This is a genomic window from Myceligenerans halotolerans, from assembly GCF_054782975.1.
Genome location: NZ_BAAGRL010000053.1, coordinates 1 through 49,692 on the forward strand (window position 1 = coordinate 1; position 49,692 = coordinate 49,692).

General features: G+C 73.2%; 48 protein-coding genes, 1 tRNA gene and 1 pseudogene. 32 read left to right on the plus strand and 18 right to left on the minus strand.

From position 1 onward, the window contains the following. Nucleotides 1-223, plus strand: a 223-nt coding sequence (locus ACYVK5_RS23180; RefSeq protein WP_460708342.1) for a hypothetical protein, incomplete at its 5' end; no start/stop codon positions are given. 398 nt (nucleotides 224-621) lie between these two features. Here ACYVK5_RS23180 and ACYVK5_RS23185 read toward each other — a convergent pair. The 4 genes and pseudogenes from ACYVK5_RS23185 to ACYVK5_RS23200 form a co-directional block, all read right to left on the minus strand. After that, on the minus strand, nucleotides 622-768 hold the full coding sequence (locus ACYVK5_RS23185; protein WP_460708343.1) for a Rieske 2Fe-2S domain-containing protein: 147 nt from the start codon (nucleotides 766-768) through the stop codon (nucleotides 622-624). A gap of 647 nt (nucleotides 769-1,415) precedes the next feature. Beyond that, nucleotides 1,416-1,586, minus strand: a pseudogene (locus tag ACYVK5_RS23190) (hypothetical protein); the annotation flags it as partial. Nucleotides 1,587-1,609: 23 nt separating this feature from the next. Further along, the gene (locus tag ACYVK5_RS23195; RefSeq protein WP_460708389.1) at nucleotides 1,610-2,086 is read right to left on the minus strand and encodes an FAD-dependent monooxygenase; all 477 of its coding nucleotides are present in this window, start codon (nucleotides 2,084-2,086) and stop codon (nucleotides 1,610-1,612) included. Further along, entirely contained in the window at nucleotides 2,032-2,544 is a 513-nt protein-coding gene (locus ACYVK5_RS23200; protein WP_460708344.1) for a Dps family protein, read from the minus strand. The genes ACYVK5_RS23195 and ACYVK5_RS23200 overlap by 55 nt, the downstream gene beginning before the upstream one ends. A 228-nt stretch (nucleotides 2,545-2,772) precedes the next feature. On the opposite strand from ACYVK5_RS23200, the gene ACYVK5_RS23205 reads away from it, so the two are divergent. Further along, nucleotides 2,773-2,858: transfer RNA gene (locus ACYVK5_RS23205), tRNA-Leu, on the plus strand. A gap of 69 nt (nucleotides 2,859-2,927) precedes the next feature. Here the strand turns inward: ACYVK5_RS23205 and ACYVK5_RS23210 are convergent. Then, nucleotides 2,928-3,863 carry a cold-shock protein gene (locus ACYVK5_RS23210; RefSeq protein WP_460708345.1) on the minus strand — a complete coding sequence of 312 codons (936 nt, stop codon included), beginning with the start codon at nucleotides 3,861-3,863 and terminating at the stop codon, nucleotides 2,928-2,930. A 594-nt stretch (nucleotides 3,864-4,457) separates the two neighbouring features. Here ACYVK5_RS23210 and ACYVK5_RS23215 point away from each other — a divergent pair. Genes ACYVK5_RS23215 through ACYVK5_RS23225 form a run of 3 tightly spaced genes read left to right on the plus strand, consistent with a single transcriptional unit; the run spans nucleotide 4,458 to nucleotide 8,476 of the window. Next, complete coding sequence (locus tag ACYVK5_RS23215; protein ID WP_460708346.1) at nucleotides 4,458-6,605, plus strand: DEAD/DEAH box helicase; 2,148 nt, start codon at nucleotides 4,458-4,460, stop codon at nucleotides 6,603-6,605. A gap of 46 nt (nucleotides 6,606-6,651) precedes the next feature. Continuing rightward, entirely contained in the window at nucleotides 6,652-7,806 is a 1,155-nt protein-coding gene (locus ACYVK5_RS23220) for an AI-2E family transporter (protein WP_460708347.1), read from the plus strand. A 40-nt stretch (nucleotides 7,807-7,846) separates the two neighbouring features. After that, the gene (locus tag ACYVK5_RS23225) at nucleotides 7,847-8,476 is read left to right on the plus strand and encodes a GNAT family N-acetyltransferase (RefSeq protein ID WP_460708348.1); all 630 of its coding nucleotides are present in this window, start codon (nucleotides 7,847-7,849) and stop codon (nucleotides 8,474-8,476) included. Here ACYVK5_RS23225 and ACYVK5_RS23230 read toward each other — a convergent pair. Together ACYVK5_RS23230 and ACYVK5_RS23235 are read right to left on the minus strand one after the other, a co-directional pair. Further along, nucleotides 8,454-9,236, minus strand: coding sequence for an isocitrate lyase/PEP mutase family protein (locus tag ACYVK5_RS23230; RefSeq protein WP_460708349.1), 783 nt, complete (start codon nucleotides 9,234-9,236; stop codon nucleotides 8,454-8,456). The genes ACYVK5_RS23225 and ACYVK5_RS23230 overlap by 23 nt on opposite strands. Nucleotides 9,237-9,305: 69 nt before the next feature. Continuing rightward, complete coding sequence (locus ACYVK5_RS23235; protein ID WP_460708351.1) at nucleotides 9,306-10,253, minus strand: oxidoreductase; 948 nt, start codon at nucleotides 10,251-10,253, stop codon at nucleotides 9,306-9,308. 97 nt (nucleotides 10,254-10,350) lie between these two features. On the opposite strand from ACYVK5_RS23235, the gene ACYVK5_RS23240 reads away from it, so the two are divergent. Continuing rightward, nucleotides 10,351-11,028 (plus strand): DNA-binding response regulator, encoded by a 678-nt coding sequence (locus tag ACYVK5_RS23240; protein ID WP_460708352.1) that lies wholly within the window; start codon nucleotides 10,351-10,353, stop codon nucleotides 11,026-11,028. Here ACYVK5_RS23240 and pdxR read toward each other — a convergent pair. Next, nucleotides 10,981-12,498, minus strand: a complete 1,518-nt coding sequence (gene pdxR, locus ACYVK5_RS23245; protein ID WP_460708353.1) for a MocR-like pyridoxine biosynthesis transcription factor PdxR — start codon at nucleotides 12,496-12,498, stop codon at nucleotides 10,981-10,983. The genes ACYVK5_RS23240 and pdxR overlap by 48 nt on opposite strands. Nucleotides 12,499-12,542: 44 nt before the next feature. Between pdxR and ACYVK5_RS23250 the strand changes: the two genes are divergently transcribed. Further along, nucleotides 12,543-13,487 (plus strand): EamA family transporter, encoded by a 945-nt coding sequence (locus ACYVK5_RS23250; protein WP_460708354.1) that lies wholly within the window; start codon nucleotides 12,543-12,545, stop codon nucleotides 13,485-13,487. A gap of 40 nt (nucleotides 13,488-13,527) precedes the next feature. Here ACYVK5_RS23250 and ACYVK5_RS23255 read toward each other — a convergent pair whose 3' ends face one another. Then, nucleotides 13,528-14,928: a replication-associated recombination protein A gene (locus ACYVK5_RS23255; protein WP_460708355.1), complete on the minus strand. Its 1,401-nt coding sequence runs from the start codon at nucleotides 14,926-14,928 to the stop codon at nucleotides 13,528-13,530. A 235-nt stretch (nucleotides 14,929-15,163) separates the two neighbouring features. Between ACYVK5_RS23255 and ACYVK5_RS23260 the strand changes: the two genes are divergently transcribed. The 9 genes from ACYVK5_RS23260 (at nucleotide 15,164) to ACYVK5_RS23300 (ending at nucleotide 25,237) form a co-directional block, all read left to right on the plus strand. Then, a complete protein-coding gene (locus ACYVK5_RS23260; RefSeq protein WP_460708356.1) occupies nucleotides 15,164-16,348 on the plus strand; it encodes a 3-deoxy-7-phosphoheptulonate synthase in 1,185 nt (394 codons plus the stop codon). Between the two features lie 107 nt (nucleotides 16,349-16,455). After that, nucleotides 16,456-17,235 (plus strand): 2,3-dihydro-2,3-dihydroxybenzoate dehydrogenase, encoded by a 780-nt coding sequence (locus tag ACYVK5_RS23265; RefSeq protein ID WP_460708357.1) that lies wholly within the window; start codon nucleotides 16,456-16,458, stop codon nucleotides 17,233-17,235. 39 nt (nucleotides 17,236-17,274) lie between these two features. Next, nucleotides 17,275-17,898, plus strand: a complete 624-nt coding sequence (locus ACYVK5_RS23270) for an isochorismatase family protein (RefSeq protein WP_460708359.1) — start codon at nucleotides 17,275-17,277, stop codon at nucleotides 17,896-17,898. Beyond that, the gene (locus ACYVK5_RS23275; RefSeq protein ID WP_460708360.1) at nucleotides 17,895-19,793 is read left to right on the plus strand and encodes an anthranilate synthase family protein; all 1,899 of its coding nucleotides are present in this window, start codon (nucleotides 17,895-17,897) and stop codon (nucleotides 19,791-19,793) included. Before ACYVK5_RS23270 ends, ACYVK5_RS23275 begins: the two co-directional genes overlap by 4 nt. A 155-nt stretch (nucleotides 19,794-19,948) precedes the next feature. Next, entirely contained in the window at nucleotides 19,949-21,124 is a 1,176-nt protein-coding gene (locus ACYVK5_RS23280; RefSeq protein ID WP_460708361.1) for an IS701 family transposase, read from the plus strand. A gap of 47 nt (nucleotides 21,125-21,171) precedes the next feature. Beyond that, entirely contained in the window at nucleotides 21,172-21,978 is an 807-nt protein-coding gene (locus tag ACYVK5_RS23285) for a 2-amino-3,7-dideoxy-D-threo-hept-6-ulosonate synthase (RefSeq protein ID WP_460708390.1), read from the plus strand. A 55-nt stretch (nucleotides 21,979-22,033) separates the two neighbouring features. After that, nucleotides 22,034-23,182 (plus strand): 3-dehydroquinate synthase II family protein, encoded by a 1,149-nt coding sequence (locus ACYVK5_RS23290; protein WP_460708362.1) that lies wholly within the window; start codon nucleotides 22,034-22,036, stop codon nucleotides 23,180-23,182. A gap of 100 nt (nucleotides 23,183-23,282) precedes the next feature. Next, nucleotides 23,283-24,725: an RNA-guided endonuclease InsQ/TnpB family protein gene (locus ACYVK5_RS23295; protein ID WP_460708363.1), complete on the plus strand. Its 1,443-nt coding sequence runs from the start codon at nucleotides 23,283-23,285 to the stop codon at nucleotides 24,723-24,725. A 65-nt stretch (nucleotides 24,726-24,790) separates the two neighbouring features. Next, nucleotides 24,791-25,237 carry a MarR family winged helix-turn-helix transcriptional regulator gene (locus ACYVK5_RS23300; protein ID WP_460708364.1) on the plus strand — a complete coding sequence of 149 codons (447 nt, stop codon included), beginning with the start codon at nucleotides 24,791-24,793 and terminating at the stop codon, nucleotides 25,235-25,237. A gap of 21 nt (nucleotides 25,238-25,258) precedes the next feature. Here the strand turns inward: ACYVK5_RS23300 and ACYVK5_RS23305 are convergent, their stop codons facing one another. Both ACYVK5_RS23305 and ACYVK5_RS23310 read right to left on the minus strand, forming a co-directional pair. Continuing rightward, nucleotides 25,259-27,118, minus strand: a complete 1,860-nt coding sequence (locus ACYVK5_RS23305; RefSeq protein WP_460708365.1) for an FAD-dependent monooxygenase — start codon at nucleotides 27,116-27,118, stop codon at nucleotides 25,259-25,261. Beyond that, on the minus strand, nucleotides 27,115-27,618 hold the full coding sequence (locus ACYVK5_RS23310) for an SRPBCC family protein (RefSeq protein ID WP_460708366.1): 504 nt from the start codon (nucleotides 27,616-27,618) through the stop codon (nucleotides 27,115-27,117). The genes ACYVK5_RS23305 and ACYVK5_RS23310 overlap by 4 nt, the downstream gene beginning before the upstream one ends. 184 nt (nucleotides 27,619-27,802) lie before the next feature. Here ACYVK5_RS23310 and ACYVK5_RS23315 point away from each other — a divergent pair, with 184 nt between their 5' ends. From ACYVK5_RS23315 to ACYVK5_RS23325, 3 genes are read left to right on the plus strand one after another with little or no spacing between them, the layout of a single operon-like run. Further along, a complete protein-coding gene (locus ACYVK5_RS23315; RefSeq protein WP_460708391.1) occupies nucleotides 27,803-28,537 on the plus strand; it encodes a glucose 1-dehydrogenase in 735 nt (244 codons plus the stop codon). Beyond that, nucleotides 28,534-30,162 carry an FAD-binding oxidoreductase gene (locus tag ACYVK5_RS23320; RefSeq protein WP_460708367.1) on the plus strand — a complete coding sequence of 543 codons (1,629 nt, stop codon included), beginning with the start codon at nucleotides 28,534-28,536 and terminating at the stop codon, nucleotides 30,160-30,162. Before ACYVK5_RS23315 ends, ACYVK5_RS23320 begins: the two co-directional genes overlap by 4 nt. Beyond that, entirely contained in the window at nucleotides 30,159-32,987 is a 2,829-nt protein-coding gene (locus ACYVK5_RS23325) for a helix-turn-helix transcriptional regulator (protein WP_460708368.1), read from the plus strand. The genes ACYVK5_RS23320 and ACYVK5_RS23325 overlap by 4 nt, the downstream gene beginning before the upstream one ends. On the opposite strand, the gene ACYVK5_RS23330 is transcribed toward ACYVK5_RS23325, so the two are convergent. After that, complete coding sequence (locus ACYVK5_RS23330) at nucleotides 32,956-34,425, minus strand: MFS transporter (protein ID WP_460708369.1); 1,470 nt, start codon at nucleotides 34,423-34,425, stop codon at nucleotides 32,956-32,958. The genes ACYVK5_RS23325 and ACYVK5_RS23330 overlap by 32 nt on opposite strands. 301 nt (nucleotides 34,426-34,726) lie before the next feature. Between ACYVK5_RS23330 and ACYVK5_RS23335 the strand changes: the two genes are divergently transcribed. Together ACYVK5_RS23335 and ACYVK5_RS23340 are read left to right on the plus strand one after the other, a co-directional pair. Beyond that, nucleotides 34,727-35,203: an AtaL-like protein gene (locus tag ACYVK5_RS23335; protein ID WP_460708370.1), complete on the plus strand. Its 477-nt coding sequence runs from the start codon at nucleotides 34,727-34,729 to the stop codon at nucleotides 35,201-35,203. Nucleotides 35,204-35,251: 48 nt separating this feature from the next. After that, nucleotides 35,252-35,626, plus strand: a complete 375-nt coding sequence (locus ACYVK5_RS23340) for a VOC family protein (RefSeq protein WP_460708371.1) — start codon at nucleotides 35,252-35,254, stop codon at nucleotides 35,624-35,626. A gap of 79 nt (nucleotides 35,627-35,705) precedes the next feature. On the opposite strand, the gene ACYVK5_RS23345 is transcribed toward ACYVK5_RS23340, so the two are convergent. The 4 genes from ACYVK5_RS23345 to ACYVK5_RS23360 form a co-directional block, all read right to left on the minus strand. Beyond that, nucleotides 35,706-36,908: an FAD-dependent monooxygenase gene (locus tag ACYVK5_RS23345; RefSeq protein WP_460708372.1), complete on the minus strand. Its 1,203-nt coding sequence runs from the start codon at nucleotides 36,906-36,908 to the stop codon at nucleotides 35,706-35,708. A gap of 75 nt (nucleotides 36,909-36,983) precedes the next feature. Next, the gene (locus ACYVK5_RS23350) at nucleotides 36,984-38,300 is read right to left on the minus strand and encodes a phenylacetate--CoA ligase family protein (protein ID WP_460708373.1); all 1,317 of its coding nucleotides are present in this window, start codon (nucleotides 38,298-38,300) and stop codon (nucleotides 36,984-36,986) included. Next, nucleotides 38,297-39,067 carry an amidohydrolase family protein gene (locus tag ACYVK5_RS23355; RefSeq protein ID WP_460708374.1) on the minus strand — a complete coding sequence of 257 codons (771 nt, stop codon included), beginning with the start codon at nucleotides 39,065-39,067 and terminating at the stop codon, nucleotides 38,297-38,299. Before ACYVK5_RS23355 ends, ACYVK5_RS23350 begins: the two co-directional genes overlap by 4 nt. Continuing rightward, nucleotides 39,064-40,314, minus strand: a complete 1,251-nt coding sequence (locus ACYVK5_RS23360) for an aspartate kinase (RefSeq protein ID WP_460708375.1) — start codon at nucleotides 40,312-40,314, stop codon at nucleotides 39,064-39,066. The genes ACYVK5_RS23355 and ACYVK5_RS23360 overlap by 4 nt, the downstream gene beginning before the upstream one ends. Nucleotides 40,315-40,452: 138 nt before the next feature. Between ACYVK5_RS23360 and ACYVK5_RS23365 the strand changes: the two genes are divergently transcribed. After that, nucleotides 40,453-42,096, plus strand: a complete 1,644-nt coding sequence (locus tag ACYVK5_RS23365) for an FAD-dependent oxidoreductase (RefSeq protein WP_460708376.1) — start codon at nucleotides 40,453-40,455, stop codon at nucleotides 42,094-42,096. 30 nt (nucleotides 42,097-42,126) lie between these two features. Here the strand turns inward: ACYVK5_RS23365 and ACYVK5_RS23370 are convergent, their stop codons facing one another. Further along, on the minus strand, nucleotides 42,127-43,479 hold the full coding sequence (locus ACYVK5_RS23370) for a LuxR family transcriptional regulator (RefSeq protein ID WP_460708377.1): 1,353 nt from the start codon (nucleotides 43,477-43,479) through the stop codon (nucleotides 42,127-42,129). Between the two features lie 411 nt (nucleotides 43,480-43,890). Between ACYVK5_RS23370 and rpsD the strand changes: the two genes are divergently transcribed. The 10 genes from rpsD to ACYVK5_RS23420 all read left to right on the plus strand — a co-directional run bounded on the left by rpsD (nucleotide 43,891) and on the right by ACYVK5_RS23420 (nucleotide 49,286). Further along, nucleotides 43,891-44,517, plus strand: coding sequence for a 30S ribosomal protein S4 (gene rpsD, locus ACYVK5_RS23375; RefSeq protein WP_460708378.1), 627 nt, complete (start codon nucleotides 43,891-43,893; stop codon nucleotides 44,515-44,517). A 162-nt stretch (nucleotides 44,518-44,679) separates the two neighbouring features. Next, the gene (locus ACYVK5_RS23380; protein WP_460708379.1) at nucleotides 44,680-45,849 is read left to right on the plus strand and encodes a tyrosine-type recombinase/integrase; all 1,170 of its coding nucleotides are present in this window, start codon (nucleotides 44,680-44,682) and stop codon (nucleotides 45,847-45,849) included. A gap of 71 nt (nucleotides 45,850-45,920) precedes the next feature. Further along, the gene (locus ACYVK5_RS23385) at nucleotides 45,921-46,154 is read left to right on the plus strand and encodes a hypothetical protein (RefSeq protein ID WP_460708380.1); all 234 of its coding nucleotides are present in this window, start codon (nucleotides 45,921-45,923) and stop codon (nucleotides 46,152-46,154) included. Further along, nucleotides 46,118-46,681: a DUF6879 family protein gene (locus tag ACYVK5_RS23390; protein ID WP_460708381.1), complete on the plus strand. Its 564-nt coding sequence runs from the start codon at nucleotides 46,118-46,120 to the stop codon at nucleotides 46,679-46,681. The genes ACYVK5_RS23385 and ACYVK5_RS23390 overlap by 37 nt, the downstream gene beginning before the upstream one ends. After that, a complete protein-coding gene (locus ACYVK5_RS23395; protein WP_460708382.1) occupies nucleotides 46,659-47,567 on the plus strand; it encodes a helix-turn-helix domain-containing protein in 909 nt (302 codons plus the stop codon). The genes ACYVK5_RS23390 and ACYVK5_RS23395 overlap by 23 nt, the downstream gene beginning before the upstream one ends. 45 nt (nucleotides 47,568-47,612) lie before the next feature. After that, on the plus strand, nucleotides 47,613-47,783 hold the full coding sequence (locus ACYVK5_RS23400) for a hypothetical protein (protein ID WP_460708383.1): 171 nt from the start codon (nucleotides 47,613-47,615) through the stop codon (nucleotides 47,781-47,783). Beyond that, on the plus strand, nucleotides 47,780-47,971 hold the full coding sequence (locus ACYVK5_RS23405) for a hypothetical protein (protein ID WP_460708384.1): 192 nt from the start codon (nucleotides 47,780-47,782) through the stop codon (nucleotides 47,969-47,971). The genes ACYVK5_RS23400 and ACYVK5_RS23405 overlap by 4 nt, the downstream gene beginning before the upstream one ends. Next, nucleotides 47,968-48,216, plus strand: coding sequence for a hypothetical protein (locus tag ACYVK5_RS23410; RefSeq protein WP_460708385.1), 249 nt, complete (start codon nucleotides 47,968-47,970; stop codon nucleotides 48,214-48,216). Before ACYVK5_RS23405 ends, ACYVK5_RS23410 begins: the two co-directional genes overlap by 4 nt. A 251-nt stretch (nucleotides 48,217-48,467) precedes the next feature. Then, nucleotides 48,468-48,671, plus strand: a complete 204-nt coding sequence (locus tag ACYVK5_RS23415) for a hypothetical protein (protein ID WP_460708386.1) — start codon at nucleotides 48,468-48,470, stop codon at nucleotides 48,669-48,671. A 114-nt stretch (nucleotides 48,672-48,785) separates the two neighbouring features. Continuing rightward, entirely contained in the window at nucleotides 48,786-49,286 is a 501-nt protein-coding gene (locus ACYVK5_RS23420) for a helix-turn-helix domain-containing protein (protein WP_460708387.1), read from the plus strand. An 83-nt stretch (nucleotides 49,287-49,369) separates the two neighbouring features. On the opposite strand, the gene ACYVK5_RS23425 is transcribed toward ACYVK5_RS23420, so the two are convergent. After that, nucleotides 49,370-49,692, minus strand: a 323-nt coding sequence (locus ACYVK5_RS23425; protein WP_460708388.1) for a hypothetical protein, incomplete at its 5' end; no start/stop codon positions are given.

Here is a 49,692-nt window from a genome sequence, read left to right on the forward strand (position 1 = left end):
GTCTCAACAGCAAAGACACCCCTCACACCGCTCCTATAGCCACGACTTTGCCGAAGCCCTGTGTGTGCGCCTGCTGGGGCCAATTGCGTGGTGTTGGCGAGTGGCGCTGGAAAAGTCGTTCCCCGGGCGGCGATTCAATGTGGTGGCAGAAGCTATGGGGAATTACGGCCCGGAGATTACTTTTGATTCCGATGTTCGCCTTGATTCTTCGCATGGTGAGTAGCTTCGCCTGAGCGGGTTCGATTTCCGGTTGATGGAATTTCGGCGTGCTTCGCGTGCGCATTTCGCTGGTTCCGCGCATTTCCTTAACCGACCAACGATACGATCCTGAGGCAGGCTCGGTCGAACGCCGCTCCCGGCTACTGCTTGACGCGGTCGAACTGGCCGAAGCAGTGGGGGTCGCGGCGTAGCATGCACGACTGGATGGCAGCTGACTTCGTGGTCAGGGGGTGTGTGCACGGCGTCGGGACACCCTCGAAACGGTGCTGTGCCGAAAACTTCGGGAGGGTCCGGGGAGCGATCGACGGGGTGACGGTGTTCCTGACCCGTGAGGTGACCGACGGGTTCCTGGCCGCTCCCGAGCTGACGGCCGGCGGGTGGGGCTCGGGTCGTCCGTCCGGGTCAGCGCGGCGCGAGGGGTTCGGTGGCGGGGCCTTCGAGCAGGGTGCCGTCCGCGGCGAAACGTGAGCCGTGCACCGGGCAGTCCCAGGACTGCTCCTGGTCGTTCCACCGCACGACGCCGCCGAGATGGGGGCACACGCGCGACACCCGCCGGGCCCCGGCCCGCTGTCCTGTGGGGCGGGTCGCCGCGCACGCCCACCCGTGGCTCCAGCGCCCGGGCCCACTCCACGGGGTCGCCGATGATGCGTCCCGCGAGCGCCAGCCCGGCCGCGGCGGCGTTGGTGAGTCCCCACTTGGCGTAGCCGGTGGTGACGAGGACTCGTTCGTCGCCGGGTACGGCGGGTCCGACGAGCGGCAGTCCGGTGTCGCTGCTGTGGTCCTGGGCGGCCCAGGCGTGGACGGGTGCTCCGACGGGCAGGTGGTCGAGGGCCCAGGCGTCGAGTGCGGCGAGTCGTCGTTGCGGGTCGGGTTCGCGGCCGACGGCGTAGCCTTCCCCGCCGACGAGGAGCAGCCGGCCGGCCATGCGCAGCGAGCGCACGGGCGGGCCGGCCGTGATCGACATGGTGTCGGTGAGGCCGGGTGGCAGGGTGACGGGGTCGGGGATCTCCCAGGTGGTGAGCAGGCTGCGTCCGGCCTCGAGGCGCAGGAACAGGCCGCCGAGTCGTCCGGGCGGAGTGCCGGTGGCGAGCACGACCTGGTCGGCGAGCACGGTGCCGCCGGCGGTGCGGAGTGCGACGCCGGTGCGGCCGGCGGATCTGGCGGGCGCGGACGCCGTCGTACAGGGGGACGCCGCGGGCGCGCAGGCTGGCGCGGAGTGCGGAGAGCATGCGCAGCGGGTCGGTCTGCCCCTGGCCGGGGAGGCGTACGGCGCCGAAGGTGCGGCCGGGGAACGGCGGGTTCTCCTCCCAGCGTGCGGCGACGTCGTGCCGTGCGCAGGCGAGGAGTACGGCGTCGACGTCGCTCACCTGTTCGGGTGTGGTGGCGACGGTCAGGTCGTCGCGGTTCTCGACGGGGACGTCCAGGTCGGCGAGGACGCGCCGGAGTCAGCCGAGGCCGGCGAAGTTAGCGGCGAGGTAGTGGCGCAGCACCTCGTCGCCGTGTCGTGCGACGTGTGTGATGCGGGTGCCCTGCAGGACGGACAGTTTGCCGGTGGAGCGGGCGTGGTGGTGCGGGCGGTCCGGGCGTCGAGCACAACGACGTTCACTCCGGCGTCGGCGAGCAGGCTTGCTGTGGCGACGCCGGTGAGGCCGGCGCCGACGACGGATACGTCGGTGCGCAGCGGGCCGGGGGCGACGACACCAGGGGTGCCTGTGCCGCGGGGTTCCGGGGCTCGGCGGCGGGGATCCTCGCTCGTGGTGTGCCTCCTGCGCGCGGGTGGTTCCGGGGCCGGCTTCTCGAGGTGACGCGTCCTCAGATCTCGGTGATCGCGCCCGACGCAGACTCCAGGTGGGCGCGGACGAACCAGTGGAACTGCTCGAGGTCGTGGAGGTGGCCGATGAGCAGATCGTTCGTGACGTCGTCGACGCCCGCGGTCTCGTCCGCGGCCCTGCGGTGGGACGTGATCACCCCGCCGTAGACGTGGTCCAGGGCGCTCAGGTGCTCGATCGCCTGGGCGCGTCCGAGTTCGTAGTCCTCCCAGCTGCGGGCGGCGACGAGGGCGCCGGGGGTGCCGATCGGGGCGGCTCCCAGGGTCGCGATGCGCTCGGCGATCTGGTCGACCATCGCGCGGACGGCGTCGACCTGGGGGTCGAGCATCTCGTGGACGCCGATGAAGTGCGGTCCCACGACGTTCCAGTGCACGTGCTTGAGCGTGAGGTGCAGGTCGTTGAGCGCGTGCAACCGCGCCTGGAGGATCTCGGCGACCTGGGCGCCCTGCTCGGGCGTGAGGGACGGAACGGTGTAGCGGGGCAGTTTCGGGGACATTGCGGGTCCTCTTCTCCGGCCATCTCGGCGGACCGAGCGAGGCGGTCCTGGGCAGTTCCGTTCCATCGTCGTCCGCGGATCGTCCGGTCGCCACCGCGCCGCGCGCGACGCCCGCCCCGGGGAGGAGCGGCACAGGTCACATCCTTATCGATGCGAAGTTCGGGCCTCGTTCGTGCTATGTTTTTTCCCGCACCGGAACGGCGCCGAGAGGCCCGTGAAGGATCACCTGTCCGGGTGGCGGAATTGGTAGACGCGCTAGCTTGAGGTGCTAGTGCCCGTATTAGGGCGTAGGGGTTCAAGTCCCCTCTCGGACACTCGACCGCGAGACCGCCGTGGCCTGTCGGCCACGGCGGTCTCGTTGTTTCCGGGTCGCCCGTCACAGCTCACGCCAGTTCGACACGGTCGGCCTGCGGCCCCCGGTCACTCTGACGCACCTTGAAGCGGACCCGGTCGCCTTCCTCCAGGACCTCGGCGCCCTGCACGACCGACATGTGCACGAACAGGTCCGCGCCCCCGGCGTCGGGGGTGATGAAGCCGAAGCCGCGCTCCGCGTCGTAGCGCGCGACGGTGCCCTCGCCTGCGCGGACAGGCCCGCCCGATGCCGCGGGACGGCGCGACCCGCCGCGGTCCGTGGCCGCGCGCACACTCCCGTGGCCGCGCGCCAGCTGCACGTTGCGGGCATTCGGCCCCCTGTCGCCGTCGACGACGTCATACGTCACGCGTGCACCCTCGGAGAGCTCGGTCAGACCCGGGCCGAGCGCACGGACGTGGACGAAGACGTCCTCGCCACCCGAGTCGGGAGCGACGAACCCGAAGCCCTTGGTGTCGTCGTACCAGGACACCGTGCCGTCTGCGCCGTCTGAGGGCACAGCATGCCGGGCTGCCTGCGCCCCGAGCGGTAGCAGGTGGTCCGCCTGCGGCCCCTTCTCCCCGTCGACGACGAGGAACGCCACCCGCTGCCCCTCCGAGATCACACCGCCGGTGACGATGGCCGAGCTGTGCACGAAGATTTCGACGCGACCGTCGTCGGGCGTGACGAAGCCGTATCCCTTGGCCGGCTCGTACCAGGTGACGGTGCCGAGCACGCCCACGGGCGCGTCGGCGGCCCGGTCGCCCGTGACACGGACACGGCGCGCCTGCGGGCCACGGTCACCCTCGCCCACCTCGAACTCGACGGCCTGCCCCTCGCGGAGAAGCTTCGGTCCGTCGTCGCCGACGATCTCGGACGCATGCACGAACAGGTCCTCGGTCTCGTTCCCGAGGTCGATGAAGCCGAACCCTCGGTCGGCGTCGAACCATCGGACAGTTCCCTGGGGCACCTAGGACTCCTCGTCTCGGCAGACATTGCTCTCGTCCAGTGTCCCTGACAGAACCCCAGGGTCTGTACGTCGATTCGGAGCGCACGGTGGCGCCGTGCACGCGATGCAGGCGACGCAGTTCCCAGACCGCGATGAGGACGCCGATGGTGATGCTCGCGGCGCTTCCGGAGGGCTGGGCGGCTGGGGTCGCTGCTCATCGGGCCTTGGGGAGTAGGATAGCCGTGAGGATGGTGGCCGGGTCCCCTCTCGGACACTCGACCGTGAGACCGCTGTGGCCTGTCGGCCTTGGCGGTCTCGTTGGTTTCCCGTGGGGGCGGAGCCCCCACGCCCCGCTCCGGGGGCGCGCCGCCGGACCCCGTGCCGGGGCTTCGCCCCTTTCCCCGCCGTGGTGGCCTCGGGAGGGGGGAGTGGCCGCTTCTGCGGGCGCCTGGTCGCGCGGGTGTGTCCAGTAGACGGTGTCTCTGGAGCCGCTGCCGCCGGGCCTGCGCGGGCCCGGATCGTCGGTTGCGCGGTGCTGGACGCGGGGGCGTGGCACGGCGCGCAGTGCCGTGGTCGCGGTTGCGGCCGCGGTACGGAGGCATCGAAGGAGGAGATGTGGCATCACCAGGCCGACGCCGGTCCGGTAGGGCTCGGACCGGTTCCGGGGCCCAGCGCCGCCGCGCCCCGCGGCCCGCCGAGCGAGGGATCATCCCGGTGCTCGCGGACGTCGCCCGCGAGGTCGACGGCGCCGTGCGGCGACCACCGACGCACGGGGCGGTGCGCACGAAGTTCCAGGTCGTCGCGCTGCTCATGCGCGAGGAGCGGGCCCGGGTCCGGGCCGACGGCGCCCTGAGCGAGTCCCAGCGGACCCAGCAGCTCAAGCGGCTCGACGGCGTCGCGACGCTGCTCGCGACGATCGCTGCCCGGGACACCTCGCTGCTCGAACTGCTCGCCGAGGACGCCCGGGTCTCCGACGCGGCGCGCGCCTTCAAGGCGACCATGATGCGCGCCGGCGGACTGGAGCCGCCCGCGGAGCCCACGCCGGATCCGCCGGCGGCGCCGATGCCCGGCGCCGAGAAGCAGGTGGTGCCCCGCTCGGTGATCTCACACCGGCTCGCGAACCCGTTCCTCGCCCCGGACTTCGAGGCCGCGGCCGAACGGGTGGCCCCGCGGGCCCACCGGCTGGCCGGCTGGGAACTGCTCGAACCGCTCTTCCGGTCCTTCGAGTACGGCGACCCCGGCGCACCCGCCTGCATGCCGCTGCCCGAGGCCCGCCCGGTGTCCGCTCCCGAGGGCCGGAAGCTGATGCCGCACCAGGCCCAGGTCGTCCAGGCCACGGCCCGCGGGCATCGCACCTTCCTGCTCGCCGACGAGCCCGGGCTCGGCAAGACCGCCCAGGCACTGCTCGCCGCCCAGGCGGCCGACGCCTACCCGCTGCTCGTCGTGGCACCCAACGTGGTGAAGACGAACTGGGCGCACGAGGTCGGCATGTGGACGCCGGGGCGCCGGGCGACGGTCGTCCACGGCGACGGCGAGCGGGTCGACGCGTTCGCGGACGTCGTGATCGTCAACTACGAGCTCCTGGACCGGCACGTCGGCTGGCTCGGCGGACTCGGCTTCCGCGGCATGGTCGTCGACGAGGCGCACTTCATCAAGAACAAGGGCTCCCAGCGCTCCCAGCACGTGCTGGCCGTCTCCGAGCAGATCCGCGCCCGGACCGCCCGGCCGCTCCTCATGGCGCTCACCGGCACCCCGCTGATCAACGACGTCAAGGACTTCCGGGCGATCTGGCAGTTCCTCGGCTGGATCGACGACACGGTGCCGCTCGCCCGGCTGCTGTCCGCCCTGGAGGGCAACGGGCTCACCCCGGCCGACCCGGGGTTCTACGCCGCCGCCCGGGGCAGCGTGATCGACATGGGCATCGTGCGCCGCCGCAAGGCCGACGTGGTCGCCGACATCCCCGCCCGCCGGGTGGCGGACCTGCCGGTCGAGCTCGACGGCGCGGCGGGCCGCTCCATCCGTGCCGCCGAGGCCGCGCTCGCCCGCCGGCTGGTCGACCGCTACCGCTCCGCCGTGCAGGCACGCTCCGCCGACGACGGCGTGGGCGACGTCGACCTCGGCCTCGCCCGCCGGGTGGCGGCGGCGGAGCTGAAGGACTCGAACTCGCGGGCCGGCGGCGAGAACGTGTTCACCGTGGTCCGCCGGATCGGCCAGGCCAAGGCCGCACTGGCCGCCGACTACGCCGCGCAACTGGCCCGCAACGTCGGCAAGGTGGTGTTCTTCGCCAAGCACGTCGACGTGATGGATCAGGCCGAGCAGACCTTCGCCGGCCGCGGCATCGGCTACGCCTCGATCCGCGGCGACCAGACCCCCAAGGCACGCGAGAAGAACATCGCCGCGTTCACGGGCGACCCCGACGTGTCGATCGCCGTGTGCTCCCTGACGGCCGCCGGAGTGGGGCTCAACCTCCAGGTGGCCTCCAACCTGGTGCTGGCCGAACTGTCCTGGACCTACGCCGAGCAGACCCAGGCCATCGACCGGATCCACCGGATCGGCCAGGCCGAGCCCGTCACCGCGTGGCGGATCATCGCCGCCCAGACCATCGACCCCACGATCGCCGGACTGATCGACAGCAAGGCCGGGCTGGCCGCCAGAGCACTCGACGGGGCAGGTGACGAGGACGCCGCATCCTCCGCGGACGTCCAGCTCGAAGCGCTCGTCGCACTGCTCACCGACGCGCTCACCGCCGAGGACACCGCCTGAGCCGCCCGGGCCTGCCGCCACCACGCCCGTGCGGCACACTGTCGTAGTGACGTCGCAGAACACCGCCGACCCGGCCGCCGGCGACCCGGTCCCCGGCTGGCTGCGCACCGGGGCGGGCTGGTCCTGGCGGCTCATCGTGCTGCTGGCCGCCGTCGCCGCCGTGTTCTGGCTGACCTGGCAGGTGCAGCTCGTGTTCATCGCGCTCTTCCTCGCCATGGTCTTCACCGCCGTGCTCAACCCGGTCACCGACCTCTACGAACGCGCCATGCCCCGGCCGCTCGCCACCGGCCTCGCGATGCTCAGCGGCGTCGTCGTCGTCGGCGGCCTGCTCACCTACGTGATCGCGTCGGTGGCGGGACAGTGGGAGCGGCTCGCGCTCCAGTTCAGCAGCGGCATCGACCAGCTCGTCGCACTCATCGAGTCCCTCCCCGGCCCGTTCGAGTTCGAGGTCACACAGCCCAGCCAGTGGCTCGGCAACCTGTCCGGCTGGGTCCGCGAGAACAGCGAGGAACTCGCCGCCCGCGCCGCCGAGGGCGCCGGCTCCGTCGTCGAGGCGTTCGCCGCGCTCGCCCTCGCGATCTTCTGCACCGTCTTCTTCCTCGCGTCCGGCGCCTCGATGTGGCGCTGGTTCCTCGGCCAGATCCCCGCCGTCCACCGCCGGCGCTGGCGCGAGTCCGCCGCCGCCGGCTGGTACACCTTCTCCGGCTACACCCGCGGCACCGTCATCGTCGCCGTCACCAACGGCATCCTCGCCGGGATCTTCCTCGCGATCCTCGGCGTGCCGCTGTCCGCGCCGCTCGCCGTGCTCGTGTTCATCGGCACGTTCATCCCGATCATCGGTGCACCGCTCGCGATGATCATCGCCGCCGTCGTCGCCCTCGCCGCCGAGGGACCCCTCACGGCCCTCTTCGTCATCCTCGGGATCGCGGGCATCGGCCAGCTCGAGGGGCACGTGCTCCAGCCCCTCATCATGGGCCGGCAGGTCTCCCTGCACCCGGTCGTGGTGGCGCTCGCGGTCACGTGCGGGACGCTGATCAGCGGCGTGCTGGGCGCGGTCGTGGCGGTACCGCTGGTCTCGGTCGCGTGGGCGGTCTTCTCCGCGCTGCGGCGCGGGCCGGAGGGGGACGACGACGGCGACGCCGCCCCCGAGGACGCGCCAGGGCCGCCGCCGGACACCGAGCGAGTGCATACCGAGACATGAACGGGCAGGTCAGTGCGCCTGTCTATGGCAGGGTAGGCGCGTGGAACCCTTTGTCCTCGCCAACGAGACCGTCCGGTTGTCCGTCCCCACCGAGGACGACATCGACACGATCATGGTCGCCTGCCAGGACCCGGACATCTCGGACTGGACCGTCGTGCCGTCGCCCTACCTGCGGGCGGACGCCGAACTCTTCGTGAGACGGTTCGTGCCCGACGGCTGGGCCCGCGGCAGCGAGTACAACTGGGCCGTGCGCGAGCCCGGCGACACCGACGGGCCGCTGCTCGGCATGGTCGGCCTGCACTTCGAGGGCCGCGCGGGCGCGCCCGACGAGGAGAGGTCGGCGGAGATCGGCTTCTGGACGGCCCCCGGCGCGCGCGGCAAGGGACTCGCGACGGAGGCGGCCCGGCTCGTCGTGGACTGGGGCTTCGACCCGGAAGGGCTGGGGCTGGCGGTGATCACCTGGGTGGCGTACGTCGGGAACTGGGGGTCGCGCCGGGTCGCCTGGAACCTCGGGTTCCGGGTCGAGGGCACGCTCCGCCGGTACGGCCTGCAGCGCGGCAGGCGGCGGGACGCCTGGATGGGCACGCTGCTGCCGGAGGACCCGCGGGAGCCCGCCGAGGAGTGGGCGGGCCCGGACCTGGAACCGCTCAGGCGAGTGCCCGGTCGATGACCGGCTTCGCGGCCACCGCCCGGTCCTGGAAGCCGGTCCGCCCGGCGAGCAGTTCCTCGCCGGCCTGGATCAGGCCCGCGTAGGCGGCCCAGGCGAACGTCCCGCCCACCGAGAGGCGTGCGACGCCGGCCTCCGCGAGCTCGGCGGGCGCGGGGCCGCCGGGGCGCAGCAGCACGTTGACGGGACGGTCCACCGCGCCCACCAGCGTGGCGATGTCCTCGATCGCGCTGAGGCCGGGGGCGTAGAGCACGTCGGCGCCCGCCTCCTGGTAGGCCTGCAGCCGGGCGACGGTGTCCGCCAGGTCCGGCCGGCCGTGCAGGTAGTTCTCGCAGCGGCCGGTCAGGACGAGGTCGCCGGACGCCTCGGCCGCGGCGGCGATCCGCTCGGCGGCGAGCCCGGCGTCGTAGACCGGGTCGTCGGCACGGCCCGTGCTGTCCTCGATCGAGAAGCCGGCCAGGCCCGCGTCGCGGGCAGCCCCGGCGGTGCGGGCGACGTCGTCGGCCGTGTCGCCGAAGCCGTTCTCGAGGTCCGCGCTCACCGGGACGTCCACGGCCGCCGCCAGCGCGGCGGCGTGCTCCAGGGCCTCGGTGCGCGAGACGCTGCTGTCGGGCCGGCCGAGGGTGGCGGCGAACCCGCTGCTCGTGGTCGCGATCGCGGCGTACCCGAGCTCGGCGAGGATGCGGGCCGAGCCGACGTCCCAGGCGTTGGCCAGGAGCAGCGGCTCGCCGGGACGGTGCAGGTCGCGGAACGTCGTCGTCATGCTCGAAAGCTAGCACCGGTGCCCGGCGAGGCGGCTCCTACCAGATCCCCGTCGGGCCCCGCTCGCCCGTCAGGCCGGGGGAGCGACGGCGTCGAGCCGCGCGAGCTCGTCGCCGGTGAGGGTGAGCGCCCCGGCGGCGAGGTTCTCCTCCAGGTGGGCGAGGTCGCCGGTGCCGGGGATGGCCAGGACGTGCTCCCCGCGGTGCAGGGTCCAGGCGAGCCGGACCTGCGCCGGCGTGACACCGTGAGCCGCGGCGACCGCGGCGACGGCCGACTCGTCGGTCACGGCGGCGCTGCCCGGCACCGCACCGGGGACGCCCGCGCCCAGGGAGAAGAACGGCACGAACGCGATGCCGTGCTCGCCGGTCAGCGCGACCAGGTCGTCGTCGGCGCGCTCCGTGATTCCGTACCGGTTCTGCACCTCGACGACGGGCGTGATCGCCATCGCCTCCGTGAGCTGCGCCGCGTCGACGTTGGAGACGCCGATGTGGGCCAGGAGGCCGGCGTCACGCAGCTCGGTCAGCGCACCGACGTGCTCCGCGACCGAGCCCGCCTCCTTGCCCATGCCCGAGCCCCAGCGCAGGTTGACCACCTCCAGATGATCGACGCCGAGCTGGCGGATGTTCTCCTCCACCTGGGCGCGCAGCTCCCCGGGCCGCGCGTAGGGAGCGAACGCGAGACCCTCCGCCCCGTCCCGGACGGGGCCGACCTTGGTGGCGATCACCAGGTCGTCCCGGTACGGGTAGAGAGCGGTGCCGATGATCTCGTTGGCCGAGCGGGTGGGCAGGAAGTAGAACGCGGCCGTGTCGACGTGGTTCACGCCGAGCTCGACCGCGCGCCGCAGGACGGCGATCGACGCGTCCCGGTCGCGCGGCCTCTCGTCCCAGGGCATGCCGGTCAGGCGCATCGCACCGAAACCGATGCGGTTGACCTCGCGGTCGCCGAGCCGGAACGTGCCGGCCGCAGCGGCGGTGGGCGTGGTGGGGGTCGCGGTGGTCGTGGTGTCGTTCGTCGTCATGCCACCAGCGTGGGACGCCGGCCGCCGGAATCGCCGGCCATGGCAGGTTGTTGCCACGGCTGGACCGGTCGCGCGGGCGCGCGGGAGGGTGGAGGACATGTCGAGCACATCCAGGACCACCGACGGCGGCGTCACCGTGGTGCGCGGAGAGGAAGAGGTCTTCCGCCGCACCGCACACCTGTTCGCGAACGCGGCGAGCATCACCTGCGCCGCGAACACGCTCGCGTCGTGGGGATGGACGCACGGCCCGCGCGAGGCCGCGGGCGAGCCGTCGATCGCGCCCCGGCGCCGCGACGCCCGGATCCGCAAGGTCTACCGCTCGGGCATGCTCCTCGACCCCGCCTGGTCGCACCGGATGGCCGCCGTGCTGGACCACCCGGGCGTCGAGGTGCGCGTCGCCGCCGACGAGGTGAACGAGACCGTCATCATCGACGGCCGGCTCGCGATCCTGGCCGGCGACCTGCGCTCCGGCGAGCGCACCTACAGCCTCATCACCCGGCGCGAGACCGTCCAGGGCGTGAACTCGCTGTTCGAGGCGGCCTGGCGGTCCGCCACCGACCTGGACGTGTACGACGCCGGAGCCGCCGAGATCCGCCGGCTGGCGCCCCAGGTCCTCGACCTGCTCGGCAGGGGCGTCAAGGACGAGACCGCCGCCCGGGAACTCGGGCTGGGCGTGCGCACCTACCGGCGCCGGGTGGCGGAACTCATGGCCGCGCTCGGCGCGGACTCACGGTTCCAGGCGGGCGTGCGCGCCAGGGAGCTGGGCCTGGTCTGACACGGCGGTCACCGCGGCCAGCCGCGACACCGCCTCCCGCAGGCGGTCCGGAGCCGCCGCGGCGTAGCCGATCACGAGCCCCGGCGGCCCCGTGCCCTCGCGATGCGACGACAGCGGATGCACCGTGACCCCGGCCTCCTCCGCACGGGCGGCCAGCGCCGCGTCGTCGACGTCGCCCGGCAGCGTGACGAGCAGATGCAGGCCCGCCGCCACACCATGCACGGCCGCTCCCGGCAGGTGCGTCGCGAGCGCGGTCAGCAGCGCGTCGCGGCGCTCGCGGTGACGCCGCCGGACCTGGCGCAGGTGCCGGTCGAACGCGCCCGACGTGATGAAGTGCGCCAGCGCGAGCTGCGGCAGCGCGGGACTCGCGAGGTCGGTCCAGTAGCGGGCCTCGGTCAGCTCCGGGCGCATCGGCGCGGGCGCCAGCATCCAGCCGAGCCGGATGCCGGGCGCGAGCGACTTGGACACGCTGCCCAGGTGCACGACGCGGTCCGGGGCCATGGCGTGCAGCGCGGGCACCGGCGGCCGGTCGTAGCGGTGCTCGGCGTCGTAGTCGTCCTCGACCACCAGGCGTTCGGGGAACGCGTCCGGTGCCGGCGACACTCCCTCCGGCGGCGCCGCCCGGGACCACGCGACCAGCGCGCGGCGCCGCCCGGGGGCGAGCGCGACGCCGGTGGGGAACTGGTGCGCGGGCGTGACCACCACGGCGTCGAGGCCCAGGGCATCGAGGGCGGCGACGTCGAGACCGTCGTCGTCCACCGGTACCGAGACGGGTTCGAGGTCCGACCGGCGCAGGTGCTCGCGCGCGCCGCGCGAGCCGGGGTCCTCGAACCCGATCCGGGTGACCCCGTGGGCGCGGAGCACCGTCGCGAGCAGCAGGAGTCCCTGCGACACCCCGTTGACGACGAGGATCTCGTCGGGGTGCGCGCGCAGTCCGCGGGTGCGGGCGAGCCATCCGGCGAGGGCCTCGCGGAGCGCGGGCAGGCCGCGAGGGTCGCCGTAGCCGAGATCCCGGGACGCGAGGCCGCTGAGCGCGGCGCGCTCGGCGCGCGCCCAGGCGGCGCGAGGAAACGCGGACAGGTCCGGCAGGCCGGGGGAGAGGTCGATCCGCGGTGGATCCGCCGGGTGCGGTGTGTCCGACACCACGACGCCGCGCCCCGCCCGCGCCGGCGTCGCGGGCACCCCGAGCCAGTCGGCGCGTACCGTCGTCCCGCCGCCGCGTCGGCCGGACAGCAGGCCCTCGTCCGTGAGCCGCCGGTAGGCGTCGACGACGACGCCCCGCGAGCATCCGAGCTGGTCGGCCAGCACCCGCGTGGCGGGCAGGCGGTCGCCGGCGCTGAGCCGCCCGTCGCGGACCGCGGCGCGCAGCGCGTCGGTCAGCCACAGGGTGAGCCCGCCGGCCGGGGCGTGCGCGGGATCGAGCTGGAGGAAATCGGCTCCGGGCATCTTGGTCCTCTCGACTGAGATCATCTTGGCACTGTTCGGGATACCAATGTGTCACACAGGCTGGCGGCATGACAGGGACGGGGACAGGGACAGCGACGACGGTAGGAGGACCGGCGGCGGGCGCCGCGCCGGACGCGGTGGTCGGGACGGCCGGGGGCGCGCTGTACGCGGCGGTCGCGATGTCCCTGGTGGGCAGCCTGGTCGCGGTGTCGGGAACCCTCGAGGACGCGCCCTTCTTCACCGTCCAGGCGCTGCGCTACGTGCTGGCCGCCGCCGCCCTAGCCCTGGCGCTGCGAGCAGCGAGGAAGGGCGTACGCCGCCCCCGCGGACGCGAGTGGGCGTGGCTCGCGGGCGTGGCGCTGAGCGGACTGGTGCTGTTCAACGTCGCGATCGTGCGCGGCGTCGAGCACGCCGAACCGGCGGTGATCGGGGTGGCCGTCGCCGCCGTGCCCGTGCTCCTGGCGCTCGTCGGCCCCCTCCTGGCACGATCGCGGCCCGCGCCGGCCGTGGTGGTCGGCGCCGTGGTGGTGACCGCCGGAGCGGCCCTGGTGACCGGGGGCGGGCGGACCGACGCCGCGGGCGTGGGCTACGCGCTGCTGACCCTCGCGTGCGAGGCCGGGTTCACGCTCCTGGCCGTGCCCGTGCTGCGCCGCCTGGGTCCGCACGGCGTCTCCCTGCACACCACGTGGATCGCGGCGGCCGGCTTCGTCGTGCTGGGCCTCGCGACGGAAGGGCCGGCGGCGGTCCTGACCCTCGGCCCGGACGAGCTGCTCGCGACGGCGTACCTGGGGGTCCTCGTCACGGTGGCGGGATTCCTGCTCTGGTACACGGCCGTCGGCCGCCTGGGTCCGGGGCGCGCCGGGTTGTTCACCGGCATCGTGCCGGTCGCGGCGGCGGTGGGCGGAGTGCTGCTCGGGGAGCCGGTCCCCGGCCCGGCGGTGTGGCTCGGGATCGCGGTCGTGGGGGCGGGGGTCGCGGTCGGGATGCGGGCCGGGCGCTCGCCGTCGTCGTGACGAGCCGTCGCCGCCGGATCCGGCGGGAGTCCGGCCTGCCTCAGGACCTGTCGTCCGACCGCAGGATTCCCCGCACCCGCTCCAGCCGCTCGGAGACCTGGCGCTCGAACCCGCGGTCGCTGGGGGAGTAGTACTCCGTGCCCGCGAGCGAGTCGGGGAGGTACTGCTGCGGCGCCACCGCGTGCGGCCAGTCGTGGGCGTACCGGTAGTCCTTGCCGTGCCCGAGCCCCTCCGCGCCCGCGTAGTGGGCGTCGCGCAGGTGCGCCGGGACCGTGCCGGCCTTGCCCGCCCGCACGTCGGCCAGCGCCGCGTCCCCCGCGAGGTAGGCCGCGTTCGACTTGGGCGCGGTCGCCAGGTGCACCACGGCCTCCGCCAGCACGATGCGCCCCTCCGGCATGCCGATCATCTGCACGGCCTGCGCGGCGGCGACCGCCGTCTGGAGGGCGGACGGGTCGGCGACGCCGACGTCCTCCGCGGCGGAGATGATGAGCCGCCGCGCGATGAAGCGCGGATCCTCCCCGGCGGCGACCATCCGCGCGAGGTAGTGCAGCGCGGCATCGACGTCGGACCCGCGGATCGACTTGATGAACGCGCTGATGACGTCGTAGTGCTGGTCCCCGTCGCGGTCGTAGCGCACGGCGGCGACGTCGACGGCGCGCTCGACGCCGGCCAGGGTGATCTCCGGCGCCGTGCCGGGGGTCGGGGGAACGCCGTCGTGGCCGTCGCCGGACAGCACCGCGCCTGCCGCGGCCTCGAGGACGGTGAGCGCCTTGCGGGCGTCGCCTCCGGCGAGGCGGACGAGGTGCTCGGCGGCGTCGTCGGCGAGGGTGACGGAGCCGTCGAGGCCGCGCGGGTCGGTGACGGCCCGTTCGACGAGGTCGCGCACGTGCTCGGACGTGAGCGGCCTGAGGGTGAGCAGCAGCGAGCGGGACAGCAGCGGCGAGTTCACGGAGAACGACGGGTTCTCCGTCGTGGCGGCCACGAGCGTGACCCAGCGGTTCTCGACGGACGGCAGCAGCGCGTCCTGCTGGGTCTTGGAGAAGCGGTGCACCTCGTCGACGAACAGCACGGTCTCGGACCCGCCCGTGGCCAGCCGGCGCCGGGCGTCCTCGATGACCTGCCGCACGTCCTTGACCCCGGCGGTCACCGCCGACAGCTCCACGAACCGGCGGCCCGAGACCGTGGCGATGAGGTAGGCGAGCGTGGTCTTCCCGGTGCCGGGCGGGCCCCACAGGATGACCGACGACGGCGCCGACCGGGTGGAGCCCGTGCTCTGCTCGGGTTCGATGAGCCGCCGCAGCGGGGACCCGGGCTCCAGCAGGTGTCCCTGCCCGGCGATCTCCGCGACCGACGCCGGGCGCATGCGCACCGCGAGCGGCGCGGCGTCGCCCACCTCGGGGGTGCCGCGCCCGGTGGTCGTCACCGCGGAGAACAGATCCATGCCGCAACCCTATGCGGGGTGACCGACACCGACGGCGGCGCCGGGCGGTGACCGGGGGCGGGCGTGCGGGCGGACGGGGGCCGACGAGCCGGCAGACACGGGGTTGCCATGCTCGCGAATGCGGTCTGAGCAGGGACTTCGCGACTTGACAAAGCACTTGCCGTTTCGTTGGGCGGGCCCGTGGCCCGGAGACAGACTCCTGTCGACCCCGCTCGAGAGAAAGGTCAACGATCCGATGAGCGCTTCCAGCGCGACCGAAGCCGTCCGGCCTCCCGGTACCGGCCCCCTGGTGCCCCGTCCGTCCGGGCACCGTCCACCCGAGCGCCCGGGCTGGGCGCCGGACCAGCGTGTCCGTGCCCTTGATCCGTTGCCCGCACCGGGTGAGGTGCTCGCCGAGATGCCGCTGGGTACCGGGCGTGGTGATCTGGTGGCGACGTCGCGGCGGGAGGTGCGTGATGTGCTGACGGGTGAGGATGATCGTCTGCTGGTGATCGTGGGGCCGTGCAGTGTGCACGACCCGGCCGCGGCGCTGGAGTACGCGGGCCGGCTGTCGACCGTGGTGCGGGAGCTGGCGGATGATCTGGTGGTGGTGATGCGGGTGTACTTCGAGAAGCCGCGCACCACGGTGGGGTGGAAGGGCCTGATCAACGATCCGCATCTGGACGGCAGTCATGACGTGCATCACGGGTTGCGGTTGGCCCGGGAGGTGTTGCTGGGGGTGCTGGACGCGGGGGTGCCGGCGGCGTGCGAGTTCCTGGAGCCGACCAGTCCGCAGTACATCGCCGATGCGGTCACGTGGGGTGCGATCGGGGCGCGCAACGCGGAGTCGCAGGTGCATCGTCAGCTGGCGTCGGGGTTGTCGATGCCGGTGGGGTTCAAGAACGCCACGGACGGGGATGTGCAGATCGCGGTGGACGGGTGCGTCACCGCGGCCAGTTCGCACACGTTCTTCGGGACGGACGGGGCCGGGCGGGCCGCGGCGGTGCAGACCGCGGGCAATCCGGACTGTCACGTGATCCTGCGCGGGGGGCGGGGCGGCCCGAACCACCACCGGGCGGATGTGGCCGCGTCGCTGGAGGTGGCGCGCGCCTCACACCTGGACGGGGCGGTCACCACCGGGCTGATCGTGGACGCGAGCCACGGCAACTCCGGCAAGGACCATGTCCGCCAGGCCGAGGTGGTCCGCGAGATCGCCACCCGCCTCGCGGCGGGCGAGCCGGGCATCACCGGCCTCATGCTGGAGTCCTTCCTGGAGGCCGGCGCCCAGAAGCCCGGCCCCCTGGACACCCTGACCTACGGCCGGTCCGTCACCGACAAGTGCATGGACTGGAACACCACCGACGACCTCCTCCACACCCTGGCCAGAGCCGCGCGAGGACGCCGCGCCGGCGCCTCGGCAGCGCTCGCCGTAAACGGCTGACCTGCGCTTTCGCTACCTGACAAACTATCGCCCCTTTCGTTTGGGGCGGGCGTGCCCGCAGTACAGACTCCACCCGGACCTCACCACGACCTCATACAGGAGCAGCCATGACAAGCACCGGCAAGGTCGCACTCGTCACCGGCGCCGCCGGAGGGATCGGCGGTGCCGTCGCCCGGCGGCTCGCCGAGCAGGGAGCGAAGGTCGCCGCGGTGGACCGGGACGGCGACCGCCTGCGCGACGTGACCGCCAAGCTCGCCGCCGACGGCATCGACGTGAGCCCGTTCACCGCCGACGTCAGCCGCCGGGACGCCGTCGCCCGCCTCGTGGACACCGTCGAGACGCGGTTCGGCGCCGTCGAGTACCTGGTGAACGCCGCCGGCGTGCTCCGCCCGGGCACGGTGCGGGACATCGGTCCCGCCGACGTCCGGGAGACGCTGGCCGTCAACACGGAGGGCGTCCTGTACCTCTCGCAGGACGTGGCGGCCCGGATGGCGGGCCGCCGCCGGGGTGCGATCGTCACCGTCGCCTCCAACGCCGCGGAGACCCCGCGGGTCGGGATGGGGATCTACGGCGCGTCGAAGGCGGCGGCCGCGATGATCACCAAGAGCCTCGGCCTCGAGGTCGCCCGGCACGGGGTGCGCTGCAACGTCGTCGCCCCCGGATCGACCGACACCCCGATGCTGCGCGCGCTGTGGGACGACGACGAGTCCGGCCCCGAGCGCACCGTCGCCGGGGACCCGGGCAGCTACAAGCTCGGCATCCCGGCGGGCCGCGTCGCGCAGCCCGAGAACATCGCCGACGCCGTCGTGTTCCTCCTGTCGGACCAGGCGTCCCACATCGTCCTGCACACCCTCACCGTCGACGGCGGCGCGACCCTCGGCCGCTGACCCGCGCACCTGCACCCGATTCCCGACCGGAGAAGGGCCATGGCTGGCATACCTCAGATCGCCGACTACCCCCTGCCCGACGCCGCAGACCTCCCCGCGAACACCGTGGGCTGGAGCGTCCGCGCCGATCGCGCCGTTCTGCTCGTCCACGACATGCAGCGATATTTCCTCGACCACCTGCCCCCCGCCGTCCGGAGCCGGCTCGTCGCGAACACCGTGTCGCTGCGCGACCGCGCCGCCGCGGCCGGAGTGCCGGTCGCGTTCACCGCCCAGCCGGGGGACATGACCGAGCAGGAGCGCGGACTGCTCAAGGACTTCTGGGGGCCCGGCATGCGCCGTACCCCCGCCGAGCGCGCCGTCGTCGACGAGCTCGCGCCCGCCGACGGCGACTGGATGCTCACCAAGTGGCGGTACAGCGCGTTCTTCAACACCGACCTGCTGGCCCGGATGCGTGCCGCCGGGCGGGACCAGCTCGTCGTGTGCGGCGTGTACGCCCACGTCGGGATCCTCGCCACCGCGATCGAGTCCTTCTCCCACGACATCGAGACGTTCGTCGTCGGCGACGCCACGGCGGACTTCTCCGCCGCCGAGCACCACCAGGCCCTCGCCTATGCCGCGGCCCGCTGCGCCGTGGTCCTGTCCGCGAAGGAGGTGCTGGCGTGACCTCCGGCAGCGTTCCTGACCTGCTCGACCGCGTGCTCGGGCCGGCTCCCGGCCCGTTCGCCCTGCTGCACCGTCCCGGCACCGGGGGGCGGCATGTCGTCGACGTGCTCACCGGCGACGTCTCCTACCCCGGCCGGCTGGCCGACGTCGGTCTCCCGGAGGCGACGGCGGGCGCGGGCGCCCACGACGTCCTCCTGCTGCTGCCGTACCGGCAGCTCGCCGAGCGCGGGTTCGACGCCCCCGACGACGGCACGCCGCTGGTCGCCCTCACCGTGACCGACAGCCTCCGGGTGCCGTTCGACGAGGTGATCGAGCGGATCCCCGATCGCCCGGTGACGCTGTCGGGCGAGTCGGTCGAACCCGACGACGCGGGCTACGCCGAGCGCGTGCGGCGCGTCGTCGAGGAGGAGATCACCGGCGGGCAGGGCGCGAACTTCGTGCTCCGCAGGACGTTCACCGCCGACCTCGGCGCCGAGCCCGCCACCGGCGCGATCACGGTCTTCCGCCGCCTGCTCGAGCGGGAGCAGGGTGCCCACTGGACGTTCGTGGTGTTCACGGGCGAGCGCGTCCTGGTCGGGGCGAGCCCCGAGCGGCACGTCAGCCTGAGCGACGGCGTGGCCGTCATGAACCCGATCAGCGGCACCTACCGGTATCCGTCCGGCGGGGCGGACCTGCCCGGGGTCATGGAGTTCCTCGCCGACCGCAAGGAGTCCGGGGAGCTGGCCATGGTCCTGGACGAGGAGCTCAAGATGATGGCGCGCGTGTGCGACGGGGGCGGCCGGGTCACCGGCCCGTACCTGAAGGAGATGGCCGCCGTCGCGCACACGGAGTACTTCATCTCCGGCCGCACCACGCGCGACCCGCGCGACATCCTGCGCGAGACCCTCCTCGCCCCGACGGTGACGGGCAGCCCGCTGGAGAGCGCCTGCCGGGTCATCGCGCGGTACGAGCCGGAGGGCCGGGGGTACTACAGCGGCGTCGCCGCGCTGATCGGCCGGGACGACGCCGGACGGCGCACCATGGACTCCGCGATCCTGATCCGCACGGCGGACATCGACGGCTCGGGCCGGCTGCGCCTGGCGGTCGGCGCCACGATCGTGCGCGACTCCGACCCGGCGGGCGAGGTGGCGGAGACGCACGCCAAGGCCGAGGGCATGCTCTCCGCGCTCCGGGCGCCCGTGCGCCGCGGCTTCGCCGGGCATCCCGAGGTCCGCTCCGCGCTGGACGGCCGCAACGAGCATCTCTCCGGCTTCTGGCTGGACTCCCCGGCGGATGAGGGACTGCTGCCGGAGCTCGTCGGGCGCAGCGTGCTGGTCGTGGACGCGGAGGACACGTTCACCGCCATGATGGTGCACCAGCTCGCCACGACGGGCGCGGCCGTGACCGTCCGCCGGTTCGACGAGCCCTACGACGCCGCGGACCACGACCTCGTGGTGCTCGGTCCAGGGCCGGGCGACCCGGGGGACCTCGCCTCGGCCAAGATGCGCCACCTGCGGGCCGAGGTCCGGCGCTTCCTCGCCGTGCGCCGCCCCTTCCTGGCGGTGTGCCTGAGTCATCAGGTCCTCAGCCGGGAGCTGGGGCTGCGGGTCGCGCGCCGTGAGCGCCCCCACCAGGGCGTGCAGCGGACGATCGACCTCTTCGGGCGGGTGGAGCGTGTCGGGTTCTACAACTCGTTCACCGCGGTGGCGGGCGCGGACGAGATCGAGTCGCCGGGCGCCGGGCGCGTGGAGGTGTGCCGGGATCCGGGGAGCGGGGAGGTGCACGCGCTGCGCGGGGCCACGTTCACCTCGGCGCAGTTCCACGCGGAGTCCGTGCTGACGATCGGCGGGGACCGGATCCTGGCCCGGCTGGCGGCGGACGCGCTCCGTTCGGCTCTCGAACCCGCGGGGGCGTGACCGTGATATCGCGTAGATGCGTGACGCACTCCGACACTCCGGAGCCGCACACTCTTCGTGCGGGGGCAAAACACGGTGATATCCGAATTATCGGGACAGCGGACGTGATTCCGCATCCCGGGAGTTCGGCGGTCTCCCGTCACGGAAGGCACACCATGCCCGAGCTCGTGCTGCGCCCGGCCCCTCTCACGGCTCCCGAGTACCCGATCGCCGGCCCCACCCCGCAGGAGGTGATTCTGGGGGAGCTGGGACCCACGTTGTTCGCCTCCCTCACCCGCAACGACCAGCGCCGCAAGGCGATGCAGTACGTTCACGCCCTGCTGGTGACGCGCGGACGCAAGTCCATCCGGAGCATCTCGCGGGCCATCGGCGGGTCGGCCGCCGCCCAGCGGCTGCACCACTTCGTGAGCAGCTCGCCGTGGGACTGGCAGCCGGTCCGCCGCGCCACCGCCCACCACCTCGTGCGGACGATGCCGCCCCGGGCGTGGGTGGTCCACCGGTCGGTGTTCCCCAAGGCGGGCACGAGCTCGGTGGGCGTGGAGCGCACCTTCGAGCCGGCGGAGGGCAGGACGCTCAACGCGCAGCGTGCCGTCGACGTGTGGGCCGTGTCGAGCGCGGGGTGCAGCCCGGTCGACTGGCAGCTGCGCCTGCCGAAGACGTGGCTGGACGACGTCGGCTACCGCCGCAGCGCGCAGATCCCGGACACGGTGCGGGAGCGGAGCCTGGTGGACATCATCGTGAGCACCTGCGCGAGCATGACGGACGACTGGGGCCTGCCCCGGCGGCCGGTGGTCATGGACGCGCGGGACGTGGACGTGGCCGACGTCGTCTCGCAGCTGCGGACGCACCGGCTCCCGTTCCTGTTCCGGGTGGACCGGTCGCTGCGGCTGGTCCCGGCCGACGCGGCGTCCGGCACGGGCCCGGCACGGGCGCGGCGCATCCTGGAGGCGAACGGCCGGATGCGGCGTCCGGTCATGCCGGTGACGAGCGGGCTCCCGGTCTTCGCCGCGACGGTCCCCGTCCACCTGGCGGCCGACGCCGGGCGGGTACGGGGGAGCGAACCGCTCGCCCTGGTGGGGCTGGGCGGTCTGGCCGAGCCGTGGCCGGCCGGCGCGTGGCTCACCAACGTCACGACGGCGCCCCCGGCGGCGCTGCACGACCTCACGCGGCTGCTCGACCAGGTGGAGCGCGCGTTCGTGTCGGCGTGCGCGACGGCCGGGCTGCGCGACTTCGCCGGCCGCTCCTACGGCGGCTGGCATCGCCATCTCACGCTCGCGTCGGCCGCCCACGCGATCGACGCTCTCGCGCGGCTGGAAACGGCGGCCGTGTGAACTCCCCGAACGAATCGACTCCGAACCGAACCCTGAGTGAGGTGCCCATGCTGTCGAACTACCCCTTCGGCCGGAACCTGCGGATGCTCCGTCTGGGACATATGAGCCGGCGGTTCTTCGTGGTCCCGCTGGATCATTCCGTGACCAGCGGCTCGATCGCCCGCTCGACCACCCTCGACAGCCTGGTGGGACGGCTGGCGGGCGCCGGCGTCGATGCCGTGGTGCTGCACAAGGGCCGCGTCCGCGAGATCGACCCGTCGAGATTCACCCGGATGTCGCTGATCGTCCATCTCAGTGCGAGCACCCGGCACGCGCCCGACCCGGACGCCAAGCGGCTGGTCGCCAGCGTCGCCGAGGCCGTCCGGCTCGGCGCGGACGCCGTCAGCATCCACGTCAACCTCGGCTCGCGGCACGAGGCGGAGCAGCTGGCCGACTTCGCCGCCGTGGCCGAGGCGTGCGACCGGTGGAACCTCCCGCTGCTCGCGATGGTCTACCCCCGGGGCCCCGGGCTCGAGCGCCCGAACCGTCCGGAGCTGGTCGACCACGCGATCGCCGTCGGCGTCGACCTCGGCGCCGACATCGTCAAGACCGTCGCCACCGACTCGCTCGAGGACATGCGCGCGATCGTGGCGCGTTCCCCGGTCCCGGTGCTGGCCGCGGGCGGGCCGAAGGTCGAGGAGCCGGAGCTCGTCGACCACGTGGCCGAGCTCCTGCGCGCCGGGACGGCCGGCGTGGCGATGGGGCGCAACATCTTCGAGTCCCCGGACCCGGGAGCCCTGGCCCGCCGGATCGCCGACCTGATCCACATCGACGTCCCCGAACCCCGGCTGGCCGGCCTGCAGACCACCTCCTGACGCGCGCCACCGACCGGACCCGCTACGACGACCCACCACGAAAGGGCATACGAGCATGAGGCTTTGCTGGATCGACATCCGCGACACGGGCGACCTGACCGAGGCCGTCACGACCGAGGCCATCCACCAGCGCGTCAGCGGGGTGATCGCCGCCGAGCCGGCCGTCCTCGCGGACCTGCCGCCGACCGTCACGCGGGTCCTGATCCCCCGCGGGGCCGTACCGGAGGACCTGACCGGCGTCGACGTCCTCCTCGTCGACGTCGAGCGGCACGGCGACACCCGGACGGTGGCGAGCAGGCACCCGGACGTCGAGGTCGGCCGCTACGTCGACGTCGTGGACGCGCCGACCCTGGAGGAGGCGTGCTCCTCCGCCCGCGAGGAGTCGTGGACGTACCTCGTCTTCCGCGACCCGACGAAGATCCCGCTGGAGATCGTGCTCGCCGCCGCCGGCGCCGGGCGCGGCGAGCACAAGGGACGCACGATCACGCAGGTGGCGGACGTCACCGAGGCCGAGGTCGTCTTCACGGTCCTGGAGCACGGGTCCGACGGCGTCGCCATGGCCCCGCGCGCCGTCGGCGAGGTGACCGCCCTCCAGGCCGCGGCCACGTCCCAGCCGGCGCCCGTGGACCTCGTCGAGCTCACCGTCACCGGCACCGCGCACATCGGGATCGGCGAGCGCGCCTGCGTGGACACGACGGCCTACTTCGGCAAGGACGAGGGCATCCTCGTCGGCTCCCACTCGAAGGGCATGATCCTGTGCGTCAGCGAGACGCACCCGCTGCCCTACATGCCGACCCGGCCCTTCCGGGTCAACGCCGGGGCGATCCACTCCTACACGATGTCGGCCGACGGCCGCACGAACTACCTCAGCGAGCTGCACGCGGGCAGCAAGGTCCTGGCCGTCGACGTGAAGGGCCGGACCCGCCTGGTGACCGTCGGGCGGGTCAAGATCGAGTCGCGGCCGCTGATCTCCGTCGACGCCGTCGGCCCCCAGGGCGAGGAGGTCAACCTCATCCTGCAGGACGACTGGCACGTGCGGGTGCTGGGGCCGGGCGACACCGGCACCGACGGCACCGACGGCACGGACGGCTACCGGGTGCTCAACAGCACCGAGCTGAGAAACGGCGACCGGGTCTGGGGCTACCTGCCCCGCGAGGACCGGCACGTCGGGTACGCCATCAACGAGTTCTCGCTGGAGCGGTAAGGGCGGGAGGGCTCGGCCTGGTCCGCGCCGCCCGGCGCGGGCTAGGCCGTGTTTGGAGCTTGGTGGGCGGGTGTCGGTGTGTCGTACTAGTGTTCGTGTCATGTCTAGGCACGCTACGTTCCGTTTCTGTCTCGATCCGTCGGTCGAGCAGCGGGTGGTGCTTGCCCGGCATGTGGGTGCGGCGCGGTTCGCGTTCAACAAGGCTCTTGAGTTGCACCTGGCCGCACGTGACCGGTCTGCCCGCGGCGGGGTGTCTGAGGACGTGCCGTGGTCGGGATTCTCGCTGATCAATGCGTTCAACAGGTGGAAGAGGTCTGCGGCGGCAGGGCGCCGGTTCGTCGTCGGGCTGGATGGTGCGACGTCGGTTGTGGTGACGGGGCTGGCCTGGCGGAGCCAGGTCGTTGCGCAGGTGCTGGAGGAGGCCGTGGTCGACGTGGGCCGGGCCTTGAAGGCGTGGACTCACTCCCGTGCGGGCAAGCGTGCCGGGCGCCGGGTCGGGCACCCGCGGTTCAAGAAGAAGGCCGCGACGGCGGGCTCGTTCCGGGTCCGGAACAAGATGTCCGCCACGGGCCGTGCCTCGATCCAGGTCGGCGGTGCGGAGCCCCGGTCGGTGACACTGCCGAAGATCGGGACCCTGCCCGTCCACGATGACACCCGGCGTCTGCGCCGGATGATCGCCAAGGGCCGGGCCCGGATCCTGTTCGCGACGATCTCGCGGGGTGCGGGCGGACGGTGGTGGATCAGCCTGACCGTGCAGGCCGCTGACCTCCACCCGGCGCACCGGCACACGCCACGCCCCCAGACCGACGCATCGGGATGGGTGGGGGTAGACCGCGGGCTGAAGGCCGCGGTGGTCGCCGCGGACGCCGATGGCATCGAGGTCCTTCGCATCGAGGACGCACCGCGGGCGCTGCGCAACGGGCTACCCCGGCTGCGACGGCTGGCGCGGGCCGTGTCGCGCAAGAAGCGTGGCTCGGCCAATCAGGCGAAGGCTCGGGCGCGGCTGGCGCGGGAGCACGAGCGCATCCGCGCCCAGCGAGCTCATTTCGTGCATCAGGTGTCCAACAAGCTGGTCAAGACCCACGACCGGCTGGTACTGGAGGACCTGAACATCACCGGCATGCTCAAGAACAAGCGGCTGGCCCGCGCGATCGGAGATGCCGGATGGGGCGAGCTGGCCCGGCAGATCGGGTACAAGCAGGCCTGGCGCGACGGACACGTCATGGTCGCGGACCGCTGGTTCCCCTCGTCCAAGACCTGCTCCACCTGCCAGGCCAGGAAGACCACGTTGACCCTCACCGACCGCACCTTCGAGTGCGAAGCGTGCGGAGCATGCCTGGATCGCGATCTGAACGCCGCGATCAATCTCGCCGCCTGGGCCAAGACCCACCAATCCGGTGATACCGCCCGAGCCGGGGACCGTCAGACAGCCGGCCCCGTCATCAACGCCCGCCGACAGGACCACCCGGCACCGCACACTCGTGCCCGCCGGATCGTCCTGGCTGAAGCAGGAACCAGCACCCAGACCGCACCCGCAGTCTGACCACTGGACGCCCGAGAAGGGCGGTGTGCGGGAATCAACTCCCAAACACGCCGTAGGTTGAGCCCATGACCCAGGCCCTGAGCTACGAGCAGGCCGCAGCACTGAACCAGGCGATCCGGCAGGTCGGCATCCGCCACCGGGCGCTGGCCGCCTCGATGCTCGCCCGCCTCGGGCTGCACCCGGGGCAGGAGGTGATCCTCCTGCAGCTCGACGAGCACGGGCCCCGCACACAGGTCCAGCTCGCCGCCGGCGCCGGCTGCGAGCCGCCGAGCGTGACGCTCATGGTCCGCAAGCTGGAGGCCGCGGGCCTGATCACCCGCGCGCCGTCGCCCGACGACCGCCGCTCCGTCACGGTCTCCCTGACGGACCGCGGCCGCGCGCTGGTGCCCGAGCTGCGCGCCGTCTGGCAGGAACTGGCGGACACCACCGTCTCCGGGCTCGACGCCACCGGCGTCCCCGCGCTCATCGCCGCGCTCGGCGACCTCGCCGCCGGCCTCGGCGCGAGGCACTGAGCGCCCCGCGCCCAGGACCCCTCACAGGTCGCGCGGCACGAGCCCCGCGAGCTCGGTGCGCGAGCCGACGTCGAGCTTCCGGAACATCTGCCGCAGGTGGTAGTTCACCGTGTGCGGCGACAGGAACACCCGCGAACCGATCTCCCGGTTCGTCAGCCCGCGGCGCACGAGCCGCGCGATGGCGCGCTCACGGTCGGTCAGATGGTTCAGCACCGCGGGCAAGCCGGGCGCCGGTGCCTCCACGGCCTCGGGCTCGGGCTCGGGCGCCGCGGCCGGCACCGGAGCGCGGTCCGCCCCGCCGATCACGTCGAGCACCTCGTCCCACGCCGCCTCGTCCCGCGCCGCCGTGGCGTCGCCCCGCCAGGCCACGTGCTGGTCCGGGCGCACCAGCACCAGGTCGCTCTCCCACGCCCGGCGCACGGCGTCGTCGTCGATCGCCAGGTGCGTCATCGGGATCCGCCGCGCCACGGCCCGCTCCACCAGCGGCGCCCCCGCGCGCGACCCCGTGAGGTCGACCAGGGTGAGCCCCGGCCCGAACCGCCCGTACAACGCCGTCCCGTCGGCGAGCCGCAGACTCGGCGCCCGCCCGCCCGGCCACGTCGTCGGGACGATCTCGCGCCAGTGCCACGGCGGCGCCTCACCGTCCTCGTGCCGGACCACCGGCGAGCTCTCGTACCGGTAGCCGCAATGGATGCCGATGTTGTCGATCTGGTAGGCGTCCTGCGCGAGGAACCCCGTCAGGTGCGCCCGGGAGGCACCCTCGGCCGCCAGCGCCGGGAATCGCTGCCACACCTCCAGGAGGTTGTGGCACATCTGCCGGTTGAACAGCGCCACCGGGCGCCGCTCGGCCTCGTAGCTGTCCAGCAGCGCCGGGCCGCCCCAGCCGTCCAGACAGGCAGCCAGCTTCCAGCCCAGATCGACCGCGTCGCCGATGCCGGTGTTCGCGCCGTGACCGCCGGTCGGGAAGAACTGGTGCGCGGCGTCCCCGGCCAGGAAGACCTGCCCGCGCCGGTACTCGTCGGCCACCGACAGCCGCCCCTGCCACTGCGTGACGTCCAGCACCTCGTCGATGGCGAAGTCCACGCCCATCCGCTCCTTGAGCGCGCCGACCGGATCCGTGCGTACCCGCTCGTCGCCGAGCACCGGCAGGGCCGCCGTCCAGGTCACGTCCTCGTCCCGCGACACCAGCGTGACGCCCGTTCCCACGATCGACAGGAAGTACCGGCCGTGACGCCGCAGCACCGGATCCCGGCTGGTGAAGTAGATGTCGCAGTGGTCGGCGCTCGGCCCGGAGTCGCTCAGCCCGATGCCGAGCCGGCGCCGCACGGAGCTGCCCGCGCCGTCGCACCCGACGACGTACGTCGCCGAGACCTCGTGGCGCTCGCCGTCGGGGCCCACGACGACGGCGCCCGGCGCGTCCGGTTCCAGCTCGGTGACGCGCCACCCCTCGCGCAGGTCGATCAGGGGGTGCGCGCGGGCATGCTCGCGCAGGACGTCCTCGAGGATCGACCCGGGGAGTCGCTGGTACGGCTCGGCCGGACGGCTGCCGTCGTTGTGCTCGGCGATGGACTCCCGTACGGCGTCGACCGACGGGTAGCGCCACGTGGCGACCGGCGGCTCGGCGAACGTGCGGGACCAGTGGAAGATGAACTCGTGCCCGGGCGGCACGCCCCGGGCACGGATGTCCCCGGCGACGCCGAGCCGGGCGAACAGCTCCATGCTCCGGGCGTTGACGAAGTCCATCTTGGGATGCCGGGAGGGCGTGGCGGACCGCTCGGCCACCAGGCTGGACACACCGTGCCGCGCGAGCTCGAGCGCGAGGGTCGCGCCCACCGGGCCGGCCCCGACGATCAGGACGGGCGTGCTGATCGTGGCCGTCATCGGACCGCTCCGTGCAGGGTGTCGACGATGGACCGCAGCGTGCCCGCGAAGTACTGGCGCGTCCCGGCCTCGAACCCGGCGCCGCGGGCCACGCCCTCGGCGCTGAGGTCGACGTGCAGGGTCAGCCACAGCTGCCCGCCGTCCTCGCTGATCTCGTTCACGATCCGGGTCAGCAGCGGGTCCGTGACCTGCTCGAACTCGATGCGGCCCGGCGGGGCGAACACGACGCGCTCGCGCTCCCGCCGCCCGTCCTCGAGGACGATCTCGCGCAGGAGTCCGTCCGGATCGCGCTCCAGCACCGTGCACCCGACGACGGCCGGGATGAACGGGACCGGGTTCTCCGCCTTGCGCAGCAGCTCCTGCCACAGCCGCGTACGGTCCAGGCGGACCGGGAGCGTGGCGGACAGCCGCGTCCCGGAGGTGCCGGACGCCGGGTCGGGCGCCACGGGTGCCTCGGGCATTGCGGGGCTCGCGGGATTCTCGGGCTGGCTGGATCTCATGGATCGCGGAACCTCTCCATCGACGCGCAGGGCCGGTGTGCAGGTCCGAGTCTGAGTGCGCCGGGCGTGCGGCGACATCACGTGTTCTCGTGACCCGGAAGGCGGCACACATTCCTTGACGCGGCCAGTCGTGATGCGCATAACATTTACGCGCATAACGATCCGAGAGGGGCTGCTCGTGACCATGCAAGGGAAGACGGCGATCGTGACCGGAGGCTCCGGGGGGATGGGCCGGGCGATCGCGGAACGGCTCGCCCGGGAAGGCGCGGACGTCGTCGTGCACTACCACCGGAACAAGGAAGGCGCCGAGGCCACCGCCGAGGCGATCGGGAAGGGTGGCGGGACCGGGCGTGTCCTGACCGTCCCGGGCGACCTCGCCGTCGAGGACGACGTCCGGGCGCTGTACGACGCCGCCATGGCCGAGTTCGGCCGGGTGGACGCCGTGGTGAACAACGCCGGCGTGGCCACCGGCGGGCCGATCGAGGCCATGACGGCCGACGAGTTCGACCGGGTCGTGTCGGTCAACCTGCGCGGCACGTTCCTGTCCTGCCGCGAGGCCGCGCGGCGACTCTCGGACGGCGGGCGCGTCGTGAACGTCTCGGCGCGGATCCCCGCCGGGGCCGCTCCGATGCTCGGCGTCTACGCCGCCGCGAAGGCCGGCGTGGAGGCCCTCACCCGCTCCCTGGCGCATCAGCTCGGGCCGCGCGGCATCACCGCGAACGCCGTCGCGCCCGGCCCGACCGACACCCCGATGCTCGACGCGGGCGCGCGGGCGAACGCCGAGGCGATCGCCGGCCAGACGCCGCTGCGGCGGCTGGGCCGGCCGGAAGACACCGCCTCGGTGGTGGCGTTCCTCGCCGGGCCCGACGGCGCCTGGGTCACCGGGCAGACGCTCCACGCCGACGGCGGCCTCACGTGAGCCGCCCGCGGGCGGGCCGCGGCGTGTCCGCGTTCAGCCGCCGCGCGTTCGTGACCGGTCTCGCGGCCACGGGGGCCGCGGGCGGCGCCGCCCTGCTGGGCGGACCGTCGCCGGCCTCCGCTGTCACCGCCGCCGGCCGGCCGGGCGCGCCGACCACGGTCCTGCCATCCGACCGGCAGTACGCCGACCTGGTGCGCGGCGCCAACCTCCGGTTCACCGGGAACCCCGACCACGTCCGCCTCGTCACGTCCCCCTGGCAGGTGGCCCGCGCCCTGCAGGAGGCGCTCGACACCGGCAAGCGGGTCGCGGTCCGCAGCGGCGGGCACTGCTACGAGGACTTCGTGGCAGCCCCGGACATCGCCGTCGTGATCGACCTCGCCGGCATGAACCGCGTCTACCACGACCGCTCGACGGGGGCGTTCGCGGTCGAGGCGGGCGCGACGCTGGAGCACGTGTACAACACCCTGTTCCGGGGCTGGGGCGTCACCATCCCCGGGGGATCGTGCCCGTCGGTGGGCGCCGGCGGGCACATCGCGGGCGGCGGCTACGGCGTGCTGTCCCGCGGCCTGGGCCTCACCGTCGACCACCTGCACGCGGTCGAGGTGGTCGTCGCCGGCGCGGACGGCGTCGCCCGGACCGTCGTGGCCACCAGAGGCGGGGAGCACCACGACCTCTGGTGGGCGCACACCGGTGGCGGCGGCGGCAACTTCGGCATCGTGACGCGGTACTGGTTCCGCACGCCCGGGGCGTCCGGGGAGCCGGGCTCGCTGCTCCCCGCAGGACCGCGCGAGACCCTCGTGACCGACCTGCTCTGGCAGTGGGGCGACCTGACCGACGCCGGCTTCGCGCGCCTGATGCGCAACTACGGCGACTGGCTCACCCGCCACAGCTCGCCGGGGGACCCGGCGAACGCACTGTTCTGCCAGCTCAAGCCGCAGCACAGGGTCGCGGGATCGTTCGGCATGACCGTCGAGGTGGACGCGAGCCAGGGCGACCCGGACGGCCTGCTCGACGACTTCCTCGCCGAGATGGCCGCCGGCGTCGGCGCGCGGCCGATCACCCTGGAACGCCGCCGGCTGCCGTGGCTGCACGCCGTCGAGTGGCCGGGCTTCACCGGCGGCCGGAACCCCAACTGGCGGTTCAAGATCAAGTCCGCCTACCTGCGCCAGGGGTTCACCGACGAGCAGATCGCCGCGATCCACCACCACCTCACGCGCACCGACTACCAGCACCCCGGCGCCCTGCTGCTGCTCACCTCCTACGGAGGCCGGATCAACGCCGTCGCGCCGCACGAGACCGCGGCCCCGCAGCGCGACTCCGTCCTCAAGCCGCAGTTCCTGGTGTCCTGGACCGAGCCCGGCGCCGACGAGATGCACCTGAACTGGGTGCGCGAGCTGTACCGCGACGTCTTCTCGGCCACCGGCGGCGTACCCGTGCCCGGACCGCAGACCGACGGCTGCTACATCAACTACGCCGACGCCGACCTCGCCGACCCCGCCTGGAACACGTCGGGCGTCGAATGGACCGAGCTGTACTACAAGGACGGCTACCGGCGCCTCCAGCACGTCAAGCGGCGGTGGGACCCGCACGACGTCTTCCGCCACGCGCAGTCGGTACGCCTGTGACACGGCCTCCGCAGCCACTGGTCGGCCGCGACGACACGCTGCGCGCGGTCGACCGGCGGCTGCGGGCGGCCACCGAGGGCGCCGGCGCGTGCGTGGTCATCGAGGGCCCCGCCGGGATGGGCAAGACCCGCCTGGTCACCACCATCACCCGCCGCGCCGAGCAGCAGGACTTCACCGTCGCCCCCGGACGCGCCACCGAGCTCGACCGCGCGGCCCCCCTGAGCACCCTGCGCACCGCACTACGGCACAGCACGCGGCCCCTGCCCGGCGGCGCGGCCCTCGACGTCGCCCCCGACGCCGAGCGAGGCGGCTACCGGCTCATCGACCGCCTCGGCGAAGCCGTCGAGGAACTCGCCCGGGACCGCCCCGTCGCCGTCGTGCTCGACGACTTCCACTGGGCCGACGAACTGTCCGCGCTCGCCCTGCGGATCCTCGTCCCGACCCTCCGGTCGGCCGCCGTCCTGTGGGTGCTCGCCCAGCGCCCCGGCGGGCACGGCCCCGCCCTCGCGGACATCGGCGGCGCCGACGTGACCGTGCTACCGCTGGAACCGTTCGACGACGCCACCCTCGCCGAGTTCTGCACCCACGTCCTGGGCGCCCGGCCGGACGCCGGCGTCCTCCGGCTCGCGGCGGGCACCGGCGGCAACCCGTTCCTCCTCGAGGAACTGCTCGTCACGCTGCGCTCCGAGGGCCGCATCGAGATCCGCGACGGCGCCGCCGTCCCCGTCTCCGACGGACTGCCGACCGGGTTCGTGGCCGCCGTGCAGCGCCGCCTCGGGGAACTGTCGGCGGACGCGGGAAGCCTCATCGAGGCGGGAGCGGTGCTGGCCGGCCCGTTCACGGTGCACGCCGCGGCCGGGGTGCTCGGCCGGCCCGCCGCCACGACGCTCGACGCCACCCGGGAAGCGGTCACCGCCGGATTCCTCGTCGACGACGGCGCCCGGCTGGCCTTCCGGCACGACCTCATCCGCGAGGCCGTCTACGCGCACCTGCCCGGCACCGTACGCCAGGCACTGCACCGCGAGGCCGTGCCCGTGCTGCGCCGCGAGGGAAGCTCCGCCGCCGAGGTCACCGAGCACTTCCTGCGCGGGGCCCAGCGCGCCGACGACTCGACACTGGCGATGTTCCGCGACGCGCTCGCGGACATCGCGCCGGCCGCGCCGTCGGCCGCGGCCGACCTCATCCTGCGCCTGCTGGACCTGCAGGGAAGCCAGCGGCCGGGGCACTTCCCGCTCCTCGCCGACGCCGTCCGGTTCCTCGCCTCGGCGGGGCGCCTGGCCGAGGCGCGCGCGCTCGCGGAGCGGGCGCTGGCCCACGGCATGCCGCCGGCCGCGGAGTCGGCGGTCCTGCTCGGCCTGGCGGAGGCCCTCAAGCACGCCGGCCAGGACCGGGACGCGGTCGAGTTCGCCGGGCGGGCCCTGGCCGGCGCCGGCGGCGAGACCGGCGAGCGGGCGCACCTGCTCGCGGTCCAGGCGCACGCCCTCCTGCAGCTCGACGACCTGTCCTCCGCGCGGACCGCCGCGTACAGCGCCGTCGAGCTCGGCCGGTCCGCGGGCGCGGACGTGGCCGTCGTCGTGGGCAGGTGCGCCACGAGCATGGTCGCGTTCGCCGAGGGGGACGTCGAGGGGGCGATCGGGCAGGCCCGTGAGGGGGTCGCGGCGGCCGAGACGTCCGGCGGCGAGTCCCGGCACCGGCACCCGCGGTTGTGGCTGGCGCGGGCGCTCGGCGCCGCCGACAGGTTCCCGGAGGCCGAGGCGATGTACGCCGCCGACAAGCTCGCGGCCGACGAGCTGGGCACGGTCTGGTCGCAGCCGATGAGCCACCAGTTCCACGCCGAGCTGAAGTTCGCCGCGGGCAAGCTGGAGGACGCGCGGGCCGAGGCCGAGGCGGGCCTGCGGGTGGCCGAGCAGCTGAACGCGGTGGCGCTCACTCCGACCCTGCTGGCCACCCTGGCGCACCTGGCGGTGCTGCGGGGCGAGCCGCAGGCGGCCGGCCACCTGCTCGCACGGGCCGACGGCTACCTCGACCAGGGCATCTGCGCGCTGACCGAGGAACGGCACTGGGAGCGGACGGTGTGCTACGCGGCGATGGGGGAGCGGGAGGCCGCCGCGCGGTCCTTCCGCGCGCTCGTCGGCGTCCTCGCGCAGCGCCCGTACCTGCTGGTGCAGGAGCCGCTGGCGGGACCGTGGCTGGTGCGGTTCGCGCTGGCGGCCGGCGACCGTGCCGCCGGCGGGACGATCGCCGCCGCCGCCCGCGAGGCCGCCGGCCACAACCCGCGCGTCGTCTCCCTGCAGGGGGCGGCGGACCACGCGGAGGGCCTGCTGCGCCAGGACCGGGGCCTCCTGCACGCGGCGGTCGCGGCGCACCGGGCCGGGCCGCGGCCCCTGTGCCTGGCCGCCGCGCTGGAGGACGCGGCCGGGGCCGAGCGCCGCGCGGGCGAGCAGGACGCGGCGATCACCCTGGCGAAGCAGGCCGTCGACGCCTATTCGGAGTGCGGGTCGCACGACGACGTGAGCCGGGTCCGGCGCCTGCTGCGCTCGCTCGGCGTGCGCGGCCCCGCGGCGTCCCGGACCGGCCGGCGCCGGACGGGCTGGGCCGGCCTGACCAGCTCCGAGCTGCGCGTCGTGCGGCTGGTCGCCGAAGGACGGACGAACCGGGAGGTGGCGGCGCAGCTGTTCCTGTCGCCGCACACCGTGGACAGCCACATCCGGCACGCCTTCGTGAAGCTCGACGTCTCGAACCGGGTGGAACTGGCCCGGATCGTGCTCGCCCACGACGATCCGCACGGGCCTCTCAGCTCCCGGGCTGCTGCCGGCCCCCCATGATCAGCCGCGTCAGCAGCGCGCCGGCCAGGGCGACCCCGACGGCGCACCAGAGGGCCGCGGTGTAGCCGGCCATCAGCGCGTCGGGGCTCGAACCGCCCCGGGTCGCGGTGTCCGCCACCACGGCCAGCGCGGCGAGGCCGAGAGCGCCGCCGCCCTGGTACGACGTCGTGGCCATGCCGGACGCCGCGCCCGCGATGGGTCCGTCCAGGCCCATCGTGCACACGACGAACGAGGACACGATGGACATGCCCAGGCCGAAGGCCCACACGGTGGCGGGGACGTGGAAGGAGAGCAGGATCGGCCCGGTCTCGCTCATGGCCAGCGCCCAGCCGGCCAGCGCGATCGCCTGGATCACCAGCCCGGCGCCCAGCACGTTGTGCGGCCCGAACCGCAGGACCCGCGGCGCCACCTGCGTGCCCGCGAACATGCCCAGGGGCACCGGCAGGTAGAGCAGCGCCGCCTGGAGGGCGTCGTACTCCCGCACCTGCTGCAGGTACAGGGTGATGAAGAAGAAGGTGGAGATGAGGATCGTCCCGACGAGCGCGAAGACGATGTTGCCGAACGTGATGTTGCGCATCGAGAGCAGCATCGTCGGGATGAGCGGCGCGGAGGCGGTCCGCTGCCGGACGACGAACGCGACCAGCAGCGCGACGGCGACGCCGAGCTCGAGAAGGGTGAGCGCGGACGTCCAGCCCTGCGCGCCGCCTCGCACGAGCGCGAGGATCAGCATGATCAGCCCGCCGGTGAAGGTCACTGCGCCGATCACGTCCATGCGGCCCTGCACGTCCGGCCGCGGCGACGGCAGCAGGACGAAGCCCGCCACCAGCACGGCCACGCCGATGGGGATGTTGATCAGGAAGATCCACTCCCACGACACCGTGGTGAGCAGCCCGCCGAGCACGAGGCCGACCGGCGCGGCGATACCGGCCATCCCGCTGAAGAGGCCCATCGCCTTCCCGCGGCTGGGACCCTCCGGGAAGATGTCGGTGATCAGTGCCAGGGCGGCGGGGAAGACCAGCGCGGCCCCGAGTCCCTGCAGCACGCGGGCGACCACGAGGTGCCACGGCTCGACCGCGACCGCGCAGGCCAGCGAGAAGACCGTGAAGACGACCACGCCCGCCAGGAAGAGCCGGCGGCGGCCGACGAAGTCGGTGGCGCGGCCGGCGAGCAGCAGGAAGCCGGCGAATCCCACGAGGTAGCCGTCCACCACCCAGGCGATCGTCGTCGGGGAGAAGCCGAGGCCGTCGCGGATGGACGGCAGGGCGATGTTGACCACCGACGCGTCCATCACGGTGATGAACTCGATCAGCGCCAGAACGCCGAACACCACCCATGGATTGCGCGCCGCGCCCGGCCGTCCGGCCGGTGCCGGCTGCCCGGCCTGCGCGGACCGGCCGGCGGTCGTACCGGTCGAGGAACTCTCGACGTCGCTGCTCATCGGACTGGATCACTCCTTGTGGATCGAGGCGGATCGAGCCGGTCGGCGTGGACCGGTCCCGATCGAACGGGTGGACGCACGAGCGCGCGGCCGAACCTGACACGGCGCGCGGATCGTTCTTGACATCCGTGTCGATCGTCGCGAGCGGCGGGCCGGGAGTGCATCACGTGAACGCGTGATCCGGGCCGGGCGCCACGAGCGCCGCGGAAAGATCCCGCGAACGCGGGATGCCCGGCCCGCCGGCCGGCAGAAGAGTTGAGCCCGTCCGGTGACGCACCCGTCGGGGAAAGGCAGCTCAGTCATGGTGATGTTCCAGCACACGGTCGTGGTCAACGACGAAGAACAGGAGTATCCGCTCCTCGAGGCGGACCGGCTGTGGGAGATCCTGGTCCACAAGGCGGCGAATCCCGTGTCCTACGTCCCGTCCATCACGGCGGCCACGGTCCTCGAGCGCTTCGACGACGGCTTCACCCGCGAGATCGAGCTGCGCGGGTCCGTGACGGTCCGCGAGCGCGTCGAGCTCGAGCCGCGCAGGCGCATCGTGTTCACCCAGCTGGACAACCCCGACCTGACGACGATCACCAACGAGATCGGCGAGGACGCCGAGGGGCGTCTGACGTTCACGTTCACCGCGACGCTGTCGGCCGCGGGAATCGAGCGCAGCCGGCGCGAGAGCGGGTTCGTCGCCGAGAACGACCTGCTCTTCTACGACACCGCGCGGGCGACGGTGAACACCGCGCGGCTCTACGCGGCGGCGCACGACGCCGTGGCGTCCTGACCGGTCACCGTGGTCAGGAACGACAACCCGAGAGGAAAGGCACCACCTATGAGCGGACGCGTCATGCACTTCGAGCTGCCCACCGACGATCTCGGCAGGGCGAGCACGTTCTACGGGGAGATCTTCGGCTGGACGGTGATGCCGCAGGGCGAGGACTCGGCGATGGTCGGCACCACGCCGTCCGACCAGAACGGCCAGCCGACCGAGCCCGGTGGCATCAACGGCGGTCTCGCGGCCCGGGGAGGGGCGATCACCGCGCCGCTCGTCACCGTGCACGTCGCCGACATCGAGGAGTCGTTGCAGCAGATCGAGCAGGCGGGCGGCAAGCGGGTGCAGGAGAAGGAGCCCGTGGGCGACTTCGGCTTCGTCGCGTACTTCGCGGACCCCGAGGGCAACACCGTCGGCCTCTGGCAGTTCGCCTGACGGATCGGTCCGGCCCGGTCGCGCTGCCGCGCGGCCGGGCCGTTCCCGGTCTCCGGGGGCCGGCTCGGGCCTCTGCGGCTCAGGCGTCCGGGCCGACGGCGCGGGTCGCGTCGTAGCCGTAGAGCCATTCCTGCTCGGCGAGCCGCTGCGAGCGGCTCAGCTGCGCGTCCCGGTCCCGCTGCGCCGAGCCGTCGTCGACGTGCAGGGCGCGGGAGTTCCGCCGGGAGATCTCCTGGACCTTCTCGGCGCGGTCGCGTCGCGCGGCCGCGTAGCGGGCGAGGGCGGGGGCCACGTCCCTGGTGCCGCCGGCGAGCGACAGGGAGGCCGCGAGGACGCACGCGTCCTCGACGGCCTGGTTCGCGCCCTGGGCGAAGAACGGGAGCATCGGATGGGCGGCGTCGCCGAGCAGGGCGATGCGGCCGGTGGTCCAGTCCGGGATCGGGTCCCGGTCGTGCAGCGCCCACAGGGTCACCTGCTCCGCGGCCTCCACGACGGCGCGGACGGCCGGATGCCAGTCCGCGTAGGCGGATCGCAGGTCGCCGGGCGAGGCGGGGGCGGTCCACGACTCTGGCTGCCACTCGACCACGGGTGTCGTCGCGGCGACGCTGACCTGCTTGCCGGCCGAGATCGGGTAGCACACCAGGTGCTGGCGCGGCCCGAGCCAGAGCACGACCTTGGGCTCGTCGCGCATCGCGGGCAGGGCCTCGACGGGCACCACCGAGCGGTAGATGCCCTGGCCGGAGTACCGCGGCCGGTCGGCGCTGAGCTCCTTGCGGACGGTCGAGTGGATCCCGTCGGCCCCGACCAGCACCTCGGCCGCCACGGGCGCGCCGTGGGCGAACCCGATCCGGACGCCGTCGGCCGTCTCGCTCACCGACTCGTACCGCCGGTCCAGCTCGATCACGTCCGTGCCGACCGTCTCGACGAGCGCGCCGTGCAGGTCGGCCCGGTGGACGGTGTAGTACGGGGCCGAGTAGCGGTCCTCGCACTCGGCACCGAGCGTGGTGCGGGCGATCACCCGGTTGTCGTCCCAGCGCCGTAGTTCGATGGCTTCCGGCCGGACGGCGACGTCGCGCAGCACGTCCGCGAGGCCGAGCCGGTGCAGCAGGCGCACGGCGTTCGGCGCCAGCTGGATCCCCGCTCCCACCTCGCCGAGGCGGGGCGCCTGCTCGAAGACGCGGCAGGTGATGCCGGCGCGCCCCAGCTCCGCGGCGAGCGCGAGCCCGGCGATACCCGCGCCGACCACCGCGACCCTGCCCGTGTGCCGTGCCTGGACCTCCACGATGACTCCCCTCGGTCGCCGGACGGTGCGGAAGTCCCGCGCCGTCCGGTGGTAGCGGTGCGGTGGTGGAGCCGCTCAGTAGTAGAGCAGCGCCTTGCTCCAGTCCTCGTCGGGGCCGAAGAGGCTCCGCGGCTTGACCACGTCCTGGGTGGCGGTGAGGACGTCGTGCGGTACCAGCGTCCCGGGCTCGACGCCGCGCACCTCGCACGGCGCGCCGAGCCGTTCGCGGATCGCGTGGGAGAGCTCGGCGGTGGCCGCGGCCCGGTGCTCCGGGGCCACCTCGATCTCGACGGTGAGCCGCTCGGGGTCCGCCTTGGCGCGCCAGAACAGCACCCCGTACGCGGCGGGAAGGGAGAACACGAGCGTCTCGACCTGATGCTGCGCCACCCGCGCGCGTCCCACCGGGTGGCCGAACGCGGCGCGGCCGAGGACCCGGATCGTGGGCAGTTGCCAGCCGCAGGCGCAGTCGGCCCAGGAGAGCTCGACGTCGTCCTCGAGGTTGTAGCGCAGCAGCGGCATCGCCTCCCGGAACAGGGGAGTCACCACGAGCTGGCCGCTGCCCTCGGCGGTGACGTCGCCGCTGTCCGGGTGGTACACCTCGCCGATGGCGCGGTCCGCCCAGAAGTGCAGGACGCCCTCCGGGCACTCGCCGGCGAGGCTGCCCGTCTCGGTGGACCCGTACTCCTCGACCACGGGTACGCCCCACAGCCCGCTGATCCGCGCCCGCCGCTCGTCGGTCATCGGCTCGCCGCCGACGAAGAGCGCCCGCAGCGCGGGGAAGTCGTCGCCGGGCCGCAGGCCGGCCGCGTCCGCCGCGGCGGCCCACAGCAGCGTCTCGGTCGGCATGGACCACGACAGGGTGACCTCGAGCTTGTGCAGCACGCGCACCACCCGGGCGTAGGGCATCGCCGCCGAGCGGTTGTCGCCGGGGACGACGGTCGCGCCGCGGCTCCGCGCCGCGGCGTGGGCGAGGTGCCCGGTGATCATCAGCGCGTACGGGGTGCGCACCAGGAACACGTCGTCGGGCCCGATCTCCACCCGCTTGCGCGCGTAGCGCTCGGCGAGGTCGATCCAGTCCTCGGCGGTGTAGTAGGACGCGGTGGGCTGCCCCGCCGTGCCGCTCGACTCGTGATAAGTGGCCAGTTCCCGGCCCGGGACCGCGAGCATGCCGAACGGGTACGCGTCGCGCAGGTCCTGCTTCGACGTGAGCGGCAGGTCGGTGAGCACGTCGCGGGCCGACGACGGCGTCGCCGGGCCGATCCGGTCACGGTAGAACGGGGACTCGGCCGCGCGGGCGAGCAGCCGGGGCAGCCGGCGGTCCTGCAGCTCGGTCAGGCCGGCGAGGCTGTCCCACTGCCCGATCTGCGGCAACGAGGTCAGGGTCGGGGTCATGAAAGTTCCTCCAGTCCGAGAACACGGTGCGCGTTGCGCCTGCCGACGAGTTCCCACGCGTCGGGGGTGATCCCGACGGCGCGGAACTTGGCCAGTTCGACCTGTGGATGCTGCAAGGGGTACTCCGAGCCGAACAGCAGCCGCTCCGGCCCGAGCCGGCGCAGCGCCGCGGACAGCACGCTCGTGTATCCGCCCGAGGTCTCGACCAGCACGTTCGGCACGTCGGCGACCAGCTCCAGGGCGTGCAGGTCGATGTTCCCGGTGCCCGCGTGGCCCAGGACGAACGTGGCGTCCGGGTGCGCCCGCGCGAGCGCGACCAGGTCCGCCACCCCGCAGCCCGGGCGGATCAGGCACACCACGTAGACCGGGTGCCGCGCCCGGGCGGCGACGCGGACCAGGGCCGCGACGCGCGGATCGGTGAGCGGGACGCCGTGCACCGCGGGGGAGATCTCGCATCCCCGGAACTCCGCCGCGCGGCGGGCGTACTCCCCGGGCGGCCGGTGGGGATTGGCGAAGTAGAACGGCACGAACCGCTCCGCGCTGCGGCGGCAGAACGCCAGCACCTCGTCGTTGTCCGGATCGGTGGTGACATGCCCGCCCTCGACGAGCTGCCGGGACAGCGTCGGCAGGTCCACGACGCCGCCCGCGGAGACCGCGGCGCGTCCGATGCCGCTCGCGGCGAGCGTCTCCGTCAGCTTCTCGGCGGCGCCCGGGCGGGGCGCCAGCCGCACCTTGAAGTCGAAGAGGGCGTGCACGGATCCGCTCACCGGACACCGGCCGGATGCGCCGACGGCTCGCCCGCGAGCTCGAACTCGTCGTGCAGGGCGGCCACCGCCGCGGGCACCCGGTCCCGCGGGACGGTGACGGAGGTGCGCAGCTGCGTGGTGGAGAGCCAGCTGGTGGGGATCCCCGCGCGGGCGAGGGTGGCGAGCGCGCGGGCGGCGAGCTCGGGGCGGCTGAGCAGTCCGGTGCCGACCAGGGACACCTTGCCGACGTCGTCGTTGACGTGCAGGTGCCCGCCGTGGCTCCGGACGGTCTCGCGCAGGGCCGCCGAGGCCCGCTCCAGCTGCGCGGACGGGATGGTGAACCCCATCCGGAACTGCGGTTCGTGCTGGCCCGAGCGGGCGACCACGTCGACCGGCGTGCCGTGCTCGGCGAGCACCTGGAACACCTCTGCGGCCAGATCCCGCTCGGCCTCCAGCAGCACCCGGGCCACGCCGCGGTCGTGCGTCACCGCGAGGACCGCGCCCCGGCTCTCCAGCCCGTCGTCGGCGGGCCGGGCGACGATCGTCGTGCCGTCGCCGGTCCCGCGGGAGCTGCGCACCTGCAGGTCCACGTCCCGCAGCGCGGCGAGCTCGACCGCGCGCGAGTGCATCACCCGGGCTCCCGCGAACGACATCTCGGCCATGACGGGGCCGGGAACGTCGGGCAGCCGCCGGGCGTCCGGGACCAGTCGCGGGTCGGCGGTGAAGATGCCCGCCACGTCCGTGTAGATCTCGCACCGCTGGGCGCCGAGCGCCGCCGCGAGGGCGACGGCGGTCGTGTCCGAGCCGCCCCGGCCGAGGGTGACGACGTCGCCGGCGTCGCCGGCCCCCTGGAAGCCGGCGATCACCGGGACCGTCCCGGCGGTGAGCAGGTCACGCAGCCGCGTCGTGTCGATCGACTCGACGGTCCCCGCGCCGGGGAGGCCGGTGACGGCGATGCCGGCCTGCGCGCCGGTCAGCGACACGGCGGGGACCCCGGCGGCGTGCAGCGCGATGGCGAGCTGCGCGGCGGAGGCGATCTCCCCGGTGGACAGGAGCTGGTCGATCTCGCGGGGCGGGGCGGCCGTCCCCGCGCCGACGGCGTCGGCGGCGGCGAGGAGCTCGTCGGTCGTGTCGCCGCGGGCCGACACGACGACGGCCACGGCGGTGCCGTTCGCGTGCTCGGCGGCAACCGTCCCGGCGGCGGCGCGCACCTGGTCGGCGGACGCCAGCGAGCTGCCTCCGAACTTCTTCACCACGGTCTCGGTCACGTCATGGGACGCTAGCCAATTTGTCCGGTTCCGGTCACTACCTGATCGAGTAGTTCACCGCCCGGGCAGCTTTGCTCGTCCGAGCAGTGGTCCCCGGGACGGTGCGCGGCGAATACTCTCCGGCGAGAGGAGCCCCAGATGCCGAAGATCGATCGACGCCAGTTGCTGTCCGCCGCTCCCGTCGCGGGCGCGGCCCTGCTCACCGGCGCGCCGCCGGCGGCGGCCGGGCCGGCGACCCCGCCCGCGCCCGGGCCGGTGGTGGTCCGTCCGGGCGATCCCCGCTACGAGGAGCTGACCGTCGGGAACAACCAGCGCTGGGTCTCCCGTCCCGACCACGTCGTCCTCGCCCTGACGCCCGACGACGCCGCCGGCGCGGTCCGGCAGGCCGTCCGTACCGGCAGGCGGCTGACCGTGCGCAGCGGGGGCCACTGCTACGAGGACTTCGTGCACAACGAGGACACCGACGTCGTGCTCGACCTGTCCGAGCTGCGCGAGGTGGGCTTCGACGCCACGGAGTCCGCGTTCTCCGTGCAGCCGGGCGCGACCCTGCAGCAGGTCTACGAGTCGCTCTACCGGCGCTGGGGCGTGACCATCCCCGGCGGGTCGTGCTACTCGGTCGGCGCGGGAGGCCACATCATGGGCGGCGGCTACGGGCTGCTGTCGCGCCGTCACGGCCTGACCGTCGATCATCTCCACGGCGTGGACGTGGTCGTGGTGGGGGCCGACGGCGCGGTCCGGCAGGTGCGGGCCACGCGGTCGCGGAACCGCGACCTGTGGTGGGCCCACACCGGCGGGGGCGGCGGGAACTTCGGGGTCGTGACCCGCTACCTGCTGCGGTCCCCGGACGCGCGGCTGCCGGGCGAGCCCGGCGGCCTGCTGCCGCGGCCGCCGTCGACCGTGCTGATCCGGGCCGCCGCGGTGGACTGGGCGGGCCTGGACCAGGACCGGTTCGTCCGGCTGGTGCGCAACTACGGCCGGTGGCACGAGGCGAACAGCGCCCCCGGCAGCGCGGCCACCGGGCTCTCGGCGATCCTCGCGCTGAACCACCGCAGCGCCGGCGCCGTCGCGCTGCTCGCGCAGGCGGACGGGGACCAGGCGGGCGCGCAGGCGCTGCTCGACGACTTCTTCGCCGAGGTGCTCGACGGCGTCGGGCTCACCGCCGGTCCCGTCACCCGGCCCGCGCTGGAGGTCGGCGCGGTCCCCGAGCTCGCCACGGCCCGGCGCCTGCCCTGGCTGCACGCCGTGCGGCTGCTCGGGACCAACACCCCGGCGCTGACGGATCCCACGCGACGCGCGGACCACAAGGCCGCCTACTTCCGCCGCGGGCTGACCACCCGGCAGGCCGGCGTCCTGTACCGGCACCTGAGCGCCGCCGGGTTCGCCAACCCGGACGCGGGCGTGGTCCTGTTCGGCTACGGCGGCCGGATCAACGCCACCGGCCCGTCCGCCACCGCCGTCGCCCAGCGCGACAGCGTGCTCAAGCTGCTCGCGCAGTCGTTCTGGACCGCGCCGGGCGACGACGACGAGAACGTGCGCTGGACCCGCGAGCTGTACCAGGACCTGTTCGCCGACACCGGCGGCGTGCCCGTGCCCGGGGACGTGACGGACGGCTGCTACATCAACTACCCCGACACGGACCTCGGCGACGAACGCTGGAACACCTCGGGCGTGCCGTGGACCGAGCTGTACTACAAGCAGAACTACGCACGCCTGCAACGGGTCAAGCAGCGCTGGGACCCGGCGAACACGTTCCGCCACGCCCAGTCCGTCGCCCTGCCCTGACGCACGGCGCTCCGGGGTCCGGCGCGGGCCTCAGGTGCCCGGGTCGCGCAGCATGAGCGCCCTGGCCATCTCCGTCCGGCTCCGGACCCCGAGCTTCACGAAGGCGCGCCGCAGGTGCGTGTCGATGGTGTGGGGGGAGAGGTGCAGCTCCCGCGCCACCGACTTGTTCGTCATGCCCGTCGCGACGAGGCGGGCCACCTTGAGCTCCGCCGGGGTCAGACCGGCCGGGGCCGGTCCCGCCGGGGCCGGTCCGGCGCCCGGCGGTGCCGCCGCCCGCACCGCGTTGTCGAGCGAGCACCGGCGATACTCCGAGAGGCTGCGGTGGACCGACTCGCGGACCAGCCCGCTGCGGAACCGGAGGTCTTTCCCCGCGCCGGTCAGGACACCGGCGGCCACGGCCTCCTCGACCGAGCGAGCCGCGCCGACCGGGGACTGGCCGGCGAGCTCGGCCAGCAGGCACATGTCGATCGTGCCGGGGAACGCGCAGGCGCTGCGGACCACCGTCCGCGCCTCGGGCGACAGTCCCGTCAGCCAGCGGCCGGCGACGGCGGAGACGATCTGGTCCGGGATGCGGAGCCCCTGGTCGGTCCGGTCGGTCCGGTCGGTCCGGTCGGTCCGGTCGGTCCGGTCGGCCGGCCGCACCGACGGGCCGAGCCCGATCAGCGTCTCGATGAGATAGGGGTTGCCGTCGCACTCGTCGCGGATCCGCCGGCCGGCCTCCGCGGGCAGCCGCTCGATCCGGTCTCCGTAGAGACGTTCGATCTCCGGCGGACCGAGCGGGCGCAGGCGCAGGCGCGCGACCGGGAGGTCTTCGAACAGGGCGAAGTTGTCCGGGCCCTGGTCGGCGCGGATCCTCGGACGGCCGGCGAGCAGCCACAGGACCGGCACCTGGCGAAGCTCGGACACCAGGTGATGGATCGCCGCCGCGGTCGCCCGGTCGGCGAGATGGAAGTCGTCGACCATGATCACCGTCGTCGTCCTGCCGGCGATGTCGGCCAGCAGGTCACGCACGCGCTGCAGCAGGTCGAGGCGCTCGCCGGCCGCGGCGTCGACCCACCGGATCCGCGCGAGCGTGTCACCGGCGACGTGCGCCAGGCCGTGGTGGTGGAGCACCCGGAACAGCGTCCGCAGCGGGATGTCGGGGTCGGACAGGAGCGCCGTGGTGACGGAGGCCGGGATCCCGGCGCCGGCCGCAGCGGCACGCACCGCCGCGAGCGTCATGCTCTTGCCCGTGCCCACCCAGCCGGTGACGACGTGACAGTTCACGTCCAGGGGGCGGCCGTGGCCGATCCGCCGGACGGTGCGGCCCAGGTCCTCGAGCGCCTCACCGGCGCCGAGGGTACGCGGCCCGGGCACGGTGGCGGCAGAACGTGTGGTGTGCAACAGCTCTCCATCGAGGTCTCGCGGGCCCGTGCGCGGGCCGCGGCTTCACGGTGTCAGGACTCTTGCGTTCTTGCCGGTCAGCGTGACTCGCGGGGACTGCGACCGCAAGACGGCGTCCTGTGGGGAACGTCACGGGCGCCCGGGGGGCCCGCACGGGTGCGGATCCCCGCACGGCGGGGCCCGTGGTCGCGCGCCTCACGCGGCCGGCGCGAAGGCGGGTGGGATAAGATGTTGCGGTTGCCTGACGGGCCCCCGGTCCGGACGGCAGCTCCCTGGGACCTCGGCCCCGCGACGTGCGTGCGGTTCGTCCGTACGACACGTCCGTCGGCTGGTCCCGCACCCGGCAGGTGTCGTCCCCGGACGACGCCGGTCCCGGGTGTGACCTACTCACCCACGAAGGACAGGAATCCCGTGACCTCAGTCACCCGTTCGCGGCGTCAGGTTCGCCTGAGCCGCAAGCTCGGCCTCGCGCTCACGCCGAAGGCCGTCAAGCACTTCGAGAAGCGCCCGTACCCGCCCGGTGAGCACGGGCGTGCCCGTCGTCGCACCGAGTCGGACTACGCGGTGCGCCTGCGCGAGAAGCAGCGCCTGCGTGCCCAGTACATGCTCCGGGAGAAGCAGCTCCTCAAGGTGTACGAGAACGCCCGCAAGCAGCCCGGCCTGACCGGTGAGGTCATGGTCGAGGACCTCGAGACCCGTCTCGACTCGCTCGTGCTGCGCGCCGGCTTCGGCCGCACCATCCTGCAGGCCCGCCAGATCGTGACCCACCGTCACATCCTGGTGGACGGCAAGATCGTGGACCGTCCGTCCTTCCGCGTGAAGGAGGGCCAGACCATCCAGGTGAAGCCGAAGAGCCAGGCCACCACGCCGTTCCAGGTCGCCGCCGCCGGCGCGCACCGTGACGTGCTGCCGAACCTGCCCGGCTACCTCGACGTGCAGCTGGAGAAGCTGTCCGCGACGCTGACCCGTCGTCCGAAGCGCACCGAGGTCCCCGTGACCTGCGACGTGCAGATGGTCGTCGAGTACTACGCCCGCTGACGCATTTCCTAAACGCCCAGGTCAGGGGCTAAATCCTGGCCCGGCTCTAGCCGGTGGTAACGCGACGCGGTAACGTGCGACGCGATACCACCGGCTTTCGTCGTCCGCGGAAGGGCGTAACACGACATGGCGAGCATCCAGGAACGCACCTCCAAGTCCGGCGTGACGACTTACCGTGTCGGCTACCGATACCAGGGCAAGCTCTGCTGGACCCACGCCCTGGACACGCCCGAGGCGGCCGTCGAGGTCAAGGAGCTCTTCGAGAGCCGGGGCGTCGAGCTCGCCCGCGCCACGCTCGCCGCGGTGGCCGGTCGGGGGCCCACGACAGCGCCGCGGCTGTCGGAGATGCTCGAGAAGCACCTGCGCGTGGTCGCCAGCTACGCCTCGTCGGGGACCGTCGACGGGTACCGGCGCATGGCCGCCCGGACGTGGCTCCCACGGCTGGGAGACTTCCCCGTGGACGCGGTCGAACGAGAGCACGTCACCGACTGGATCAAGCACCAGCGAACCGTTGAGACCAAGCGCTCCATGGTCGCGCGGCGCCAGGCCCGCAAGGAGGGTCGCCCCGAGCCCGAGCCGAAGTACTACGCCCCGAGCTCGATCCAGGACGCGCAGTCGTTCCTCTCTGACGTGTTCGACGCTGCGGTCGAGGGCGGCCACATCACGAAGAACGTGGCCGCCGGGGTGAAGCTCCCGAGTGACCACGCGAAGCCTGAGATGGTGTTCCTCACCACGGCGGAGTACGCCCGGTTGCTGGACAAGGTCGACCCATGGTGGCAGCCATTCGTCTCGTTCCTGGTCGGTACCGGCTGCCGGTGGGGCGAAGCCACCGCGCTGTACGCGCACGACTTCACCCTCGACAGCGCGTTCCCAGCGGTCCATATCTCCCGCGCGTGGAAGAAGGGGCCGTCGGGCACGCGCTACCTCGGGTCGCCGAAGTCGGCCAAGGCCATCCGAACGATCAGGCTGCCCAGGTCGCTGGTCGACCGGCTGCGCCCCGTCATCGAGGAGACGCCGGAGGGCAAGTTCGTCTTCCGGGGCAAGCGCGGGGGAGTGGCGCTCAATACGAACTTCCATGCCAACTACTGGAAGCGCGCGGTCACCGCAGCAGACCTCGGCAAGAGGCCGCGCGTGCACGACCTGCGGCACACGCACGTGTCCTGGCTGATCGAGGCCGGCGTGCCCCTGCCGGTCATCCAGCGCCGCCTGGGGCACGAGAATATCGCCACGACCGTCGACACGTACGGGCACCTGACGCCCGACGCGCACTGGGGCGCTGCCGAGGCCGCCGACGCAGCGCTGTCGGAGGCGCTACCCCAGATCGAGGGTTGACCGGCAGTGTTCCGGTCCGGGAGCATTGCGGAGCACGTTTCCCCGTTTCCGAGCAAGGATGAGGTTGGAAGATGCGCGCTACGTTCCTCGGCAAGGACCCTGAGTCCGGCGACGAAGACTCGCCGACGCTGTTCGCCACCGACCGGACCGACCGGAAGACCTACATCGCGCAGGGCTGGAAGGTGACCGACCCGGCCGTGCTGGCCGACGTCGGCGAGGTGCCCGACCACGAGACGATCATCGAGATCCCGGAGGACGTCATCAAGATGTGGGCTCGCCGCTACCAGGAGGAGGAAGGATCCTGACACGCCTGACGCCGCCCGGGCCCGAGTTCGCCGAGCTGTTCCGCACCTTCGAGCACACGGCGTTCCGCCTCGAGCTCCGGGACACGTACAACTCGCCCAGCGAGCAGGAGCCGCTGCGGCGGTTCCGTGAGACCGGGGTCGTAGACCAGTCGAACCGGAGTGCATGGTTGGGGCTTGTGGCGGAGTCCACGCGTGCCGGCCGGACCTGGCGCCGGGTCCGTGTGGTCACGCTGCCGCTGACCGAGTACAGCGACTGGGGTCTGCGGCTGGCAGAGGCGACCGTCGCTGCTGGTGACGACATCCGCTACCTCGAACGCGATGACGCTGTGGGCCTGCCGGACTTCGACTACTGGCTGTTCGACTCGCGCAAGGTCGCCAAGATGCACTTCGACGAGGGCGATGGCCGGTTCATCGGCTTCGAGATCATCGAGGACCCGTCGGTCGTGGTCGAGCTGAACTACCAGCGCGACGCCGCCTGGCATCACGCGATCACGAGAGACGACTTTGCCGCGGAACATCTCGACTAGTACCGACATCCAGGCGGCGCGCAAGGCGCTAGCCGACCGGATGCGGGAGCTCCGGCGAGCTGCTGGCCTGACCGGCAAGCAGCTCGCCGACTCGCTCTCCTGGCAGGCATCGAAGGTCTCCAAGATCGAGCACGCCAAGCAGCCGCCGTCGGACCAGGACGTGCGCGACTGGTGTCGCGTCACGGGAGCCGAGCGCGAGACCGACAAGCTCCTGGTTGACCTACACACCATGGAGGAGCGCTACCGGGAGTTCCGGCGCGAGTTCCGGGGCGAGTTCCGGGGCGGCATCGCACAGCACCAGGACGGGATCAGGCGCCGCGAATCCGAGACCCGGCTCCTGCGCGTCTTCGAGCCCGTCTACGTGCCGGGCCTCTTGCAGACCCCTGACTACGCCCGCGCCCGCTTCGTTGAGTCGGCTCGCAAGTACGGGCACCAGCAGGAGATCGACGACGCCGTCGCCGCCCGGATGCGCCGGCAGGAGATCCTGCACCTTTCGGACCGGAGATTCCACTTCATCATCACCGAGGCCGTGCTGCATTACACGATGTGCCCGCCCGAGGCGATGCTCGGACAGGTCTATCGGATGATGGAGCTGTCCACACTCCCCAACGTCAGCCTCGGGGTCATCCCCTTCGAGACCAACTACGTGATCGCACCCAAGCACGGGTTCTGGCTCCACGACACCGCGCTGGTAAAGGTCGAGACGTTCACTATTGCGCTCAGTCTCACCCAGGCCGAAGAGGTCGAGGCCTACGAGAAGTTCTTCGAGTCGTTCGCCCTCGCCGCGGTCCATGACCGCAAGGCGCGGGCACTGCTGACCGACGCCGCAGAACGGTATGTCGCCCGGGTCGGGCGCGACTCGGAACGCCGCACCGAGCAATCTTGAGCAAGTTCCTCGCGTTGCTGGAGTTTCGGTCCTAATTTTCAGGGCATGACCCCACCGCCAGAACAGGTCGGCACCGAACCCCCGATCCGCCACCTGAGCGAGACCCGCTGCTACGCCCCCGACTGCGACGGCATCGCCGAGCTGGGCGAGGCGTACTGCTGGCAGCACGTCGGCGTCGACGACTGGGTCGAGCGCCTCCGCAGGGGCGAGCGATGACGGCGGCGGCAGAGACGGACGGGGCGCGGGTCCGGGTGCAGATCACGTCTGGCCGGTTCGCTGGACGCACGGGGCTCCTCGTGGGGGCCGGGGAGGATCGCGCGACGGTGGACCTGGGTGTGCCGATCGACGGCGGGAGCGGGGTCGTGGTCGTGCCGGCCTCGGCAGTCCGGGAGAGCGAGCGGTGAGCACCGTCGAGGGCGAGGAGGATTTCGCCGCGGAGTCGCGCATCACGCTGCCCGTCTGGCAGGTCGGCGACCGCGTGCGGATTGTGGGCGGGTCGCCGCAACTCTTGGGCGCGGTCGGGGCGGTCGTCGAGGTGGGGCTGCCGGGTCGGTGGTCGGTGCGGGTGGCGGTCGAGGGGCGGCGCGGATTCGGGCGGGTGCTCCGGGCCGCCAGCGAGCTCGCGCCCGAGGACGAGGCGGCGTCGTGACATGACGACGAGCCCCGCCCGACCGGAGTCGAACGGGGCTCAGGGTGTCCGCCCCCAGGCGGACGGCGCGGCCTCGGGTGGAGAACGGGTCCCGGGGCGCGCTTCTCACGCTACGGCCGTCGCGGGCGGGCGCCTACGGCGGGGCGGGTGAGATCGCGGGTGAAGTCGGGTCACCCCCTTCTACTCCACCTTGCTAAATGGCAAGGTCACTGATAGTCTTTACTTGTCAACACGATGGAGGGGGGTGGAAGATGAACAAGGATCTGCGGAAGATCGTCAAGGCACTGGAGGCCCAGGGCTTCGAGGTCGACGTCACGGCGCGCGGCCACATCGTGGTTTCGCGGAACGGGCAGTTGATCGCGACATTCTCGGGGACGGCCAGCGACTGGCGGTCGATCCGTAACAGCCTGGCCCCGCTCAAGCGGGCCGGGTTCCGGTGGCCGCCCAGGCGGTAGCCGGAACGCCGGGCCGGAGATATCCCACATAACTCCGGCCCGGCGCCGATCCTTCATTCTCCCACCACCCTCATCCTCACCACCACACCCTCACCCACCGCGGCAGGAGCACCCATGCAGTACAACGCGAGAATCGAATACGACGAGCGCGACCCGGTCGACGAGCAGCTGCTCGACGCCCTGGCCGACTACCACCCCGTCACCTCACGCAGCCCGCTCGGGCGCGTGGAGGTCATCATCACTGTGCCGGCCGAGACCCTGCGGCAGGCAACGCTCACCGCCTTGTCCGTGGCCGGCGACGCGCATACCGCGCCGGTAGTCGCCTTCGAGGTCATGCCGACCGCCGAGTTCGACGAGCGGCTCGGACTGACCCGCCTGCCCGAGCTGGTCTCCGTGACCGAGGCCGCGGCGAAGCTCGGCGTCACCCGTCAGGCCGTGCTGCAGCGCCTGGAGTCCGGATCCCTGCCTGGCCAGAAGGTCGGCAACAACTGGGTCGTGGAGTACAACTCCCTGATGACACCCGAGGAACGCCTCGCCAGCTTCAAGGAAAGCGTCGCCGCGAACATGGCCGCGATCCCCGAAATCGAGAAGCAGCGCAAGTCAATGGGTCGCTGACCCGGGTACGACGAAAACCGCCCCGCCCACCGTTGAGGTGAGCGGGGCGGTTCTGTGCAGACGCCGTCGGTGCGTCGTCCAGGCTACTCCCGGTTCGGCACGATACCCACGGACACGGCGCCGAGTGCGGCGAGCAGGATCAGCAGCCAGCCGGACGAGGTGATGGTGCCCTCGGTCGCGATGGGGATGGCGGCCTGGAGCCCGGTGCCGACGACGGCGACCATCAGCTTGAGGTAGCGCGCCGGCCCCGCCTCCAGGTTCGGCACGAGGTAGACCATCACGGCCGTGAGGATGGCGACTGCGACGCCGAGCGCCTCGACGACGGTCACGACGTCGTCGGACAGTGCGGTCACGAGAACGCCGAGCGCGGCCGTGAGGATGGCGACGATCGCCTTCGCGTAGCGCG

Bases quoted from the DNA above. Each gene is read 5' to 3' on its own strand.
- ACYVK5_RS23230 (WP_460708349.1), bottom strand. From the start codon at position 9,236: ATGACGACGACGTTCCGCGACCTGCACCGTCCCGGCGAGCCGCTGCTC.
- ACYVK5_RS23240 (WP_460708352.1), top strand. From the start codon at position 10,351: ATGTCGAGCACATCCAGGACCACCGACGGCGGCGTCACCGTGGTGCGC.
- ACYVK5_RS23305 (WP_460708365.1), bottom strand. From the start codon at position 27,118: ATGACGGCCACGATCAGCACGCCCGTCCTGATCGTCGGGGCCGGCCCG.
- ACYVK5_RS23420 (WP_460708387.1), top strand. From the start codon at position 48,786: ATGCAGTACAACGCGAGAATCGAATACGACGAGCGCGACCCGGTCGAC.
- ACYVK5_RS23295 (WP_460708363.1), top strand. From the start codon at position 23,283: ATGTCTAGGCACGCTACGTTCCGTTTCTGTCTCGATCCGTCGGTCGAG.
- ACYVK5_RS23285 (WP_460708390.1), top strand. From the start codon at position 21,172: ATGCTGTCGAACTACCCCTTCGGCCGGAACCTGCGGATGCTCCGTCTG.
- ACYVK5_RS23365 (WP_460708376.1), top strand. From the start codon at position 40,453: ATGCCGAAGATCGATCGACGCCAGTTGCTGTCCGCCGCTCCCGTCGCG.
- ACYVK5_RS23315 (WP_460708391.1), top strand. From the start codon at position 27,803: ATGCAAGGGAAGACGGCGATCGTGACCGGAGGCTCCGGGGGGATGGGC.
- ACYVK5_RS23330 (WP_460708369.1), bottom strand. From the start codon at position 34,425: ATGAGCAGCGACGTCGAGAGTTCCTCGACCGGTACGACCGCCGGCCGG.
- ACYVK5_RS23200 (WP_460708344.1), bottom strand. From the start codon at position 2,544: ATGTCCCCGAAACTGCCCCGCTACACCGTTCCGTCCCTCACGCCCGAG.
- ACYVK5_RS23280 (WP_460708361.1), top strand. From the start codon at position 19,949: ATGCCCGAGCTCGTGCTGCGCCCGGCCCCTCTCACGGCTCCCGAGTAC.
- ACYVK5_RS23385 (WP_460708380.1), top strand. From the start codon at position 45,921: ATGCGCGCTACGTTCCTCGGCAAGGACCCTGAGTCCGGCGACGAAGAC.
- ACYVK5_RS23400 (WP_460708383.1), top strand. From the start codon at position 47,613: ATGACCCCACCGCCAGAACAGGTCGGCACCGAACCCCCGATCCGCCAC.
- ACYVK5_RS23250 (WP_460708354.1), top strand. From the start codon at position 12,543: ATGACAGGGACGGGGACAGGGACAGCGACGACGGTAGGAGGACCGGCG.
- ACYVK5_RS23235 (WP_460708351.1), bottom strand. From the start codon at position 10,253: ATGACGACGAACGACACCACGACCACCGCGACCCCCACCACGCCCACC.
- ACYVK5_RS23350 (WP_460708373.1), bottom strand. From the start codon at position 38,300: ATGACCCCGACCCTGACCTCGTTGCCGCAGATCGGGCAGTGGGACAGC.
- ACYVK5_RS23265 (WP_460708357.1), top strand. From the start codon at position 16,456: ATGACAAGCACCGGCAAGGTCGCACTCGTCACCGGCGCCGCCGGAGGG.
- ACYVK5_RS23300 (WP_460708364.1), top strand. From the start codon at position 24,791: ATGACCCAGGCCCTGAGCTACGAGCAGGCCGCAGCACTGAACCAGGCG.
- ACYVK5_RS23255 (WP_460708355.1), bottom strand. From the start codon at position 14,928: ATGGATCTGTTCTCCGCGGTGACGACCACCGGGCGCGGCACCCCCGAG.
- ACYVK5_RS23335 (WP_460708370.1), top strand. From the start codon at position 34,727: ATGGTGATGTTCCAGCACACGGTCGTGGTCAACGACGAAGAACAGGAG.
- pdxR (WP_460708353.1), bottom strand. From the start codon at position 12,498: ATGATCTCAGTCGAGAGGACCAAGATGCCCGGAGCCGATTTCCTCCAG.
- ACYVK5_RS23405 (WP_460708384.1), top strand. From the start codon at position 47,780: ATGACGGCGGCGGCAGAGACGGACGGGGCGCGGGTCCGGGTGCAGATC.
- ACYVK5_RS23310 (WP_460708366.1), bottom strand. From the start codon at position 27,618: ATGAGATCCAGCCAGCCCGAGAATCCCGCGAGCCCCGCAATGCCCGAG.
- ACYVK5_RS23290 (WP_460708362.1), top strand. From the start codon at position 22,034: ATGAGGCTTTGCTGGATCGACATCCGCGACACGGGCGACCTGACCGAG.
- ACYVK5_RS23270 (WP_460708359.1), top strand. From the start codon at position 17,275: ATGGCTGGCATACCTCAGATCGCCGACTACCCCCTGCCCGACGCCGCA.
- ACYVK5_RS23415 (WP_460708386.1), top strand. From the start codon at position 48,468: ATGAACAAGGATCTGCGGAAGATCGTCAAGGCACTGGAGGCCCAGGGC.
- ACYVK5_RS23340 (WP_460708371.1), top strand. From the start codon at position 35,252: ATGAGCGGACGCGTCATGCACTTCGAGCTGCCCACCGACGATCTCGGC.
- ACYVK5_RS23260 (WP_460708356.1), top strand. From the start codon at position 15,164: ATGAGCGCTTCCAGCGCGACCGAAGCCGTCCGGCCTCCCGGTACCGGC.